Raw genomic sequence first — 54,056 nt, 5'->3', positions numbered from 1 at the left:
TCTTTCTTTCATTACTAGCGGCCCCCCCGCCCCCCCCGCCCCCCCCCCGCCCCCCCGCCCCCCCCCCCCCCCCCCCCCCCCCCCCCCCCCACCGCCGCGTTCGGAAGATCGCCGGTCAGCTCACTGGTCGCGGTACATCTCGGCGACCAGGAAGGCCAGATCCAGGGACTGGCTCCGGTTGAGACGGGGGTCGCAGGCGGTCTCGTAGCGCTGGTGGAGATCGTCGACGAAGATCTCGTCGCCGCCGCCCACGCACTCGGTGACATCGTCACCGGTCAGCTCGACGTGGATTCCGCCGGGATGCGTGCCCAGCTCCTTGTGGACCTCGAAGAAGCCCTTGACCTCGTCGAGGACGTCGTCGAAGCGGCGGGTCTTGTGGCCGGAGGCCGCCTCGAAGGTGTTGCCGTGCATCGGGTCGGTCACCCAGGCCACGGTGGCCCCGGAGGCGGTGACCTTCTCGACCAGCTCGGGGAGCTTGTCACGGACCTTGTCGGCGCCCATGCGGACGATGAAGGTCAGCCGACCGGGCTCGCGCTCCGGGTCCAGCCGGTCGATGTACGTCAGGGCCTCGTCGACGGTCGTCGTCGGACCGAGCTTGATGCCGATGGGGTTGCGGATCCTTGAGGCGAACTCGATGTGCGCCCCGTCCAGCTGCCGGGTGCGCTCGCCGATCCAGACCATGTGGCCCGAGGTGTCGTACAGCTCGCCGGTACGCGAGTCGGTACGGGTCAGGGCGCCCTCGTAGTCCAGCAGCAGCGCCTCGTGGGAGGCGAAGAACTCGACCGCGCGGAACTCGGCCGGGTCGGTTCCGCACGCCTCCATGAAGTTCAGCGCGTTGTCGATCTCGCGGGCGAGCTGCTCGTAGCGCTGGCCCGAGGGGGACGACTTCACGAAGTCCTGGTTCCAGGCGTGCACCTGGCGCAGATCGGCGTAGCCGCCGGTCGTGAAGGCGCGCACCAGGTTGAGCGTGGAGGCGGAGGCGTTGTACATCCGCTTCAGGCGCTCGGGGTCCGGGATGCGGGCCGCCTCGGTGAAGTCGAAGCCGTTGACGGAGTCGCCCCGGTAGGTCGGGAGCGTCACACCGTCGCGGGTCTCGGTCGGCTTGGAGCGCGGCTTGGAGTACTGGCCGGCGATCCGGCCGACCTTGACGACGGGCACGGAGGCCGCGTACGTCAGGACGGCGCTCATCTGGAGCAGGGTCTTCAGCTTCGCGCGGATGTGGTCGGCCGACACCGCGTCGAACGCCTCGGCGCAGTCACCGCCCTGGAGCAGGAACGCCTCCCCCCTGGCGACGGCCCCCATCCGGGCGCGCAGCTGGTCGCACTCACCGGCGAAGACGAGCGGAGGATAGCTTTCGAGCTCGGCGATCACATCGCGCAGAGCCTCGGCATCCGGGTACTCGGGCTGCTGCGCCGCAGGCAGGTCTCGCCAGGTGTTGCCACCGACGGGGGTGGTCTTAGCGTTCACGGTCACGCCGCCAACAGTACGGGGTCGTGGCGTACGTACCTTCGACCGCCCAGTAAGTGAGACGTGAAGTCCAGCATTCCGTATGCCGGCCATACCGTCGCCGAGCCGACCGCCGGGAGATCCGGCCGGCGGACGGGATCCCGTGCCCGACCGGGCGCCCGCCGGCCGCACGGTCCGCGGCCCGCTCGCCGCGGTCCCGCTCCCCCGCCGCCGGGTCTGCGTTCCGTCCGCCCCCGCCGCCGGGTCTGCGTTCCGTCCGCCCCCGCCGCCGGGTCTGCGTTCCGTCCGCCCCCGCCGCCGGGTCTGCGTTCCGTCCCGCACTCCCCGTGCGCTACAGTTCGCCGCATGTACGCGCACTCGACCCGTTACCACTGGTGGTGGACCGCTCATCCGGCGGCCCACTGACTGCGCGTACCCTCATCGCGAAGGCCGCCCGAGGGGCGGCCTTCCGTGCTTCCCGGGTGACCCGGGGTTCCTGCCGGAGCCGGTCGTTCCTCCCCCTCCCGCCCGGAAGGAACCCACCGGATGCCCAGCACCCAGCCGCCCTCCGACCACCCCCTCGCCCGGATTCTGCACGGCGACCGCCCCTTCGCCCTGCTGCGCAGGCGTACCCCCGGCCATGACCACGACACGGTCGAGATCCTGGCCGGCTCGGTCCACGAGACCGCGACACTCGCCGAGCTGCCCGTCTTCACGGGACGCCCCTCCCTCGCCCTCGTACCGTTCCGGCAGATCAGGGAGCGCGGCTTCGACGTTCGCGACGACGGCACCCCGCTGAGCGTCCTGGTCGCGGACGAGTCGTACGAGATCCCGCTCGCCGACGCCCTGGCGGCGCTCCCGTCCCATCGGGTCGAGGTCGAGGACGGAGGTTTCGACGTCGACGACGACGCGTACGCGGACATCGTGCGGCGGGTGATCGACGACGAGATCGGCAGCGGCGAGGGCGCCAACTTCGTCATCCGCCGCACCTACACCGGCCGCATCCCGGGCTTCGGCCGGGCGGACGCGCTCGCGCTCTTCCGGCGGCTGCTGGACGGCGAGCGCGGGGCGTACTGGACCTTCGTCGTGCACACGGGGGAACGCACCCTGGTCGGCGCGAGCCCCGAGGTGCATGTGCGGATGAGCGGCGGGACGGTCGTGATGAACCCCATCAGCGGCACCTTCCGCTATCCGCCCGAGGGCCCGGACGCCGACGCGCTGCTGCGCTTCCTCGACGACCGCAAGGAACGCGACGAGCTGTCGATGGTCGTCGACGAGGAGCTGAAGATGATGTGCACCGTCGGGGACAGGGGCGGGGTGGTCGTCGGGCCCCGGCTCAAGGAGATGGCGCATCTCGCGCACACCGAGTACGAGCTGCGCGGACGCTCCTCGCTCGATGTGCGGGAGGTGCTCAAGGAGACGATGTTCGCGGCGACGGTCACCGGATCGCCCGTGCAGAACGCGTGCCGGGTCATCGAGCGCTACGAGCCCGCCGGTCCCGGCGGAACCGGGCGCGGCTACTACGCGGGCGCGCTGGCACTGATCGGGAAGGACGCGAACGGCGCCCAGACGCTCGACTCCCCCATTCTGATCCGTACCGCCGACATCGACGCCGAAGGCGGACTGCGGGTGCCCGTCGGTGCCACCCTGGTCCGCCACTCCGACCCCTGCGGCGAGGTCGCCGAGACCCATGCCAAGGCCGCCGGGGTGCTGGCGGCGCTGGGTGTACGCCCCGGGCGCCCGCGCGATCAGGCCGAGCGGCCCCGGCTGGCCGACGACCCCCGGGTGCGCGCCCGTCTGGACGCCCGGCGGGCGGCCCTCGCGCCGTTCTGGCTGCGGATGCAGGAGCGCGGTGACGCCCTGCGGGGGCATGCGCTGATCGTCGACGGCGAGGACACCTTCACGGCGATGCTGGCGCATCTGCTGCGCTCCACGGGACTGGAGGTGACCGTGCGCCGATACGACGACCCGGCGGGGCCGGGGCTGCGGGAGACCGTCCTGGCCCATCCGGGTCCGGTGGTGCTGGGGCCCGGCCCCGGCGATCCGTCCGACAGCGCCGACCCGAAGATGCGTCTGCTGCGCGGGCTCACCGCCGAGCTGCTGCGGGCACACCCGCACGGTCTGCTGGGTGTCTGCCTCGGTCACGAGCTGATCGCGGCCGAGCTGGGGCTCCCCGTCGGACGGAAGGACGAGCCGTACCAGGGGGCGCAGGAGACGATCGACTTCTTCGGGAGCCGGGAGACGGTCGGCTTCTACAACAGCTTCACCGCGCGCTGCGACGGGAAGACGGCCGCGGAGCTGGCGGCCCGCGCGGTGGAGGTCGCGCGTGATCCCTCGAACGACGAGGTCCACGCCCTGCGCGCGCCGGGGTTCGCCTCGGTGCAGTTCCATCCGGAGTCGGTGCTGACGCTGAACGGTCCGGCCGTGGTCGCGGGGCTGCTGGCGGGTTCGGTGCTCCGCAGGTCCTGAGCACGGGTGGCTGACCTCGGTGGACGGCGTCCGCCGGCGTCAGCCGACGGCCGCCGGGACGAGGACGTTCCCGGACCGGCGGCCGTCCCGGTAGTCGATCACGTTCTGGACGGTCGCCTCGATGATCTGGCCGACCGCGTCCTCGGTGTAGTACGCCTGGTGCGAGCTGACCAGCACATTCGGGAAGGTGACCAGCCGGGCCAGGGTGTCGTCCTCGATCGCCTCCATCGACTTGTCGAGAAAGAAGAGCCCGGCCTCGGCCTCGTACACATCGAGCCCCACCCCGGTGAAGCGGCCCCTGCGCAACTCGCCGACCAGCGCGTCCGTGTCGATCAACCCGCCGCGGCTGGAGTTCACCAGGATCGCGTCGTCCTTCATCGTCCGCAGTGCCTCGCCGTCGATGAGGTGGTGGGTGTCGGGCAGCAGCGGCACATGGAGGCTGACCAGGTCGCAGGAGGCGAGAAGGGCGTCCTTGTCGACATAGGTCATGCCGAGGGCGGTACAGGCGGGATTCTCAGCGATGTCCCAGCCGAGCAGGTCCATGCCGAAGCCGTGGGCGATCCGGGTGAACGCCTCGCCGATCTTGCCGGTGCCGATCACTCCGGCCGTGCGGCCGTGGAAGTCGCGGCCCAGCAGCCCGTCGAGCCGGAAGTCGAATTCGCGGGTGCGGCCCGCGGCCCGGACGATCCGGCGGTTGACGGCCATCGCGAGGGTCCAGGCGAACTCGGCGACGGAGTACGGAGAGTAGGACGAGACCCTGGCGATCCTGAGGCCGAGGCGCTCGGCGACGTCCAGGTCGATGTTGTTGAAGCCGGTGGAACGCTGGGCGACCATCTGGGTGCCGCCGACGGCGAGGGTCTGCAGGACGCGGGCGCTCAGATTGGCGTTGACACTGGTGGAGATGATCTCGTGGCCCGCCGCGATGGGTGCGGTGTCCTCGGTGAGGAAGACATCCAGACAGCGGATACCGAGGCCGGGGATGCCCTCGAACGCCTTCTCGATCAGCGGCTTCTCGTCGGCCTGCACGCCGAAGGCAAGGATCTCCACGTTCTCTCCCGCTTGTCCCGGAAAGGTGAGCTGTGGGCCGGACACGGCGAATATACGGCCCACAGCTCGAAGGCGCCGGTCAACGGGTGTGCGGGTCGCCGGAATCGGGATCGGAGAGGGACGGAGCCGGGGGCGGACTCGCGGTCGGGTCCGCGGTGGGGGTCCTCGCCGGGTTCACGTCCGGCCGGTGCCGCCCCCGCCCGGCGGGCCGGACAGGTCGGCCGGAGTGATCGGCCGGACGGATCGGGCCGGCGGATCAGCCGAAGAAGACGCCGACCTCTTCGTACAGCTTCGGGTCGACCGTCTTGAGCCGGGCGGTCGCGTCCGAGATCGGGACGCGCACGATGTCGGTGCCCTTCAGCGAGACCATCTTGCCGAAGTCGCCGTCCTGTACGGCGTCGATGGCGTGCAGCCCGAAGCGGGTGGCGAGCCAGCGGTCGAAGGCGCTCGGTGTGCCGCCGCGCTGCACATGGCCGAGCACCGTGGTGCGGGCCTCCTTGCCGGTCCGCCGCTCGATCTCCTTGGCGAGCCACTCGCCGACGCCGGAGAGCCGCACATGCCCGAAGGAGTCCAGCGAGCCGTCCTTGAGCACCGCGTCGCCGTCCTTGGGCATGGCGCCCTCGGCGACGACGACGATCGGGGCGTAGGTGGCCTTGAAGCGCGAGGTCACCCAAGCGCAGACCTGGTCGAGGTCGAAGCGCTGCTCGGGGATGAGGATGACGTTGGCGCCGCCGGCGAGTCCGGAGTGCAGGGCGATCCAGCCCGCGTGACGCCCCATCACCTCCACGACCAGGACGCGCCGGTGCGACTCGGCGGTGGTGTGCAGCCGGTCGATCGCCTCGGTGGCGATGCCGACGGCGGTGTCGAAGCCGAAGGTGTAGTCGGTGGCGGACAGATCGTTGTCGATGGTCTTGGGGACGCCGACGCACGGGACGCCGTACTCGTCGTGGAGGCGCGCTGCGACGCCGAGGGTGTCCTCGCCGCCGATCGCGATCAGTGCGTCGACCTCCGCCTTGGCGAGGTTGTCCTTGATACGGCGGATGCCGTCCTCCGCCTTGAGCGGGTTGGTGCGCGAAGAGCCGAGGATGGTGCCGCCCCGGGGCAGGATGCCCCGGACGGCCGGGATGTCGAGCGTGACCGCGTCGCCCTCCAGGGGTCCGCGCCAGCCGTCGCGATAGCCGACGAACTGGTACGCGTACTCCTGGACACCCTTGCGGACGACACCGCGGATGACCGCGTTGAGGCCGGGGCAGTCGCCGCCCCCGGTCAGTACTCCTACGCGCATGGAAAACTTCCCTTCGCCTGATGAGCCCTAGGACCGTCACGCTAATGGTGATTCAGGTCACTACGAGAAGGGAGCGAAGGTCAATACCCCCTGCGATACATGGTGTTCAGGGCCCTGGCCGGGGGTCCGTGTGACCAGGGCATTCACTCGTTCGAGCGGGGTCGCACCGGAACGCGGCCCGTACCCCGGGGGCGTACGCCTCAGGCGTCGGAGTCGTCGAGCCCGCGCTCTATCGCATAGCGCACCAGCTCCACGCGGTTGTGCAGTTGAAGCTTGCCGAGGGTGTTCTGCACATGGTTCTGGACGGTGCGGTGGGAGATGACGAGCCGCTCGGCGATCTGCTTGTACGACAGCCCCTTGGCGACCAGCCGCAGCACCTCGGTCTCGCGGTCGGTGAGCCGGGGCGCCTTGGGCTCGTCGGTCCCGGCCGCGGGCGCGGGGTCGGTGGCGAGCCTGCGGTACTCGCCGAGCACCAGTCCGGCGAGGCCGGGAGTGAACACGGGATCGCCGGCGGCCGTCCTGCGCACGGCGTCGGTCAGCTCGTCCGTACTCGCCGACTTGAGGAGATAGCCGGTCGCGCCGGACTTCACCGCCTCCAGCACATCGGCGTGCTCACCGCTGGCGGACAGGACCAGGACCCGCAGTCCGGGCAGGGTGCCGACCAGTTCCTTGCAGACCTGGACGCCCGGCTTCTCCGGCAGGTTCAGATCGAGGACCAGGACATCGGGCACGACGGCCTTGGCCCGGCGGACGGCCTGCTGGCCGTCGCCCGCCGTCGCCACCACGTCGAAACCGGCGGCGGTCAGATCACGCGCGACCGCGTCCCGCCACATCGGATGGTCGTCGACGACCATCACCCTCGTCGGCTGGTTCTCCTGCTCGGTCATGTCCTGTCCTTCCCCCGGGGAGTCTTCGGAGCCTTCGCGGCCCTCGGAACCTTCAATTCGACCTCGGTGCCCTGCCCCGGCACCGAGATCAGCTCGGCGGTGCCGCCCAGATCCCGCAGCCGGCCGCGGATCGAGAGGGAAACACCGAGGCGGCCCTCCCCCTCCGCCCGCGCGAGACGCCCCTCCGGGATCCCGGGGCCGTCGTCCCGGACCGTGACGATCACCTCGTCGGTCCAGTCCTCGACCAGGATCCAGCTGTGGGCGTCCTCCCCCGCGTGCTGCTCGACATTGTCCAGTGCGGCACTGACAGCGGCGGCCAGCTCGGTGGCCGCCGCGGCCGGGAGCATCACCGGCGCTCCCGGCTCCGAGAACGTCACCTTCGGCCCGCTGTGGTGGGCGAGCAGCGACCGCAGATCGCACTCCCCGTCCGCGGCGGCCGGCTCGTCGTCCTCGACCGTACGGACCACCGCGCCCATCGAGGCGTCCTCGGAGGTACGGGTGGTGGGCACCAGGCCGCTGGAGACCAGGGTGCGCAGCGCGATCTCCTGCTCCCCCGCCATCCGCCCCAGCTCGGCGGCCTCGCCGCCGATCGCCGTGCCGCGCCGCTGCACCATCGCGAGGACCTGGAGGACGCTGTCGTGGATGTCACGGGCGAGACGCTCCCGCTCACGGGTCGCCGCCTCGATCTCCAGGGCGCGGGCGAGGGTCCGCTCGGAGGCGCGGGCGACCTCGACGACGTAGCCGATGGCGATGGAGGCGACCCAGACGAGCAGCACATTGTGCAGGGTGTCCCGGCTCGGAGTGCCGCGCTCGACGATATTGGCGACGGCGACCAGGGAGGACGCGAAACCGGCCCAGCGCCAGCCGCCCTTGAGCGCGAACGCGAGGACGGCGCCCGCCGTCCATATCGAGGGCAGTGTGGGGCCGTCGATCTGCCGTGCCTGGGCGTCGGCGAACGGGGTGAGCACGATACCGGTGAGCGCGATCGTCAGATCGGCGGCGAGGAACGGCTTGGTGCAGCGGTTGGCGCTCAGCACCCTGGGGAGGGTGGCCAGGGTCCACACGGACATCACGGTGAGAAAGCCGGCCGCCACCCAGGGGCGCTCGAAGGTGTCGCGGCTGAAGACGAAGATCAGCACCGCGTACGTCATGGTCAGTACGCGGTAGCCGGCGAGCGCGCGCCACAGCGGCAGCTCCACCGACATCCGCACGACTCGCTCACGCCTGGCCATGCCCCACCCCCACTCCCCCGCGCCGGGCCGCGCGCTACGCGCCCTTGTCGCCCGTCCGTGCCGTGCCGCCCTGCGCCGACCGCGCGGTGCCGTCGCCCTCCACCGCCGGTACCCCGGTGCCTTCCGCCGTTCCGGCGGCCGACTTCCGCTGCTCGGCGATCTGCCGCTTGGCCGCCGTCGCGTAGATGTCGACGTACTCCTGTCCGGAGAGCTTCATGATCTCGTACATGACCTCGTCGGTCACCGAACGCAGGATGAAACGATCCCCCTCCAGGCCCCGGTAGCGGCTGAAGTCCAGCGGCTCGCCGATCCGGATGCCCGGGCGCATCAGCTTGGGGACGACCTTGCCGGGCGGCTGGATCTTCTCGGTGTCGATCATCGCGACCGGGACGACGGGTGCGCCGGTGGCGAGGGCCACGCGCGCGAGGCCGCCGGGCTTGCCCCGGTAGAGACGGCCGTCCGGGGATCGGGTGCCCTCCGGGTAGATGCCGAACAGCCCGCCCTGCTCCAGCACCTCGATTCCGGCCCTGATCGCCGCCTCGCCCGCTCCCCGCACGCCGGAGCGGTCCACCGGAAGCTGGCCGACGCCCTTGAAGAAGGCGGCGGTGAGCCTGCCCTTGACTCCCGGCGAGGTGAAGTACTCCGCCTTGGCGATGAAGGTGACCTTGCGGTCCAGGACGGCGGGGAGGAAAAACGAGTCGGAGAAGGACAGATGGTTGCTCGCGAGGATCGCCGGCCCGTCCGCTGGGATGTTCTCCAGCCCCTCCACCCAGGGCCTGAAGGCAAGCTTCAGGCCGCCTCCGAGGGAGAACTTCATTGCGCCGTAGATCAACTCACGTGCCTCCTGTTGCTGTCGTTCAGACCTTAACCCGAGGTGGGCCCCGGGTCCCCGTACCGGGCCGGTGCCGTGACCCGTCGCCGCGTACGGGCTACGGCGGCCGTGGGACGGCCATGACAGGGGCATGCAGAGGGCGGCGGACCTGGTCGGTGTCAGTGCCGTCGCGTACCGTGAGGTACCACTTCCGAGCCGCGCACTGCCGCCCGCCACGGGCTGCCGCGTCCCGGTCTCGGCGTGGGCCCGAGCCCCCTGAAAGGAGACCCCGGTGCCGGTCCTTCCCGGAGCCGAGCCGTACCGCCACGAGGGCGGAGAGGTCGGCGTCCTTCTCTGTCACGGATTCACCGGTTCACCGCAGTCGCTGCGCCCCTGGGCCGAGTATCTGGCGGAGCGCGGGCTGACGGTCTCGCTGCCGCTGCTCCCGGGCCACGGCACCCGCTGGCAGGACATGCAGCTCACCGGCTGGCAGGACTGGTACGCGGAGGTGGACCGCGAACTGCGCGAGCTGCGCGCGCGCTGCCGCCGGGTCTTCGTCTTCGGGCTCTCGATGGGCGGGGCGCTCACCCTGCGGCTCGCGGCGAAGCACGGCGACGCGATCAGCGGCATCGTCGTCGTCAACCCCGTGAACAAGCTGCACGGCCTGTCGGCGTACGTGCTCCCCGTGGTGCGCCATCTCGTACGGACGACGCCCGGGGTCGCCAGCGACATCGCCAAGGAGGGCGTGGTGGAGGTGGGCTACGACCGCGTTCCGCTGCACGCGGCGTGCTCCCTGCGGAATTTCCTGCGGCTCGTCGACGGCGAGCTGCCCCAGGTCACGCAGCCGATGGTGTTGCTGCACAGTCCGCGCGACCATGTGGTCAGGCCGGTCGACTCGGCGCGGATCCTCAGCCGGGTCTCCTCCACCGACGTCACCGAGATCCTGCTGGAACAGAGCTACCACGTGGCGACGTTGGACCATGACGCGGACCGGATTTTCGAGGAGAGTTACGCGCTGATCGGCCGGCTCGCTCCGAGTACGGAGAAGAAAGGGAGCACGACCGGTGGCTGAGCAGCACGACGCGGACCCCGAGCCGCAGCCCATCGACGAAGAGGCCGCCTGGGCCGCCATCGTCGCGGGGTACGGCGCCGAGCCGGCGGATCCGCCCGGTGCCAAGCCGTTCAAGTCGGTGGAGGATCTCGCCCTGCTCGAAGGCGATGTCAATGAGAAGCCGGGTGAGCGGAAGCCCGGTTCGGACGCGGACGGCGATGCCGGCTCCGGCGCGGACGGGCCCGCGCTCGGCAGCTCGGTCGTCTTCGCGCCCGGTGTCGGCGGCGGGGGGCCCCGGGACTATTCGGTCGCCGAGCCCAAGGACGACGACCTGGACGAGAGCGACGAGGGGCACTTCGTACCGCCGGAGCCGCCACCGCTGCCGGAGGCGGATGTCACGGCCAAGTTCGCCTGGCTCGCGGTGGTCGGCGGGCCGGTGATGATGCTGGTCTCCGTGCTGTTGCAGTGGGAGATGACCTGGTGGCTGACCACGTTGTGCGTGGGCGGCTTCCTCGGCGGCTTCGCGACGCTGGTCGCCAGGATGGCGCACGGCGACGACGAGGAGGACGACGATCCGGGGCGGGGCGCGGTGGTCTGAGGCGGGGCCGCGGGCCGGGGCGGGGTCCGCCGGGCTGGTACGGCTCCGCGCGACCGGGTCCCGTTCTGCGGGCCGGAACGGGAGTACCGCGGGCCCGTGAGGTCCGGCGGCGTGCCGGGGCGCGGGACCTCGGGCCGACGGGGCCTCAGATCGCCGGGGTCTCAGATCGCCGGGCTCCGGGCGCGGGCACCTTCAGCGCGGGGATCTTGAGCGCGGCCAGGACCGGGAGATGGTCGGTGGCCGCGCTGAGGTCTTCCGGTGTGACACCCGGGAGGCCCGACGGCACACCGCAGCCCAGGACCTCGACGCCCCTGCTCGCGAAGACCGCGTCGATCCGGCGGTCCGGGCCGACGTGCGGAAAGGTGTGTTCGCCGCCCCAGGGCGCGGCCGTCCAGCAGTCCTGGAGCCCGGAGGCGATCCGCCGGAAACTCCGGCCGGTGGGCGGCTCGTTGAGGTCCCCGGCCGCGATGGTGTACGGCGCGTCCATGGCCGCGAGGCGGTCGAGGAGCAGCCCGGACTGCGGGTAACGCTCCTCCGCGTCCAGGCTCAGATGACAGCTGAGCACTCCGACGCGGGCGCCCCCGAAACGAACGACCGCGGTCGCGAAGCCCCGGCGGTGGTGGCCCGGGGTCAGCGGCAGGAGCACATCCTCCGTCCTCTCGACGGTCGCGCGCAGTGAGGACAGCAGGAGGGGGCCCGACGCGGTCGCCCCGCCGGACAGGACGACCAGGTCGGTCTTGGCGGCGAGGCGTGCGGCGTGTTTGCGCCAGCGGAAGAAGCGGGGGGCCTCCTGGGCGAAGACGAGGTCGGGCTCGCAGGCGCGGATGACACGGGCGAGGGCGTCCTCGTCGTCCCGGAGGGAGCGGATGTTGTAGCTGAGCACGCGGATGAGCGCGGAGCCGTCGCGGTCGGTACGGGAGGGAGGGAGCGGGGTCGGCATGCGGGTACCTTACGGTTCGGGCAGGGGGCCGGGCGTGAGGTTTGTCCGCGGGTTCCCTCCGGGGGCTGCGGAGGCTGCCCGTGAGCCGGTCCGCGGGTTCCCTCCGGGGGCTGCGGAGGCTGCCCGTGAGCCGGGCCGCGAGGCGCGGGTCCTTGCCGGGGCTCCACCCCGGACCCCGCGCCTCAAACGCCGGCGAGGCTGAACAATCCCGAACCGCCGACCCAGGAACGCCAGTGGAGACGGCCCCACCCGCGAGGCTGAACAATTCTGGACCGCCGACCAGGAATGCCAGTAGGGACGACCCCGCCCGCGAGGCGCGGGTCCCTGCCGGGGCTCCACCCCGGACCCCGCGCCTCAAACGCCGGCGAGGCTGAACAATCCCGAACCGCCGACCAGAACCACGAGTGGGGACCACCCAGCCCGCGAGGCTGAACAATCCCGAACCGCCGCCCCAGGAACGCGAGCGGGGACCACCCCGCTGGCGAGGCTGAACAGTTCCGGGCGGTTCAAGCGCCGGCGAGCTGGAGTGGGGCAGGTCGCCGGGCGCTTGAGGGGGTGAGAGGGGCTTGGGCTTTTCTGATGGATCAGGCCGGGTCAGGGAGCGGGGTCCGGTGCCGTGGCCACCGCGGTGGGGGTACCCCCGTGCCCGCAGGGCACAGGGGGCCACCGGCGACCGACGGCAACGCAGGGGGCACCACCCGTGCCCGCAGGGCTACAGGGGGAGAGGCGCGGTGCCAGGGCACGCGAGCCCGTCAGAACCGCCCTAACCCTGGCGGGCGAGGTCCGCCGCGCCCACGAGGCCGGCCTTGTTGCCCAGTTGGGCGGCGAGGACCTGGGCGTGGGGGCGCCACTGGGCGCCGATGAGCCAGCGGCGGAAGGACTTGCGGATGGGGTCGAGGACCAGTTCGCCCTCGTCGGAGACGCCGCCGCCGACGATGAAGGCGGAGGGGTCGAAGAGGGAGGCGAGGTCCGCGAGGCCGGCTCCGGCCCACCGGGCGAGTTCGCGGAAGGAGTCGACGGCGACCGGGTCGCCCTGGCGGGCCGCGGCGCTGATGTGCTTGCCCTGGATGCCGTCGAGGGTGCCGTCGCCGAGGCTGAGGAGGATCCGGGCGTTCTCGGGGGTGGCGTTGGCGCGCTGGCGGGCGTAACGGACGAGGGCGCGGCCGGAGGCGTACTGCTCCCAGCAGCCCTGGTTGCCGCAGCCGCAGAGCAGACCGTCCGGCACCACCCGGATGTGGCCGAATTCAGCCGCCACACCGAAGCGTCCCCGGCGCAGCTTGTTGCCGATGATGATCCCGCCGCCGAGCCCGGTGCCGAGGGTGATGCAGATGACGTCGTGGTGGCCCTGGCCCGCGCCGAAGCGGTACTCGCCCCAGGCCGCCGCGTTCGCGTCGTTCTCGACGACGACGGGGAGGCCGACGCGCTGCTCGACCTTGTCCTTCAGCGGCTCGTGGCGCCAGTCGATGTTCGGTGCGAACAGGACGGTGGCGCGCTTGTCGTCGACGTATCCCGCCGCGCCGATGCCGACGGCCTCGATGTCGTGCCCCTTGCCGGCTCCGCCGACGGCCGAGCAGATCGCCTCGATGATGCCGCCGGGGGTCGATGGGGTAGGCACCGTGTGTGTTTCGAGGATGCTGCCCTCTTCGTCGACCACGCCCGCCGCGATCTTCGTACCGCCGATGTCGACGCCGATGGTGAGTCCCATGTGTCCCTCAGATTTCGGTCGAACCCCGCTGGGGCCAACCGTACCGGAGGGAGCGTGCTCAACCGGTCAGTCGAGATCAATCTGCTCGCCGGGACCGGAGTCCTGGTCACGGGGGTGGTCGGCGTCCTTCGGCGAAGAGGACGGGGAAGAAGCGGACGGAGAGGGGGAGGACGGGGACGAGGGACCCCGGGTCCAGCGGCCCTCCTGGCCCTCGACGGCCGAGCGGTACGCGGCGAGGAGTTCGCCGCCCGCCGCGGCGAGGTGGTCGAAGACCCGGGGGTTGCGTTCGATGACCGGCTCGACGGCGGACTTCGCCTGATTGACCAGTTGCTGGACGGCGCTCTGGGCGGCGATCCCCGGCAGGGAGCCCTGGAACTCGGAGACCTTGTCGGCGACCGCGCCGAACAGCTTCCGCAGTTCCTCGGAGGCCGAGCCGGGCGGCGGTCCGTACTGGGCGCGGCGGCGGGCCTTCTCCTCCGCGAGGTCCTCGGCGCACGCGTCGGCCCACGCGTCGGCGTCGGGACGCTCGGTGGCATCGCTCATGGCGTACTCCTGCACAAGGGCGTTGGTCGGCAGTGGCTCTCGTACGCTCGACGTTACCCGAACGGACGCGCGCCGTTCAGCGTCCGCGCGGCCACAGCTCGGGGTCGGGAGTGAAGCGGACCGTGAGGTTCCCGTCCGCGAGGGCCGCGCCGGAGACGGTGCAGCGGCGGAGCACGGACGGCAGGGGAACGATCCTGCGGAACGGGCCGACGGTGAGGAGCAGTTCGTCGCCGCGGCGGACGAGTCCCAGGTCGTCCTTGACGGCTCCGGGCAGCGGGATCGTCCACAGCAGGATGCCGTCGTCCTCGCGGCGGTCCTCGATGGCGTCCTGGGTCGCCTGTCCGCTGCCGGGCCGGTCGAGTCCCGTGGCGAGCACGCCGTCCTCGGGGCCGGCGGCCGGGGCGGCGGTGCCGAGAAGGGCGAGGTCGGCGGGGCCCCGGGGGTCGCGTCCGGCGTGGGCGATCTCACGGAGCGAGGAGCCCGGCACCCACTCCGCGGCCCACTCGTGCAGGCATTTCTCCTGCTGGGAGGCGAGGCCGGCGAGCCAGAGGTCGGGGGAGTGGCGGGGCAGGACACGGTTGGCGACGAGGGTGTCGACGCGCAGGCCGTGCAGGGCGAGCCCCGGGCGGGCGGTGCGCAGGGCGTCGGCGGCGGCCGGGCCGGGCTCGGCGACCAGACGCAGGGTGGTGTCGGGGGACTCGATCAGGGCCTGGACGGCGGCGAGTTCCGCGTCCCAGCGGGCGGTGGTCTCGTACAGCCACTGCGCGGGCATCGGGACCCCGGCGAGCTGGGCGAGGACCGGGCGCAGGGCGCGGGCGGCCTGCCGTTCGGGCGGGAGCAGCCGGCGGAGATAGCGGCGGAGCTGCTCGGGCAGAGCGAGGAGGGCGATCGTCTCGCGGAGCGGGGGCATGTCCACCACGACCACGTCCCAGTCACCCGCTGTGACGGTGGTCAACGCTCTGAGCAGGGCGAACTGTTCGCTGCCGGGCAGTTCGGTCAGTTCCTCGCCGGTGAGCCGGGCCGCCCCGAGGAGGTCGAGCGCGCTCGCGCCGCGCTCCTGGAGGGAGAGGAACTCGGCCCGGAAGTCGGCCGCGGTGTCGATACGGGCCGCCCACAGGCCGCCGGTGATCTCCACGGGCTCCGCCGGAAGCGGCGTCCCGAGGATCTCGCCGGGCGCGGTGGACAGGAAGAGCGCGCGCCGGCCGCGTCCGGCGGCGGCGAGCGCGGTCGCCGCGGCGATCGTCGTACGGCCCGCGCCGCCGAGGCCGGTGACGAGGACCCTGCGCATCAGACCTGGTGTCCGCTCTCGACGCGCTTCTTCAGACCGTCCAGGGCACGGTCGATGATGACCTTCTCGGCCTTGCGCTTGATCATCCCGAGCATGGGGATCTTGACGTCGACGGTCAGCTGGTAGGTGACCTCGGTGCGGTCTCCGCCGCCGACCGGCCGGAGGGTGTACGAGCCGTCGATGGCGCGCAGCATCTGGGACTTCACCAGGGTCCAGCTGACCTGGTTCTCGCCGTTCCAGGTGTACGCGAGGGTGTGGTCGTCCTTGATCGCGCCGGCGTCGAGGACGAGCCGGACCTGCTCCGCGCGGCCCTCGCCGTCGCGGGAGACGACCTCGGCCTGCTTGACCTCACCGGTCCAGTCGGGATAGCGGTCGAAGTCGGAGATCACTCCCATGACTTCGGCCGGTGCCGCCTCGATGGTGATGCTCGAGCTGGTGTGTTCCGCCATCGCTGCGGCTCCTCACAGTGCGGTACCGACCGGGGTGAATGTGTGCTGTGAAGGCTATCGCGAGTGAGGGGGCTCACGGTCCGCGGTGCGGGCGGCGGACGGCCGCTCACCGGCCGGGGCCGGGCGGTGACGGTCGGCGGTCCCGGCCACCGCGGTCCCGGCCACGGTCCCTGTCACAACGGTCACGGTCTCCGCCGTCACCGTCGCCGTCACCGGCCGGTGGTTCCCCCGGCCCGTGCGGTCACCCGCCGAGTCCGCGGTCGTCCCGGCCGGGGCCGGCCTCGGTCCCGGTGGTCACCGGCCGGTGGTCCGGCGATCCCGGCCGGTGGTTCCGAAGGTCCCGGCGACCCCAACGGTCCCGGTGGTCACCGCCGGTGGCCCGGCGCGGCCCGCGGCCCGGGTCACGGGCGCTCGCGGGCCGGGCCGCCGGGGCTCACCACTCCAGCGTCCAGGGGCGCCCGGTCGACGCGAAGTGCCCGACGTTCACGCACTCCGTCGCACCCACCCTCATGCGCGCGACGAGCGGCTGGTGCACATGACCGAAGAGGGCGTACCGGGGCCGGGTCCGGCGGATCGCGTCCAGCAGGGCGGGGCTGCCCCGCTCGAAGCGCCGGGCGACCGTGTCATAGGTCAGCTCGGGCACCTCGGGCGGGATGTGGGAGCAGAGGACGTCGACCTCGCCGAGCGCCTCGACCTTGGCCGCGTACTCCTCGTCGGAGATCTCGTACGGCGTGCGCATCGCGGTGCGCAGTCCCCCGCCGACGAAGCCGAAGACCCGTCCGCCGATCTCGGCCCGCTCGCCGTCGAGCACGGTGACGCCGGGGCGCGCGTACTCGGGCCACAGGGCGGGGATGTCGACGTTGCCGTAGGTCGCGTACGTCGGGGTGGGAAAGGCCGCGAACAGTTCGGCGTACTGGCGCCTGACGGCCGATTCGATGGCGGTCTCGCGGTCCACGTCCAGTTCGGCCCAGAGCCTGCGGCCGAGCTCCCGGGCCGCGTCGAAGCGGCGGTCCGTGCGCAGCCCCACGATCAGGTCGGCGTTCTCGACACCGAAGAGATCGGGGAAGATCCCGCGCGAGTGGTCCGCGTAGTCGAGGAACAGGACCAGATCGCCGAGGCAGATCAGCGCGTCCGCGCCGTCGCCCGCGATGGCGAGATCCTTGGCGTTGCCGTGTACGTCGCTGACCACGTTCACCCGCGTCTTCACCCGCATGCCTCCCATGACGATCACCCTAGGCGCGGCCGTCGTGGCTGGACAGAGGGGACGGACCGGTCATGCTTCCGGGCGCCGCGTGGGTGGACTACCGTGGGACTACTCTGCGCCACGCACGGCCGTATACGTATGACGGTATGTGTGACGCGGGGAACATCTGGCCGGAACCCCCTATCCGTAACCGACTACTGGTGGGTAACGTCCGGGCAGTCCAGCCGTGCTCACCCCCGGAGCACCCTGCCCGATCATGGACCGCAGTCGGCGCGGCACACGGAGCCGTGGCGCCGGCGCCCGATGAGGAGCAGCAGTCTTGCGCGAGTTCAGCCTTCCGGCCCTGTACGAGGTCCCCGCCGACGGCAATCTGACCGATCTCATCCGCCGCAACGCCGCTCAGCATCCCGAGGTCGCGGTGATGAGCCGGAAGGTCGCGGGCGCCTGGGCCGATGTGAGCGCCAGGCAGTTCCTCGCGGAGGTGCGGTCGGCGGCCAGGGGTCTGATCGCCGCGGGCGTCAACCCCGGTGACCGGGTGGCCCTGATGTCCCGTACGCGCTACGAGTGGGTGCTGCTGGACTTCGCGATCTGGAGCGCGGGGGCGGTGACCGTCCCCGTTTACGAGACCAGTTCGCCCGAGCAGGTGTCCTGGATCCTGGAGGACTCGGGCTCGGTCGCGGTGATCGTGGAGAACGAGGCGCACGTCGCCGCCGTGGAGTCCGTACGGGACCGGCTGCCGCTGCTGCGCGAGATCTGGCAGATCGACGCGGGCGGAGTGGAGGCGCTGGTCGCGGCGGGCGTCGGAGTCCCGGACGAGACCGTGGACGAGCGCAGCGCGAAGGCCAAGGCGGACGACCCGGCGACGATCGTCTACACCTCGGGGACCACCGGCCGTCCCAAGGGCTGTGTGCTGACCCACCGCAGCTTCTTCGCGGAGTGCGGGAACGCGGTCGAGCGCCTCAAGCCCCTCTTCCGTACGAGCGACTGCTCCGTGCTGCTCTTCCTGCCCGCCGCGCATGTCTTCGGCCGGCTGGTCGAGGTGGCGGCCGTGATGGCGCCGATCAAACTCGGCTGCGTCTCCGACGTCAGGCAACTCACCGAGGAACTGGCCTCCTTCCGCCCGACGCTGATCCTCGGGGTGCCGCGCGTCTTCGAGAAGGTGTACAACGGGGCGCGTTCCAAGGCGCAGGCCGACGGCAAGGGCAGGATCTTCGACAGGGCCGCGCAGACCGCGATCGACTACAGCCGGGCGCTGGACACCCCCCGGGGCCCGTCGCTGGGACTGCGGCTGGGGCACAAGGTGTTCGACAGGCTGGTCTACGGCAAGCTGCGCGCCGTGCTGGGCGGGCGCGGGGAGTACGCGATCTCCGGCGGAGCGCCGCTGGGCGAGCGGCTGGGGCACTTCTTCCGGGGCATCGGTTTCACCGTGCTGGAGGGGTACGGCCTCACGGAGACCTGTGCCGCGACCTCCTTCAACCCCTGGGACCGGCAGAAGATCGGCACGGTCGGGCAGCCGATGCCGGGCACGGTGGTGCGGATCGCGGACGACGGCGAGGTGCTGCTGCACGGCGACCATCTGTTCTCCGGCTACTGGAACAACGAGGCCGCGACGGCGGAGGCGCTGAAGGACGGCTGGTTCCACACGGGCGACATCGGCACCCTCGACGAGGACGGCTATCTCACCATCACGGGCCGCAAGAAGGAGATCCTGGTCACCGCGGGCGGCAAGAACGTCGCTCCCGCGGTGATCGAGGACCGTATCCGCGCGCACGCGCTGGTCGCGGAGTGCATGGTGGTGGGCGACGGGCGGCCCTTCGTGGGCGCGCTGATCACCCTGGACGAGGAGTTCCTCGGGCGGTGGGCCGCGGAGCACGGCAAGCCCGCCGGTTCCACGGCGGCCTCGCTGCGTGATGACCCGCAGTTGCAGGCCGAGATCCAGCGGGCGGTCGACGACGGCAATGCGGCTGTGTCCAAGGCGGAATCGGTACGGAAGTTCCGCGTCCTGGGCACGGGGTTCACGGAGGAGGCCGGTCATATCACCCCCTCGCTGAAGCTCAAGCGGAATGTGGTCGCCAAGGACTTCGCGGACGAGATCGAGGCGATCTACCGCGCTTAGGGCGCTTCTGCGGCCGGGAGTTCGGACCGGGCCCTCGGATCGGGAGCCGCAGTCGGACCGGTTGGACCTGTTGGACCGGATCGGAACCACTCGAAACCTGAGAACGGGCTTGAGGACGGACCTGATATCGGGGTCCGGGAACGCGGCCCCGGGAGCGGGACCCGCCCCCCCTGCGGGACGGGTCCCCCGGATCCCGGCGCCGTCTCAGGCCGTGATGTCCTGCTGGATGATCCGTTCCATATTGCGCTCGGCGAGCGCGGTGATGGTGACGAACGGATTGACGCCGATCGAACCGGGCACCAGCGAGCCGTCCACCACGTACAGACCGCCGTACCCCTTGGCGCGGCCGTAGCCGTCGGTGGCCCGGCCGAGGACACAGCCGCCGAGCGGGTGGTAGGTGAAGTCGTCGGCGAAGGTCCGGTTGCCGCCGAAGAGGTCGTAGCGGTAGATCGTGGTGTTGGCCCGGTTGATCCGGTCGAACAGCGACTTGGCGGCGTTGACCGAGGGCTGGTTCTGCGACCGGGTCCAGTTCAGCCGGGCCGAGTCGGTCGCCGCGTCGTAGGAGAACGTGCCGCGCTCCGGGTTCTTGGTGATCGCCAGATAGAGGCTGATCCAGTGCTCCATGCCCATCGGCAGGGGCGCGATCTCCGCGAAGACGGGGTTGGCGGGGTTGGCCCAGTCGTCGATGCCCATCGCGGGCATGGTCGCCTGGTTCGCGCCGACCGTGTCCCAGAGGTGGTTGGCGCGGGCGGTCATCACATTGCCGTTGTGTCCCCAGCCCCGGCCGACCTCGGCACTGAGGTCGGGCAGAGCCCCCGTCTCCCGGGCGCGCAGCAGGAGTTCGGTGGTGCCGAGGCTGCCCGCGCCCAGGAAGAGCCGGGTGCAGCCGATCTCCCGGGTTCCGGTGACCCGTCCGGTGATGTCCGAGCGGTCGACGGTGAGGACGTAACCGCCGCCGGTGTCCCTGCGGATCGCCCTGGCCCGGCTCATCGTCTCGATGGTGACCCGGCCGGTGGCGAGCGCGGCGGCGAGATACGTCTTGTCGAGGCTGCGCTTCCCGTGGTTGTTGCCGTAGATGACCTCCCCGGCCAGCGCCGACCTGGTGACCTGCCCCGCGGCCTCGCGCCGCATGTAGTCGAAGTCGTAGACGTTGGGCACGAAGACGGTTCGCAGCCCGGCGTTGTGCGCGTGTTTGCGGGAGATCCTGGAGAAGCGGTACCACTCGGTGGACTCGAACCACGCCGGGTCGATGTCGTTGACGCCCAGCATCCCCCGGGCGCGCGGGAAGTAGGTGCCGTACATCCCTTCGGCGTCGACCTCCGGGAGGACCTCGGAGAAGTACGCGCGGGGCGGGGTGACCGCCATGCCCCCGTTGACCAGCGAACCGCCGCCGACCCCGCGGCCGACGTAGACGGACATGTCGCCGTAGCCGACCCGGTCGAGGACTCCCGGATACGGAGTGATGTTCCGGTTGACCACATCGAGCCAGAGGAACTGGCCGATCGGGGCCTCGGTGCGGGTGCGGAACCACATGGAGCGCTGGTCGGGAGCCGTGGTGGCGCAGAAGATCTTCCCGTCCGGGCCCGGGGTGTCCCAGAGCCGGCCCATCTCCAGGACGATCGTGCGGACGCCCGCGAGGCCGAGCCGGAGCGCGGCCACGGCGGCGCCGTATCCGGAGCCGATGACGACGGCGGGGGCGTTGTCGGTGGCGGGTGGCTCTACGGCGGCGGCCGAGGAGAGGCCGATACGGGTGAATCCGAGGACGGCGGCGGTCTGGAGAGCTGCCGCTCCCAGCATGTGACGGCGCGTCAGTTGTGGAGTCATAGGCCGATCGTGAGCGAGATCCGGTGCGATGCCCAGACCTGAGGGAACAGAATCTGATGAACCGTCAATACATCGCGGACACGGCCCGCCGACGTGTCAGGCGCCGGACCGCCCGGCCACCGCTCCCGGGCCCGCACCGCTTCCGGAGACCCCGCACCGCTCCCGGGCCGCGCCGCCCCTGCCCGCGAGCGGTCCCGCCGCGGCTCACAGAAGCACACGCGCCCGCTCCGCCAGCAGGTCCCAGCGCCAGGTGTCCTCGACCCACCGCCGGCCCCGCCCGCCCATCCTCCGTCGCAGCTCCGGATCCCGGAGCAGCGCCACGATCCGCTCGGCGGACTCCCCCACCCGCTCGGGATCGGTGCCGCCGCGGACCACCCAGCCGGTCTCCCCGTCGAGCACGGCGTCGGGCGCGCCGCCGGAGTCGCCCGCGACGACGGGCAGCCCGGTCGCCGACGCCTCCAGGTACACGATCCCGAGACCCTCGACGTCCAGACCGCCCCTGCGGGTACGGCAGGGCATGGCGAACACATCACCGGCGCCGTAGTGCGCGGGCAGCTCGGCCCAGGGGACCGGCCCGGTGAAGCGGACCGAGCCCGCGACCCCTTTCTCGTCCGCCAGCCTGCGCAGGTCCTGTTCGTACGGTCCGCCGCCGACGATCAGCAGGACGGCGTCCGGGATCTTCGCGAGGATCGCGGGCATCGCCAGGATCAGGGTGTCCTGGCCCTTGCGGGGCACCAGCCGCGAGACGCAGACGACGACGGGCCGGTCGCTGAGCCCGAGCCTCTCCCGTACGGCGTGACCGCCCGAGTCCGGGTGGAACGTCTTCTCGTCCACCCCCGGCGGCAGCTGGATCATGCGCGCCGCCGCGTCCGGGGTCAGCGCGGCGGCGATACGGGACCGGGTGTACTCCCCCAGATACGTGATCGTGTCCGTGCCCTCGCCGATCCGGCGCAGCAGCCGCCGGGAGGCGGGCAGCTGGGCCCAGCCCGCCTCATGGCCGTGCGAGGTGGCGACGAGCCGCCGCGCACCGGCCCGGCGCAGGGCGGGAGCCATCAGCCCGAGGGGCGCTGCGGCACCGAACCAGACCGACTCGCAGCCGTGTTCACGCAGCAGGGCGGTGGCCCTGCGGGTGACCCCGGGGGTGGGCAGCAGCATCGTCGTACGGTCCCGTACGACGGTGAACGGCTGCTCGGCGTCGAAGGCGGCGGTGGCCTCGGCGCCCTCGCGCCCGCGCTTCCAGGTGGAGGCGTAGACGACGAGCCGGTCCGGGTCCAGCCGCAGCGCCATGTTGTGGAGGTACGCCTGGATGCCACCGGGCCGGGGCGGAAAGTCGTTGGTCACGATCAGGGTCTTGTGCATCGTGGGCCGACAGTACCGAAATCCCGGGGAGCCGCCGAAGCCGGGCGGACGCGGCCCGGCCTCGCCTTCCCGGCCGGACACCTCCGCGCCCTGCATCATGGGCACTTCACAAATAGGTATGAAATGGATGAGGGGCCCATGGTGGACAGAAGCATCGGTACACGGCGGATCCTCGCGGTGTGGCTCCTCACCAGGACGGCGCTGCTGCTCTTCGTCTTCAAGATCGTCGTTTTCCCTGGGCCGGACGTCACCGCCGATGTGTCGGTGATCTACCGGGGGTGGTACGAGGTCCTGCGGACCGGAACGTTTCCCCTGGACGATGTGACCTGGCAGTACCCGCCCGCCGCGGCCCTGGCGATCCTCTCCCCCGCGGTGCTGCCCTTCCTCGGCTACGCCTCCGCGTTCTTCGTCCTCGCGCTGGTCTGCGACGCCGCGGTGCTCGGCATGCTGCTGCACGCGGGCGGGCGGGGCGGGGCGTCCCGGCGGGGGGCCTGGGTGTGGACCTGGGGCGTACCGCTGCTCGGGCCCACCGCGTACGCCCGCTACGACCTGATGGTCACGGCGGTCGCGGTCGCCGCGCTGCTGGCGGGCGTGCGGCGGCCACGGGTCCTCGGGGCGCTGGCCGCCTTCGGCGCGCTGCTCAAGGTCTGGCCGGTGCTGCTGCTCGTGGGGGTGCCGCGCGGACGGGCCACCCGGCGCGCGTGGGGCACGGCGGCCGCGGTGGCTGCCGGTCTGACGCTGGCCTTCGTCGTGACGATGCCGGGCGCCCTCGGCTTTCTCACCCACCAGCGCGACCGGGGCACCGAGGTCGAGTCGCTGGGCGCGCTGGTCTTCCATGTGGCCCGCCACTTCGGCTGGGAGGGCGACGTCGCGCTCAACTACGGCTCCGTCGAGTTCCTCGGCCCCCATGTGTCCCTGGTCTCGACACTCGCGCTTCTGCTGGCGGTGGCGGCGCTCGGCTGGCTGGTGGTGTGGCGGGTGTGCGTACGGGAGTTCGGGCCGGGGACACCGTACGACGCGGCGTTCGCGGCGGTGCTGCTCTTCACGACGACGAGCCGGGTCATCAGTCCGCAGTATGTGCTGTGGCTCGTCGGCCTGGCCGCTGTCTGCCTGGCCTTCCGCGCCAGCCGGATGGCCCTGCCGTCCTGGCTGGTCCTCGCGGCGGCCGGGGTGACGGTTCTGGGGTTCCCCGTCTGGTTCGCGCATGTGGTGTCGAGCGACGCGCTGGGGGTGTCGTTGCTGTTGGTGCGCAACGGGCTGCTGGTGGCGGCGACGGTGGTGGCCTGCGCGAGGCTGTGGCGTACGACGGTCCGCGCGGATCTTCCCTCGGGCGCGGACTCCGCCGGGGACTCCGCTCCGGGCCCCGCGTCCCGGACGCCGGCCGGCGTGGCCGTCGCCCCCCGCGCCTGCGAGCCCGACCGGCGGATCCGGCACCAGGCGGACGGTTCCGGCCGGTCCGGCGCCTGAGCGCGTCCCCCGGCCACGAGCGCGGAGCCCCGTGGACGGCCCCGGCCCGTCCGGCGCTTGCGGACACCCCCGAGCCCCGAGCACGACGACCCACGGGCACGGAAACCCGCAGGCACGGAAACCGGCGAGCGCGAAGATCCGCAGGCACGAAGACCGTGCAGGCGCGAAGACCCACGGGCACGGAAACCCGCAGGCACGGAAACCGGCGGGCGCGAAGACCCGCCGAAGCGGACAGGCGGGCGCGCCCGCCCGCCCCGCACTCACCCCAACCGCGCCCGCAGATGATCGCGCCACCGCGCCGTGAAGTCCTCCGGAGTCGTGGAAAGAATGTCCGACATCGCCTTCCGCAGCGCCGATCCCCGGCGCTTCCCGCTGCCCACCTCGCGGTAGAGCTCGGTCAGCTTCTCCTCCCCCCACCGCTCCGCGATCAGATCGCACGCGAGCCAGCCGCCCTCGTACGCCCGCGCCAGCGCGTCCGCGTCGCCCCCGAAGGAGAAGTCCTCGTCGGAGGGCAGTCCCGCGGGCAGCTCGCCCTCGCGGACGGCCCGCTGGAGCTCGGGCGCGTTCTGGCCTGCGGTACGGGCGGTGCCACGGTAGGCGACCCAGTCGGCGAAGCCCTCGGAGAGCCACATCGGGGTGGCGGGCGAGGTGTACGCACGGGTGGCGACATGCGTGGTCTCGTGCGTGAGGACGACGTTCCGGCCGAAGTCGCCCAGCAGCCCGTACGCCGAGGGGTTCACGATCACCCGGTCCGCGGGCACCGCCGCCGTCGTACCGGTCTCGCCAGTGGTGACCGCGGCGATGCCCCGGTAGCCCGCCGACGGGGTGCCCAGCAGCGCCCCCATCGCGTCCACGGAGCCGGGGACGAGGACGACGACCCGCTGGGCCCAGGGGCTGCGCCAGGAGGCGGAGACCGCGGGCACGGCCCGGTCGGCGGTGGCGGCGAGGGCCCTGAGCCGGGCGGGCTCCTGGTCCACGGCGAGGACCAGGCTGCGGTGGCCGCGTACGACGGAGACATCGCCCTGCTCCCAGAGCTGCTCGGCCGCGCCCTTGCCGGGCCGGTCGGCGGTCACGTACCAGCGGCCGTCGCGCAGCCCCAGTTCCAGGACCCGGGGCACGGCCACCGGCGCGATGTCGTACCCGGCGAATCGGTACCGGAGGTGCGCCTCGGCGACGGCCTTGGGGCCGTCGCGCTCCACCTTGCCGACCCGGTACTCCCAGGAGCCGAACGGCACATCCGCGAGATTGCGGAACTGGCGGCGCTCGTCGGCCCGCAGTTCGGCGAGCTCGGGCGCGAGCGCGGCGAGATAGGCGTTCTCGTCCCGGGCGAGCACGGCGGCCGCGCGGGCGTCCAGCGCCTGCTGGACGGCGTCCACGGTGTGCTCGGACGCCTTCGGCCCTGACGTGCAGCCGGTCAGGAGAGCCGGGGCCAGCAGGGCCGCGGCGAGGCCGAGCCCCGCCGCCGTCCGTACCGTCCGGTGCGGCGCACCCCGCCGCCTGTGTCCTGCCATCCGCCGATCGTACGGAACGGAACCCCGCTCAGACCCGGGTGACCGAGGAGACGGGCATCATCCCGACAGGGTCGTAGCGCACCGAGGCGCCGGGATAGGGCGCGTGGACGACCTGCCCGTTGCCCATGTACATCCCGATATGACTGGCGTCGTCGCGGTAGGCCACCAGATCTCCGGGGCGTGCCTGGGAGAGCGGGATCCGGCGGCCCGCGTACCGCTGCGCCTGCGAGGTGCGCGGGAGGGCGACGCCGGCCTGGGCGTACGACCACTGGGTCAGTCCGGAGCAGTCGAAGCCGGAGGGCCCGTTGGCGCCCCAGATGTAGGGGCGGCCGACGGCGCCGCGGGCCGCCATGGCCGCGGCTGCGGCACGGGCGGAGGCGGGCGCGTCGCCGGACAGACCGGGCACGGTCTCGCCATCGGAGCGGGAGGCCCGGCCGTAGTCGGCGCGCGCGCCCGGCGGAAGGGAGTTCAGCAGCCGCTGGGCCTGGGCGAGTTTGCCCTCGACGGTGCGTTTGTGGCGGGCGACGGCGCTGCGGCTGCGTTCCAGTTCGGCGAGACGGCGCCCGGCCTCCGCGCGTTCCTGGCGGAGCCGGCGCTGGGTGTGCCGGAAGTCCCGGAGCGTGACGGCCTGGCGTTCGCTGATCCGGTCCAGCAGCTCGGCCTTCTCCAGATAGCTCTCGGGGTCGGAGGAGAGCAGCAGGGACAGCGCGGGGTCCATGCCGCCGGACCGGTACTGCGTACCGGCCACCGAACCGAGGGTGCCGCGCATGCGGTTGATGCGCTCCTGGCCGCGGGCGACGCCGTCCTGGGCCGCGGCGACCTGCTCACGCAGCCGCTCGGTCCGCTCACCGGCCCGGTTGAAGCGCTCGGTGGCCCGCTCGGCCTCCTCGAACAGCCGGTCCACCCGGGCCCGCGCCGCTTCCGGCGAGCCGTGCGGGTCGGCCAGGGCCGGTGCGCCTGCGAACGCCGCGGCGGCCGTCGCCACGGCGGCGGACAGGACGGTGACCCGGGCACCGTGGGTGAGACCTGGCTGTGAGGACCGTCGATGGGACACCACGGGCCGCGCTCCCTTCCGCGTACGGGGACATTGCGCGGCAGACAGTAGCCCGGCGACCACAGCGCGGCCAAAGACCCCGCCGGGCGCACACGACGACGCCCCGCCGGGAGACCCACAGGTCACCGACGGGGCGGAGTGTCCGCGCACCGCGCGGGAATTCGCTCGTTCGGGCGCCTCGCCCGCGCCCTCGCGCCGGGCCCGGCTCGGCGGCCGGGCCCGGAGGCGTCAGATGCGGACGCCGAACTGGAACGGCATGTTGTTGATCGACTCGTAGCGCACGACGGTGCCGGTGCGCGGCGCGTGGAGGACCTGGCCGTTTCCGGCGTAGAAGCCGACGTGGTGCTGGTCGCCGTAGAAGATCACCAGATCGCCCTGCTTGAGCTGGCTCTGGGAGTAGATGCGGGTGCCGGCGTTCGCCTGCGCCTGCGAGGTGCGCGGGATGCCGACCCCGGCCTGCGCGAAGGCCCAGGACGTGAAGCCGGAGCAGTCGAAGGAGTTGGGGCCGGAGGCACCGTACACATACGGCGAGCCGATCTTGCTCTGGCCCGCGGCGAAGGCGGCGGCGGCGCGCTGGGAGGCGGGCACGGCCTTGCCGAGGTCCGCACGGGCGCTGGCCCGGTTGGCGCGGCTCTCGTCCTTCTTGAGGGAGGCGCGCTCCTTGGCGCTCAGGGAGTTCAGCAGCTTCTGCGCGGAGGCGAGTTTCGTCTGCACCTCGCGCTTCTTGGTGCCGAGTTGCTCGCGCGTGTCGGCGAGGTCGGCGAGCTTCGCCTGGGCCTCCTTGCGCTGCTGCGCCAGGGTGCGCTGCTTGGACTGGATCTCCGTGAGCGCCTCGGTCTGCTTGGAACCGAGCTGGTCCAGCGCGGACGCCTGGTCGAGGTAGGTGTCCGGGTCGGAGGAGAGGAAGAGCTGGATGGCCGGGTCCATGCCGCCGGAGCGGTACTGGGCGCTGGCGACCGTACCGAGGTTGTCGCGCAGGGTGTTCAGCTCGTCCTGGCCACGGGCGACCTTGTCCTGGAGGGCGTCGACCTCCTTCTGGAGCCTGGTCTGCTGCTCCTTGGCGCCGTTGTACTTCTCGGTTGCCTTCTCGGCCTCTTCGTAGAGCTTGTCGACCTTCTCCTTGACCTCGTTCTTGCTCGGCTGCGGAGCTGCCTGGGCGGCCTGCGAGGTCAGGGCGACAGCTGCGGCTGCGGTCGCGGTGAGCACGGTCACTCGGGTGCGGCCCGGCTGCTTGGCACGACGGTGAGACGCCACGAAGGCGGGCTCCTTCTCCCTCTGCCGCCAGCCGGGAAGGGGGACATCCGTATCCCCGGCTCCGCGCGGACGGCTCCCCCGGGAACAGGCCGGCGCACACGGACTCGGCGGTTCCTTCGCTGTCGCCCCGGATGGGCGATCAACCGCGCGAAGGTTCGACGCCTGACCCTAGTGACCTTCTTGTGATCACTTCAAATCTTCGTGGGAAAAATCTCGTCGGCAGACCGGATTCTTTACCCACATCACACCCGTAGTGATGAGTAATTGACACACTGTTCCGTTACGCCGAACGCCAATTCGGGAAATTCAGCGGCAATTTGGCCATTGTTCCGATTGTTTGACCGGAACGGGAGGCAGGGGCGCGGAAGGAGCCGCGTACGCGGGCCGTCAGACGCGCGAGAGCCGCCGCAGCAGCAGGGCGGAAGCGACGGGCCTGGCACCGGCCTTGGCCACGCCGTCGGCGACCTCGCGGTCGGTGGAGACCACCACCACGGGCCGGCCCGGCGGCTCCGCGCGCACGAGCTGGCGGATCAGTTCGTCCGCCGTCACGCCCGGCTTGGAGAAGAGCACCCGCACCCCGCGCGGCGGTGCCAGCAGTACGGGCGCGGCCAGTTCGGCCCCGTCGAAGACGCAGGTGATCTCGGCCCCGGTCTGCGCGGCCAGCACCGAGAGCCCGCCCAGCAGCCGCAGCCGCTGCTTCTCCAGGGGCATCGTCGGATAGCCGGTCTTGGTGACGTTGTAGCCGTCGACCACCAGATGGACCTGCGGCAGCGCGAGCAGCTGGTCCAGCAGGGCCGGGTCGGTCTCGGAGAGCGCTCGGGCGGCGATGTCCTTGGGCGACATGCGGCCGGGCGCCACCGCGTCGACCGTGTCCCCGGGGTGGACCGACGCGGGTGGCAGCGCCAGTTCACGGCGGAGCCCCTGGGCGGCGTCCAGTACGGTGTCCAGCAGCAGCCGCAGCCGCATGTCCTCGATCGAGCGGCCCTCGCGGGTGGCCCGGCGGCCCGCCTCGACGGCCGCCTCCGCCTCGCCGAGGCGTGCCTTGAGCCGACGGGTCTCGCTCTCGGCCGCGGAGAGCTGGCCCGCGGCCTCCGACCGTACGGTCTCGATCTCGGCGTTCGCCCGGCGCAGGGCGGCCTCGCCGCGCTTGATGTCGCTCTGGGCACTGCGGAGCTTGCGGCGAAGCGATTCGGCTTCCTTGCGGGCCGTCTCCAGCTCGGTGCGCAGCCGCTCCGTCTCGCTCTTGGTGAGCCCGCGCGCCTCGGCCAGCGCGTCGCGCAGCCGCTCCAGCTCGCGCCGCCCCGCCTCGTCGGCGCGTTCGGCGTCGGCGCGCAGGGCCTCCTCGCCCGCGGCGGCGACCAGTTTCACCCATCCGGTCGGGCGCAGGACATAGGCGGCCGCCGCCACATCGAGGGGATCGGCCGCGGCGGGCGGCGATCCGGCCGTCAGGGCCGCGCACAGCTCGGGCTGCGCCTTGGCGAGCCGGTCGGCGATCCGCTGCCGGAAGACCGGATCGCTCTCCAGCGCCGCGGCCATCGCGTTGCCCGCGAGCTTGGCCCGGCGGGAGGGGGTGAAGCGGGCGTACTGCCGCAGCTGGGCGGGGAGTTCGGCGACCACGAGGCTGCCGAAGGCGTCGGCGACCAGGCCGACGACCCGCCTGCGCACGCCCTCCGGCAACGGCCGGTCGAGCGCCTCTGCGGCGTCACCGGCCGCACCGGCCGGCTCGGCGCCGCTGTCAGGCTGCTCCACGATCCGTCACCCCACTACCCGTCGGCACCGTCGCCGGCGCTCCTTCAGGAGTCCGCGCCCGGCCTGTCCACCAGCTCGATCTCGTCCACGGCGTTGCACCAGCGGCAACGCACCGACTCGATGGTCTCACTCAGCACCTTGCGCTCCTCCACCTTCGGCTCCCCCGCGAGGTCCAGATGGACGTACTCGACGACCTTCGAGGAGCGGGTCACATCGAAGCGGGTGAGGTTGCCGCAGAGCGTGCAGCGCCAGCGGGTGTCCGCCGTCGGCGAGGGAACCGTCGTCATCGTTCCGTCCTCATTTCTCGTACGGGTCTGTCGTACGGGCCGGCCGTACCGGATCTCGCCGTACTGGATGGGGGGTGCCGCGGTGCGCCATCGGACTGCGGGTGTACTCCTCGTAACTCTATGGCCTCGCGGGTACCCGGAAGCACGGCGAGGCACCCTGTACCGTTCGGTTCGGTTACGTCATGATCTGTCCCGTGATCGATTGGCGGGGCGGGGCCCTGGGAGCGGCGCGCGGGGCGGTCCGCGGCGCGGTGACCGGCCCCGCCGTGACGTACGGCGTGATCGCCGTCTGCTGCGCGGTCTTCTTCGTCAGTCCCGTCTCCGGTCTCAACCCCGCGTACGGAACCGGTGACGCGCTGCTCGCGGCGCAGAGCGCGTACTTCGAACGGTGGGGGGTGATCCCCGACGAACTGATGAGCGGCGCGTCCGGCACCCTGCTCACCCCGCTCACCGCGCTGTTCGTCCACGGCAACTGGCTGCATCTCCTCGGGAACATGCTCTTCCTCCATGTCTTCGGCGCGATGGCCGAGGAGCGCATGGGGCAGCTGGAATACACCCTTTTTTATGTCGGCACCGGTTATGCCGCGCTGGTCGCCTACGCCGCGGTCAACGCGGGCTCGGAGCAGACGCTCGTGGGCGCGTCCGGGGCCATCTCGGGAGTACTCGGGGCGTTTCTCTTCCTCTTCCCGAAAGCCCGCGTCACCAGTCTCTTCCCCTTCCTCTTCTTCCTGCCACTGCGCTTTCCCGCGTGGATCGTGCTGATCTTCTGGTTCGTCCTGCAGTGGCTGGCCGCGTCCGGCGCGGGCACGGGCGGCCCCGGAGTGGCGTATCTCGCGCATCTGGTGGGGTTCGGGGCCGGGTTCCTCTACGCGTGGGGACGATTCAGGCGTCCGGCTAGAGTGAAGGTCCAAGCAGCGGCCACCGAGGGAGAAAGCCAGCCGTGATCACCGCGATCGTGCTCATCAAGACCAGCGTGGACCGCATCCCCGAGATCGCCGAGTCGATCGCGGCGCTCGACAGCGTCAGCGAGGTCTTCTCCGTCACCGGCACCTACGATCTGATCGCCATGGTCCGGGTCGCCCGGCACGACGATCTGGCCGAGGTGATCCCGGGCCGGATCAGCAGGATCGAGGGCGTGCTCGCCACGGACACGCACGTCGCCTTCCGCACGTACTCCCAGCACGACCTGGAGGCCGCCTTCGCGATCGGCCTCGATTCGTGATCCGCGGCCGGTCCTGATCCGCCCCCGGATGAAGAATTCTTCATCTTGTCCTCATCCGGCGCCTTCGGTGGCGCCGCCACCATCGACGTCATGGTCTTCTCCCACCGCATCGCGGCCCTGGCCGCCGTCGTCGCGATACCCCTCGGCATCGCGGTGACCAGCTACGCCCTCACCGACAGCCCCGACTCGCGCAAGGTTCCGCCCAAGGTGCAGCTGGAGACCGACGTGCCCGCCGGAGCGCCGTCGGGCACACCCGGCACCCCCGGACCCACCCCGGGCGACGAGACGGTGGGACCGCCCGTGAGCGAGAACCCTCCGGGCGACGACGACGGCAACGACAGCGGCGGTACCGGTGGTCCGGCCGCTCCCGGCGGCGCCGGTACGGAAACGGCCCCGGGATCCGGTTCCCCTTCCGGTTCGGGATCCGGTTCCGGGTCCGCGGGGCAGGGCGACGACGGCCCGGGCGGAGACGACAACGGTGACGACGGCTGAACCCATACGCCGCTGGGTCACCGCACGGCTGCACATCGTCTCCGCCCGGACCCGCATCCTGCTGTGGCTGCTCATCGTGATGGCGGTCGCGCTCGGCTCGGTCGCGGTGGCCACCCGCTCGGTGCTGCTGCGGGATGTGGACCACCGGATCAACGGCCTCCTCGTCCAGGAGACCAGTGAGTTCGCCAACTTCGTCAAGGACGGCATCGACCCCAGGACGGGCAAGAAGTTCACCGATCCCGGCGAACTGATCCGGCTGTTCCTGCTCCGCCAGTACGCCGACCCCGACGAGGAACTGCTCGGCCTCTTCGAGCAGAACACACCCACCCCCCGCAAGATCGCCCAGTCCCGCGAACTGCGGACCAGCCTGCCGCTGACCGACGACCCGGCCTCCCTCGCCGCGATCTTCGACTCCCCCGACGCGATCGGGACCCTGCACCGCCCCCAGGGGGAGATCCGCTGGGCCAAGGTCGTCATCGAGTCCGGAGCGCCCGGACGTCCGGCCGCCGCCTTCGTCGTCGCCATCCACCCGGAGAGCGAGCAGGCCAAGGCGACCGGCGTCTTCCGTATGCTCCTCGCCGTATCCGGGGTCGCGCTCGTGATGACGACCGGCATCGGCTGGGTCGTCGCGGGCCGCATCCTCAGGCCCGTACGGCTCGTCCGCACCACCGCCGCACAGCTCACCGAGCAGGATCTGACCCAGCGCATCCCCGTGGAGGGCAAGGACGACATCGCCGCGCTCGCCGGGACGTTCAACGCGATGCTCGACCGGCTGGAGCGGGCGTTCGCCGCACAGCGCGAGTTCGTCGACGACGCGGGCCACGAGCTGCGGACACCCATCACGATCGTCCGCGGGCATCTGGAGCTGATGGGCGACGATCCGGCCGAGCGCGAGCAGACGGTCCGTATCGTCATGGAGGAACTGGACCGGATGAGCCGGATCGTCGAGGACCTGCTCCTGCTCGCCAAGGCCGAGCGGCCGGACTTCGTCGCGCCGGAGCCCGTACAGCTCGGGGAGCTGACCGCGGACGTCTTCGTCAAGGCGCGGGCGCTCGGCGAGCGGGACTGGCAGCTGGCCGAGGCGGCGGACGCGGAGGTGCGGCTCGATCCCCAGCGCATCACCCAGGCCATGGTCCAGCTCGTGCAGAACGCCGTCCAGCACACGGTGCCCGGTCAGCGCGTCAGCATCGGTTCGCGGATCGGCGCCGCCGCCGGGGGTGCGTCCGGGGGCCCGGGGTCCGGCAGTTCCGACGCTTCCGGGTCGGGTTCCGGAACGGGTTCCGGAACCGGGTCCGGTGGCTTCGCGGGTGAGGGCCGGATCGAGCTGTACGTCGCCGACACCGGGCCCGGCGTCCAGCCGCAGGACTCCGAGGTGATCTTCGAGCGCTTCCGCCGCGGGACCGCCCGCCGGGGTGCGCGGGGCACCGGAGCCGGGCTGGGCCTCGCCATTGTGAAGGCCATCGCCGAAGGGCACGGTGGGCGGGTGGAACTGCGCCCCACCGAAGGCGGTGGGGCGACCTTCGTCCTCACCCTCCAGGAGGAAGCGAAGCCGTGAACCGGATACTCATCGTCGAGGACGAGGAACGCATCGCGTCGTTCGTCGAGAAGGGGCTGCGGGCGAACGGCTTCACCACCACGGTCGTCGCGGACGGCGACGCGGCCTACGACTACGCCATGACCGGCGGCTTCGACCTGGTCGTCCTGGACATCGGGCTCCCCGGACGGGACGGCTTCACCGTGCTGCGCCAACTGCGCGAGGCCCAGGTCTCCGTGCCCGTCATCGTCCTCACCGCGCGCGACTCCGTCCGGGACACCGTGGCCGGCCTCGAAGGCGGCGCCGACGACTGGATGACCAAGCCCTTCCGCTTCGAGGAACTCCTGGCACGGGTGCGGCTGCGGCTCCGTACGGCCGCGCGGGCACCGGAGGTCACGGTCCTGCGCAACGGCGAACTGACCCTCGACCTGCGCACCCGCAGGGCCCGTTCGGGCGAGCGCACGGTGGATCTGACCGCGCGGGAGTTCGTCCTGCTGGAACTGTTCCTGCGCCACCCGGGGCAGGTCCTGTCGCGGGAGCAGATCCTGTCCCATGTGTGGGGATACGACTTCGACCCGGGCTCCAACATCGTGGATGTGTACGTCCGCGCGCTGCGCAAGAAGCTGGGGGCGGACCGGGTCGAGACGGTACGCGGGATGGGCTACCGGCTCCCGGACTGAACACCGCCACCGGCCCCGGCACCGTCCGCGCGCGGCCCCCTCGCGCCAGGCACCGATCGCCCCGGGCCCGCCCACCGCCCACGCGCGTCATCGCGCACACGCGGCTCCCGGCCGCCCGGCCTCTCCCCGCCCTCGGATTCCCGGCTCCCGCCTACGGCCTCCCGGAACCGCCGCGTGCCGCGGAAACATACCCGCCGAATCGGTCACGTGCCGCCGGACACGGCCCGGCCGGCCACGCGCCCTCCGGAGCCCCACGCCGCCGACGCACCGCGGCCGGTGATGTACGCCCCGCGTCCCGGCGCCGGGACGCGGGGCCGTTCCGCGAGCGCGCCCGGCGTCGCGGGACGGGCCGCGAAGGCCGCTTGTCCCGGTATCCCGCGTGAAGTTCCTTTCATCATCGGCTCATGGAGCCCTCACCGGCCGCATGAACCCTCGGTGAGGTGAGCCTGAACCTGCGACAAGCCGCCACTCTCTGCGTGGCACTGAGCGTCTGCGCGCTGCTCGCCGTGCCCGGGAACTTCCCCGGGCTCAGCGGCGACGCGCGGATCACCCTGGCCGTCTTCACCTTCGCCACCTGCGCCTGGATCGGTACGCCGATCGACGACACCTATATCGCCCTGGGCGCGGGGCTGGCGCTGACCGCGACGGGGGTGATCAGCAGCGACACGCTCTTCGGCACCCTCGGCGACGACACGGTGTGGCTGCTGATCTGCGCGTTCGTGCTGGCCGCGGCGGTCACGCGGACCGGGCTCGCCGGACGGGCGGCGGCGTTCCTGGTCGGCGGGGCCCGCAGCGTACGGCAGTTGACGCATCTGACGACCGCGGCGCTGGTCGTCACGGCGTTCGCCGTGCCCGCGACCTCCGGCCGGGCGGCGCTGGCGCTGCCGGTGTTCCTGGCGCTGGCGAAGGCGCTGGCGGGCCGCACCCGGCTGATCGTCATGCTGGCGCTGCTGTTCCCGACCGTCATCCTGCTGTCCGCGGTCGCGACGCTGATCGGCGCGGGGGCGCATCTGATCACCGTGTCGGTGCTGTGGGAGGCCACCGGTGAACGGGTCGGATTCGCCCAGTGGCTGCTGCTCGGGCTGCCGCTCGCCGTGGTGTCCTCTCATCTGGCGGCCGAGGCCGTCCTGTTCACGACCACGAAGCGCGCGGACCGCAAGGGACCCGTCCACATCACCGCCGAGCAGATCCAGGAGCACAGCGAACAGCCCGTCACCGGCCCCTGGTCGCCCGCCGAGGCCCGGTGCGCGCTGCTGCTCGCGACCGTCGTCGCCCTGTGGTGCAGCGAGCCCCTGCACGGGGTGGCACCGGCCGTCGTCGCGCTGATCGGCGCGGTGGTCGCGGCCTCGCCCGCGCTCGGCACCGTACGGCTGAAGGAGGCGCTGAAGACCGTGCCGTGGTCGCTGCTGCTGTTCATGGCCGCGACGATGGCGATGGGCGTGGCGCTCGCCGACTCCGGCGCAGCGAAGTGGCTGGTGGGCGGGGTACCGCTGGATCTGCCGCCGTGGCTGTTCCTGGGGGTGGTGATCGCCGTGTCCACGGCCGCCCATCTGGTGCTCCAGTCACGCTCGGCCCGCTCGTCCGTACTGGTGCCCCTGGTCGTCGCGGCGGCCGTCGGCGCCGGGGTCAATCCGGTCGCGGCGGCCCTGGCCTCGACCGCCGCCGCCGGGTTCTGCCACACGCTGCCCGCGTCGGCCAAGCCCGTCACCCTCTTCGCCGACATACCCGGAACCCCCACCTACACCCCGCGCGATCTGCTGAGGCTGTCCGCCGTGCTCGCGCCGCTCACCGCCGCGCTGGTGCTGCTCTTCGCCGTGGCCGTCTGGCCGCTGCTCGGCGTGCCCGTCCGCTGACGCTCCACCGCACCCGTCACCACCACCCGCACCACCCTCACAAGCCCTCGAACACCCTCACACGCCAGGAGTTCCCACGATGCTGACCCGATTCGCCGTCGCCCCGAGCGGCTTCAAGGAGTCCCTGTCCGCGCAGTCCGCGGCCGAGGCCATCGCATCGGGGGTACGCCGGGTCGTCCCGGACGCCGAGATCGATCTGATCCCCCTGGTGGACGGCGGCGAGGGCACGGCCCGCGCCCTGGCGGCGGCCTCCGGCGGCCGGCTCGTCACCCTGCCCGCCACGGGCCCCACGGGCGCCCCGGTCGACACGCACTTCGCGCTCCTCGACAAATACACCGCCGTCGTGGAGATGGCGGCCGTCGCCGGGCTGTCCCTCGTCCCGCGCGATCTGCGCGACCCCGGGGCGACCACCACCTACGGCGTCGGCGAGCTGATCAGGGCCGCGCTCGACGCCGGGGCCCGTGAGATCCTCGTCGGCTGCGGCGACTCCGGTACGTCCGACGGCGGCGCCGGGGCCCTCCAGGCGCTCGGCGCGCGGCTGCTGGACGCGGAGGGACGGGAACTGCCGCGCGGCGGACGGGAACTGACCCGGCTCCGGCGCTTCGACCCCTCGGGCCTCGACCCCCGGCTGGCGCGCACCGGGATCCGGGTCGCGTGCAATCCGTTCAACGTGCTGTGCGGCGAGCGCGGTGTCGCCCGTGTCTTCGGCCCCCAGAAGGGCGCGACCCCGGCCCAGGTCGAGCAGCTCTCGGCCGCGCTGGAGAACTGGGCGTCCGTCCTCACCCGCGATCTGAACGTGCGGGCCGATCTGTACGCCGGCCCCGGCACGGGCGCCTCCGGCGGCCTCGGCGCGGGGCTCGCCGCGCTCGGCGGACGGCTGCTGCCCCGGTTCGAGGTGCTCCTCGACCAGCTCGACCTCGACGCCCGGCTGGCCCGCGCCGATCTGGTCCTCACGGCGGAGGGCGCCCTCGACCACCAGACCACACGCGGCAAGGTGCCCGCCGAGGTCGCCCGGCGCGCCAAGCGGTTCGGGCGGCCGGTGCTCGCGCTGGCGGGCACGATCGGCGAGGGCGCGCATCAGGTGCGCGCGGTGGGGGTGGACGCGTACAGCGCGATCCTGCCCGCGCCGGTCACGCTCACGGAGGCGCTCGGCCGCGGCGGTGAGTTCCTCACCGACGCGACCGAGCGGGCCCTGCGGATGGTCCTGATCGGAACCCGGCTGCCGGCCGGGGCCGGCCGTCAGCCGGTGGGGTCGGGGACGCAGCGGCCGTCCTCGGTGCGGTAGCTCCACCGCGCGCCTTCGGTGACCAGTTCCTTCACGGCCCGGACGAACCGCTCCACGTGCTCGTCGGGGGTGCCCGCGCCGAAGCTGACGCGGATCGCGTTCAGGGACTTCTCTCCCGCCCCGGCCTCGGGCGCCCCGCACTCGCCCGGATCCTGGGGCTCGCTGCCCAGCAGGGTGCGGACCAGGGGGTGGGCGCAGAACAGCCCGTCGCGTACACCGATGCCGTACTCGGCGGAGAGCGCGGCGGCGAGGTGGGAGCTGTTCCAGCCGTCGACGACGAAGGAGATCACCCCCACGCGCGGGGCGTCGTCGCCGAACAGCGACAGCACCCTGACCTCGGGCACCTCGGCGAGGCCCGCCCGGATCCGTGCGACGAGGGCCTGCTCACGGGCGACGAGGGCGTCGAAACCGGCCTCGGTGAGCGCCTTGCAGGCCGAGGCGATCGCGTACACGCCGATGACGTTCGGCGAACCGGCCTCATGGCGCGCGGCGGTGGTGTGCCACTCCACGTCCACCCCGCCGTCCGTGCGCCGCGCGACCTTCCGGGACGCGCCGCCGCCCGCGAGATACGGCTCCGCTCCCTGGAGCCAGTCCGCCCGCCCGGCGAGCACGCCCGAGCCGAACGGCGCGTACAGCTTGTGCCCGGAGAAGGCGATCCAGTCGACGTCCAGGTCCCGCACCGACACCGGGTGGTGCGGGGCGAGCTGTGCCGCGTCCAGCACGATCCGCGCGCCGTGCGCATGGGCGGCGGCGGCCAGCTCCCGGACCGGCCACAGCTCACCGGTCACATTGGACGCACCCGTCACACAGACCAGGGCCGGCCCGTACGGATCGCGGTCGGCGAGCGCCCGCTCCAGGGTGCGTACGGCCTCCCCGGGGGTACGGGGGGCGTTCAGATACGTCACCCGGACGTCCCTCCCCCCGCGCCCCGCGGGAGACGACCCCCAGGGCAGCAGTGAGGCATGGTGTTCGGTCTCGAAGACGAAGACCTCACAGCCGGCGGGGAGCGCGGTGGCGAGCAGATTGAGCGAGTCGGTGGTGGAGCGGGTGAAGACGACCTGGTCGCCGTCGCGGCAGCCGAGGAAGGCGGCGACGGTCCGGCGGCTGTTCTCGAAGAGGTCCGTGGAGAGCTGGGAGAGATACCCGGCGCCCCGGTGGACGCTTCCGTAGTACGGGGCGTACGCGGCGACGTCGTCCCAGACGCGCTGGAGCGCGGGGGCGCTGGCCGCGTAGTCGAGGGCGGCGTAGGTGACCTCTCCCCCGGTGACGAGCGGAACCGTGACATCACGCCCGAGAACGGGCAGCGGGGCGGTCTCGACGAGGGTGTCGGGGCATGCGGACATGGCGGATTCTCCCAGGGGACAAGGCGGAATGTCTTCGATGACCCCGCGCGGGGGTCGCCTCGGCGCACGGGGAAGGCCCGTGTCACGGAGGGTGTGCTGAAGAAGGGGCAGAACTGCCCTAGCGCATTCGCTTGCTCACGAGACTGCTCCCTTGAGGACCAGGACCCCAGGGTTCGCAGGGGTCCGCGCTTGCCGCGGGCCTCGCTGCCCACGGCCTGGTCTTCACCCGGGGCACCCCGCCACGGACGGAGGGTTGCCGGACAGCGGGCCGGGGCCGAAGTCGCTGTCACTCATGACCTGCGGGAACGTTATGGCACCGCCGGGCTCCCCCGCAACCCGGTCCCGCATCGCGGATGCTCTTCCCGGGGGCAGAGCCCCAGCCGCCCGAGCCGACCAGCGGGGTGACGACGGTCCTTCGCATCGCCTCCCGGGGGCGGGCGTTTTCAGCCCCGGAGCCCCCACCGCCCGGTCGGCCTCCGGGGAGAAGCGAATCCAGCCCTTCCGGCGATCGAGGAGCGGGGCCCGGGGCAGTGCCCCGGCAGCCACCCGGACCCTGGCGTGATCCCGCCACGGAAGGCACCACCGCAGGCGACCCGCACGCGCGGGCGACCGGCCACCGCGGGCAACCGGCACGCCCAGGCGGCCCGCCCCGGGGCCCCGCAGGCAGCCCGCTCCCGGCCCGCCCCCGGGGCTCACGCGTGGCTCGCGCGGACCCACCCCTCCAGGACCCCCTTGGCCGCTCCGGAGTCGATCGACCGGGCCGCCCGGCCCATCGCCGCGGCGAGCTGTTCGGTGAGCGGTCCCTCGCCGGGTGCCAGCGCCACCAGCGCCGCGGCGGCGTTCAGCAGGACCGCGTCACGGACCGGGCCCGTCTCGCCGGCCAGGACACGGCGGGCGACGTCCGCGTTGTGGGACGCGTCCGCGCCCCGGAGGGCCTCGACGGGGACGAGGTCGATGCCGATGTCCCGCGGGTCGAAGGTCTCCTCCCGCACGGAACCGTCCCGTACGACCCACACGCGCGACGTCGCCGTCGTCGTCAGCTCGTCGAGTCCGTCGTCACCGCGGAAGACCAGCGCGGAGGAACCGCGCTCGGCGAGCACACCGGCGAGCACGGGTGCCATCAGCGGGTCCGCGACCCCGGTGGCCTGCGCCTTCACCCGCGCCGGGTTGGTCACGGGCCCCAGGAAGTTGAAGAGGGTACGGATGCCGAGTTCTTTGCGCACCGTCGCCACATGCCGCAGGGCCGGGTGGAACTTCACCGCGAAGCAGAAGGTGATGCCCGCCTCCTCGGCGACCTCGGCGACGCGCTCGGGGGTCAGCTCCAGATTGACGCCCAGCTTCTCCAGGACGTCCGAGGCGCCCGACGCGCTGGACGCGGCGCGGCTGCCGTGCTTGACGACCTTCGCTCCCGTACCGGCGACGACGATCGCCGACATCGTGGAGATGTTCACCGTCTTCGCGCCGTCGCCGCCCGTGCCGACGATGTCGACGCTCGGTCCGGGCACCTCGATCAGGTTCGCGTGCGCGTACATGGTCCGCACCAGACCGGAGAACTCCTCGACGGTCACACCCTTGGCACGCAGAGCGACCGCGAATCCGGCGATCTGGGCGTTGGTCGCCTCGCCGCTGAGGATGCGGTCCATCGCCCAGGCGGTCGCGTCCGCGCTCTGGTCGTGGTTGTTCAGCAGCGAGTCCAGCACGCCGGGCCAGGTGTGGGCCAGCCCGCTGTCGCCGCCAACCGGGGTCACAACGTTCATGGTCCGCTCCTGGGTCCACACGCGAATAGGGATGGGTACCACCCTATCCAGCCCAGGGGACAGCGAAGAGCCCCGTCCGGCGTACGGACGGGGCTCCCGCTGTGGCGACCGGCCGGCCGCCGTCGGTGCCGGCGGCCGGGTGGGTTCGGACGGTCAGTGGTGCGACTGACCGCTGGGGATCTCCTCGTGCTCCTCATGGCCGTGGCCATGGGCGGCGGCGATCTCCCGGTACTCCTCGCTCGTCGGCTTGGGAATCTGGTTCCCCTCGCCGTAGTAGCCCTTGCTGAGCTTGGCCCTGAGCTTCTGCGTGAGGCCGATCTTGCGCCGTACGCCGTTCTCGTCGACCTCGGGGCCGACATCGAGCGGCTTGTACTGCTCGTGGGCCGTGAGCGTGTGCAGATCGCTCTGGCTGAGCGGCTCGTGGACCTCGATGAACTCACCGTGCGGCAGGCGCTTGATGATGCCGGACTCGCGTCCGTGCAGCACCTTGTCCCGGTCGCGGCGCTGGAGACCCAGGCAGATGCGCTTCGTGATGATGAACGCGAGGACCGGTCCGGCGAAGAAGGAGATCCGGACGAACCAGGTGATCGCGTTGATCGACAGATTGAAGTGCGTGGCCCAGATGTCGTTGCCGCCGCCGACCAGCATGATGAAGTACGCGAACAGCCATGCCACACCGAAGCCCGTACGGGTCGGGGCGTTGCGCGGGCGGTCCAGGATGTGGTGCTCGCGCTTGTCCCCGGTGACCCAGGACTCGATGAACGGATAGACGGCGATCGCGGTCAGGACCAGCGGGAAGACCACCAGCGGGATGAACACGCCCAGTACCAGTGTGTGGCCCCAGGCGTTGATCTCCCAGCCGGGCATCACCCGGATCAGGCCCTCGGCGAAGCCCATGTACCAGTCCGGTTGCGCGCCGGTGGACACCTGGTCGATGCGGTAGGGACCCACCGCCCAGATCGGGTTCAGGGTGGCGATCGCGGCGACCACGGTGATGACACCGAAGACCAGGAAGAAGAAGCCTCCGGCCTTGGCCATGTAGACCGGCAGCAGCGGCATGCCGACGACGTTCTTGTTCGTCCGGCCGGGGCCCGCGTACTGGGTGTGCTTGTGGTACACGACGAGGATGAGGTGGCCCACCAGCAGGGCGAGCATGATACCCGGCAGCAGCAGGATGTGGATCGAGTAGAACCGTGGCACGAAGTCGTGCCCGGGGAACTCTCCGCCGAAGAGGAACATCGAGATGTACGTACCGACGACCGGTACGGACAGGATCGCGCCCTGTACGAAGCGGACACCGGTGCCGGAGAGCAGGTCGTCCGGGAGCGAGTAACCGGTGAAGCCGGTGAACATGCCGAGGACGAGCAGCAGGAAGCCGAACAGCCAGTTGACCTCGCGCGGCTTGCGGTACGCGCCGGTGAAGAAGACGCGCATCATGTGGACCATCATCGCGGCGACGAAGATCAGCGCGGCCCAGTGGTGGATCTGCCGGATGAGCAGACCGCCGCGTACGTCGAAGCTGATGTCCATCGTCGACGCGAACGCCTCGGACACCCGCACGCCCTGCATGGGCTCGTAGCTGCCGTGGTAGACGATCTCGTTCATCGACGGGTTGAAGAACAGCGTCAGATACACACCCGTGAGGATGATGATGATGAAGCTGTAGAGGCAGATCTCGCCCAGCATGAAGGACCAGTGGTCCGGGAAGATCTTGCGCATATTGGCCTTGGCCAGGGTGTAGATCCCCAGCCGGCCGTCCGCCCAGTCGGCGACCCGCTCACCGGCGGGTGCCTTGCGCTCGGGCTGCTTGCTGTCAGACGTAGTACTCATCCGCGCTCCCAGAAGGCGGCACCGACGGGCTCTTCGAAGTCGCCGAGGGCTTCGAGGTTGCCCTCGGCGTTCACGCCGATCCGCAGCTGCGGAAGGGCGTGGCCTGCGGGGCCGAAGATGACCCGGGCGCCGTCGGAGAGGTCGAAGGTGGATTGGTGACACGGGCAGAGCACATGGTGCGTCTGCTGCTCGTAGAGGCTGATCGGGCAGCCGACGTGGGTGCAGATCTTGGAGAACGCGACGATGCCCTCGTGCGACCAGTCCAGCTCGCGCTTGTCCTTGATGTCCTCCGGACGGATCCGGACGAGCATCAGGGCGGCCTTGCCCATCTGGATCTGCCAGTCGTGGGCGTCGTGCTCCAGCCCCTCGGGCTGGGCGAAGACCAGCGAACCGACGGTGATGTCCTCGGGGCGCAGCGGCTCGTGCGTGTTCATGTTGATGAGCTGCTTGCCCTTGGCCCAGAGCGTGGTGCGGAGCTTCTTCTCCGGCAGGGGGCCGAGGTCGCGCAGCAGGACCACTCCGGAGAGCGGCACCAGCGCCATCGCGCCGAACATCGTGTTCCGGATCAGCTTGCGGCGGCCGAAGCCGGACTCCTCGTTGCCCGCCGCGAAGTCGGCCACGACCCTGGCCTTGACCTCGGGCGACGCCGAGATCGGGTGGCGCTCGTCGGCGATCTCCTCGTCGGACATCAGGGTGCGGGCCCAGTGGACCGCCCCGGCGCCGATGGCGAAGAGGGCGACACCGAGCGTCAGGCCGAGCGAGAAGTTCAGCGCGCTCACATGGCCGAACGGGAAGATGTAGACGATCTTGTCGACCGGGAAGATGACGTAGGAGGCGATGAACGCCACCGTGGCCAGCATCGACAGGGTGAACAGGAACGCGACCGCGCGCTCGGACCGCTTGGCGGCGCGCTCGTCGATGTCCTGGATGCGCGGCCTGTGGGCCGGCATCCCCGGGTCGGCGAACGGGTCGGTGCTGTCCTCCCCGTGCCTGGCCACGTCACCGTGTCCGGCCGGGCCGTGCCCGGCGCCCTGCTCGTTCGGCAGGTTCTCTTCTGGAATGTCTTGGCTACTCATGACTTCTTGGCCTTAGCGGTGTGGGCCGCGACCCAGACGGCAACTGCGATCAACCCGCCGAGTCCGAAGACCCAGGCGAAGAGCCCCTCACTGACGGGGCCGAGGCCACCGAGCGAGAGACCACCGGGGCTCTCCGCCTCCGTGCCGTTCATTTCCTGGACGTAGGCGATGATGTCCTGCTTCTCCTTCTCGGGCATCACACCGTCGGGGAAGGAGGGCATGTTCTGCGGGCCGGTCTGCATGGCCTCGTAGATGTGCTTGGCGCTGACGCCCTCCAGGGTGGGGGCGTACTTGCCGTTGGTCAGCGCGCCGCCCTTGCCCGTGAAGTTGTGGCACTGGGCGCAGTTGGTACGGAAGAGGTCGCCGCCCTTGGCGACGTCCGCGCCAGTGGGGCTGTACTGCTTCTCGGTCGGCGTGATCGGACCGGCGCCGAGCGAGGCGACGTACGCCGCGAGCTGGTCGATCTCGGCCTGGCTGTAGATGACCTTCTTCTTCGGCACCTGGGCGCCGGGCTGCTGGGCCGGCATCCGGCCGCTGCCGACCTGGAAGTCGACCGCGGCGGAGCCGACGCCGACGAGGCTCGGGCCGTCGCTGGTTCCCTTACCGCCGGTTCCGTGGCAGCTCGCGCAGCCGACGGTGTAGAGCTTCTTGCCCTCCTCGATGGCGAGGGACTGGGCGGTTTCATCAGCCTGCGCCTTGTCCGCGGGCGCGAACGCGGCGTACAGCCCCCCGGTGGCCGCCAGCGCGAGGAGTAGGACGACGATCGCCGCCAGCGGATGGCGTCGTCGTGCGGAGAGCTTTTTCACGGATTACCCCGGTGTCAGGATTTTCTGCGTCGATGCTTCTGGACTGTGTCTGTTTCAGGCGGTGCCTGCTTCGGGCAGTGGGCGCCCGCCCTCATTACTTGATCATGTAGATCGTGAGGAAAAGGCCGATCCAGACGACATCGACGAAGTGCCAGTAGTAGGACACGACGATGGCGGCGGTTGCCTGCTCATGGGTGAATCTCCTGGCGGCGTAGGTACGGCCCAGGACCAGCAGGAAGGCGATGAGTCCGCCCAGCACGTGCAGGCCGTGGAAGCCGGTGGTCAGGTAGAAGGCGGAGCCGTAGGCGTCGGACGAGAGCGAGAGGCCCTGGTGCTTGACGAGCTCGACGTACTCGGTCACCTGGCCGCCGATGAAGACCGCACCCATGATGAAGGTGATGATGAACCACGTCCGCAGCTTCTTCACATCACCGCGCTCGGCGGCGAATACGCCGAGCTGGCAGGTGAGGGAGGACAGCACCAGGATCGTGGTGTTGCCCGCCGAGAAGGGGAAGTTGAGAAGGTCTGCCTTCTCACTCCAGAAGTCGGCACCCGTTACCGATCGCAGAGTGAAGTACATCGCGAAGAGGGCCGCGAAGAACATCAGCTCGGAACTCAACCAGATGATGGTTCCGACGCTGGTGAGGTTCGGTCGATTGACCGACGGGTGCGCGTGCCCGGTTTCTACTGTCGTTGCTGTCGCCACGACCGACATTATGTCGGTCGCTTATCCCGCCCTCACTCCGGGGGGTGCCGTTCGGTGTGTCAGTGGTCCCGTCCCAGCTCGAACGGCCCATCGAAGCGGCGTCCGAACAGCTGTTGACGCGCAGTCGGACGGAGTAGCATCCAGGCCCAAGGACCCGAGGGACAGGCCCCGGCGCCGCTGGGCGGACCCCAGCACCGGAGCCTGGTCCGACGAGGGATCCCGGCCGGATCCACCGGCCGGTCCGACGACGCGGAGGAACGATGCAGCCGACCGCCACCGTGCTGGTCTACAGCGATGACGCCAACACCCGCGAGCAGGTGAGGCTGGCCGCCGGACGCAGGCCCGCGGCCGACGTTCCCCCGCTGGAGTTCATCGAGTGCGCCACCCTGCCCGCCGTGCTGAGCAGGCTCGACCGGGGGGGCATCGACGTCTGCGTGCTCGACGGTGAGACCGTTCCGGCGGGCGGCATGGGGGTCTGCCGGCAGATCAAGGACGAGATCTTCGACTGCCCGCCCGTGCTGCTGCTGATCGGCCGCCCCCAGGACGCCTGGCTGGCCACCTGGAGCCGCGCGGACGCCGCGGTGACGCTCCCGGTGGACCCGGTGGAGTTCGCGGACGCACTGGCCTCGCTGCTGCGTGCCAGGCTCGCCGTGGACGCCTGACGGCGGCGGACGGCGCGAGAGGTCCGGAGCGGGGCTCCGGACCTCTCGCGCCGTCCGTCTTCTTTCCGCCTTCTCTCCGTTGAGCGCTGTCCGCTCCGGCCGGGGGGCGGGTGCGGGCGGCGCCGGGACGGGTGGCCGGATCCCGGAGGAGGATTCCGGCCCGGGTCGGCCCGCACCGGGCCGTCGTGCGCAGGGCCGCCCGGCGGGGTCGCGGCTCAGACCCGCGGCCGCAGACGGGCCGAGTCCGAGGGGCTGCTGCCGTCCCTGATCCCGGCGGCCAGGGCGCTGCCCTGCCGCCACTCGTCCCAGGGCATGTTCCAGTCGCCGTAGCCGTTGCCGAAGGTGTCCATCTCCTTGCCGATGCTGTTGACGACCTGGACGATGTCTCCCGCGCGCACGGTGTCGAAGAACCAGGCGGCGTTTCCGGTCGACATTCCCACACAGCCGTGGCTGACATTGGCCGCTCCGTGCGAGTCCACGGACCAGGGCGCCGCGTGGACGTACTCACCGCTCCAGGTGACCCGGGCGGCGTAGTACACCGGCAGGTCGTACTGCTCCTCGCCGAAGATGCCCACGCTGGCGCCCCGCATCCGGACGTAGTACTCCTTGCCGAGGATCACCTTGACCCCGCTTCGGGTGGAGAAGCCCGGCTTGCCGGTGGTCACCGGAATGGTGTTGATCACTTCTCCGTTGCGCAGGACCGTCATCTCGTGCGCCGAGGCGTCGGTGATGGCCTCGATACGGTCCCCGATGGTGAGCTTGAGCGCCTTGGAGGGGCCTCCGTAGAGCTGGTTCGCGACCTTCACGCCCTGGAGGTTGCTGACGGCGTTGACGGTCGCTCCGGCGGGCCAGTACTCCTTCGGGCGGTAGTGCAGCACCTCGTTGTCGACCCAGTGCCAGGCCCCCTCGACGGAGGGGCTGGATACGACCTTGAGCGCGCGCTCGACGACGGCCCTGGCCGCCTTGTCCTTGACCGGGAGGCTCAGCTCCGCGATGAGGGGCTGGCCGACGCCGTACGTACCCGCCTCGGGGCCGAACTCGACCGTCAGCAACCGCTGGGCCGGTGAGGTGTCGAAAGCGACCGTACGGGTGCCCGGGGAGCCCTCCCGGTTCTCCGTCGAGACCTTGGCCGTGTACTTGGCACCCGCGGCCAGGGAGCCGGTGGAGCGCCAGCGGGTACCGTCCGCGGTCAGCTCCCCCGCGAGGTGATGACCGGCGTCGGAGACGACCGTCACATCGGTGATCCTGCCCTCGTCGCCCTTGACCGTCACCTCAAGGGGCTTGTCGGGGTCGACCGTGCCCCCCTTGGGGGTGTTGAGGGCCACCTGCTGGGCCGCGTCGAACGGCTTGGTCGACAGCGGGTGGGAGTCGGAATCGCCGCACGCGGTCGCGACCACCCCGAGGGACACGACCAGCAGCGTGCAGCGGAATACGGTGCGAAAGCGCGGCGTCTGGTTCATATCAACACGTTATGAAGATCACTTCGCAGCGGCGCGCTGAGTTCGTGCAAACGGGCGAGGCCCGGGTCCCCCTCAGGAGTGAGAGGGACCCGGGCCCGGGCTACGCGCCGTTGACGGGGTCTCGCCGGCAAGGACGCGGCCCGTGCCGCCGGTGGCGGTCCGGGCCGGTCCTGGTACTGCTGGTGCCGCTCGCGGTGCTACTGGTTCTGGTTCTCACCGCGGTAGTACTCGAACGTCCAGCCCCAGATTCCGATGAGGATGATCGGCGCCGAGAAGTACAGCAGCCACCACCCCACCGCCACGGCGAGGAACGCGAGCGCGCCGCCGACGGCCAGGAAGAGCGGCTGCCAGCTGTGCGGGGAGAAGAACCCCACCTCGCCGGCCTCGTCCGCGACGTCGGCCTCGGTGTCGTCCTGGGCCATCGCGTCGACCCGCCGGGCCGTGTAGGCCAGGTAGAAGCCGACCATGATGCTCAGACCGAAGGCGAGGAAGAGCGCGGTGGTACCGGCCGGCTCCTTCGACCATACGCCGTACAGGATGGCGACGGCGAGGATGAAGACGCTCAGCCAGAGGAACATCTTTCCCTGGATCTTCACTTGCCGGCCTCCTTCCCAGAGGTGAGGGCGTGCTCGCCCTTGTTCTCCAGATGGTCGAGAGCGGCGATCTCAGGGTGGTGCAGATCGAACGCCGGGGATTCGGAACGGATCCGCGGAAGGGTGAGGAAGTTGTGCCGCGGCGGCGGGCAGGACGTCGCCCATTCGAGCGAGCGGCCGTAGCCCCACGGGTCGTCGACCTCGACCTTCTTGCCGTACTTGGCGGTCTTCCAGACGTTGTAGAAGAACGGCAGGAGCGACGCGCCGAGCACGAAGGAGCTGATCGTGGAGATGGTGTTCAGCGCCGTGAAGCCGTCGGCGGCCAGATAGTCCGCGTACCGCCGGGGCATGCCCTCCGCACCCAGCCAGTGCTGGACCAGGAACGTGCCGTGGAAGCCCAGGAACAGCGTCCAGAAGGTCATCTTGCCGAGCCGCTCGTCCAGCATCTTGCCCGTGAACTTCGGCCACCAGAAGTGGAAGCCGGCGAACATCGCGAAGACCACGGTGCCGAAGACGACGTAGTGGAAGTGCGCGACGACGAAGTACGAGTCGGAGACGTGGAAGTCCAGCGGCGGCGAGGCGAGGATGACACCGGTCAGACCACCGAAGGTGAAGGTGATCAGGAAGCCGATCGTCCAGAGCATCGGTGTCTCGAAGGACAGCGACCCCTTCCACATGGTGCCGATCCAGTTGAAGAACTTCACACCGGTCGGTACCGCGATCAGGAAGGTCATGAAGGAGAAGAACGGCAGGAGCACGCCGCCCGTCACATACATGTGGTGCGCCCACACCGTCACCGACAGACCGGCGATGGCGATGGTCGCGGCCACCAGGCCCATGTAGCCGAACATCGGCTTGCGGCTGAAGACCGGGATGATCTCGGAGACGATGCCGAAGAACGGCAAGGCGATGATGTACACCTCTGGATGGCCGAAGAACCAGAAGAGGTGCTGCCAGAGCAACGCGCCGCCGTTGGCCGCGTCGAAGATGTGGGCGCCGAACTTGCGGTCCGCCTCCAGCGCGAAGAGCGCGGCGGCCAGCACCGGGAAGGCGAGCAGGACCAGAAGACCGGTCAGCAGCACGTTCCAGGTGAAGATCGGCATCCGGAACATCGTCATTCCGGGTGCGCGCATGCAGATGATCGTGGTGATGAAGTTGACCGAACCGAGGATCGTGCCGAAGCCGGAGAAGGCCAGACCCATGATCCACATGTCGGCGCCGACACCCGGCGAACGGACGGCGTCCGAGAGCGGGGAGTAGGCGAACCATCCGAAGTCGGCCGCGCCCTGGGGGGTGAGGAAGCCGGCCACCGCGATGATCGAGCCGAAGAGGTACAGCCAGTAGGCGAACATGTTCAGCCGCGGGAACGCCACGTCGGGCGCGCCGATCTGCAGCGGCATGATCCAGTTCGCGAAACCGGCGAACAGCGGCGTCGCGAACATCAGCAGCATGATCGTGCCGTGCATCGTGAACGCCTGGTTGAACTGCTCGTTCGACATGATCTGCGTGCCGGGACGGGCCAGTTCGGCGCGCATGACGAGCGCCATGACTCCGCCGATGACGAAGAACACGAACGACGTGACCAGGTAGAGCGTACCGATGGTCTTGTGGTCGGTGGTGGTCAGCCACTTCACCACGACATTGCCGGGCTGCTTGCGCCGGACGGGCAGCTCGTTCTCGTACGAGTCGTCGGCCGCGGCGGCACCCTGGGGTTGGTTGAGGATGCTCACAGTTGGTTCTTCTCCGCGTTTTTGGCGGGGGTCGTCTGCTCAATGCCCGCCGGGACGTAGCCGGTCTGACCCTTGTCCGCCAGCTCCTTGAGGTGCTGCTGGTAGCGCTCGGGGGAGACGACCTTGACGTTGAAGAGCATCCGGGAGTGGTCCACGCCGCAGAGCTCCGCGCACTTGCCCATGAAGGTGCCCTCCCGGTTGGCCGTCACCTCGAAGGCGTTGGTGTGCCCGGGGATGACGTCCTGCTTGAAGAGGAAGGGGACCACCCAGAAGGAGTGGATCACATCACGGGAGGTCAGCACGAAGCGGACCTTCTCCCCCTTGGGCAGCCACAGCGTGGGGCCGGGGTTGCCGTTCTGGGGGTTCCGGGTGCCGGGGATGCCGGCGTCGTAGACACCGCCCGCGTTCTCCGGGAGGTCCTCCAGCCACTTGTCGGGAATGGCCTTGAGGTTCTTGTCCTTCTTCGCGTCACCCGTCACACCGGGGACGGGCTCGATGTAGTTGAAGGCCCAGCTCCACTGGTAGCCCACCACGTTGATGGTGTGGGCGGGCTTGTCGGAGAGGGAGATGATCTTTGTCTCGTCACGCGCGGTGAAGTAGAAGAACACCGAAACGACGATGAGCGGGACCACGGTGTACAGCGCCTCGATGGGCAGGTTGTACCGGGTCTGCGGGGGGATCTCCACCTTGGATCGGGTACGCCGGTGGAAGTAGACACTCCACAGGATCAGACCCCACACCAGGACGCCCGTGACGAGCGCCGCAGCCCACGAGCCCTGCCACAGGGAGAGGATGATGGGCGCCTCTTCCGTGACCGGAGTGGGCATGCCAAGGCGGGGAAAGTCTTCCCAGGTGTATTCGCAACCGGTGGCGGTAACCAGGATCAGGCCCGCAGTCAGCACCTGCGGCAGCTTCCGCCGCATCGGGCGCCGCGACGCGGGGGTACCACCCGCGCCTTGGCTGCGGGGGAGGTCGGAGCCGTTGGGACTCACGTAGCGCCTTCCCGAGAGTCTCGGCCCGCGCGACGGGGTGCGGCCGTCTCGCTGGTCGGTCGCCGGCCCTGACGCGGGCAGGGGTTTGGATGTTTATGCGGACCAAACCCTACTGGACGCTATTTGGGGTCGCGCGGGGAGGGTGCCCAACGCGCCGTTCGACTCCCCGAAGGGGTGGAATCACCCTGATATTTCACGGAATTTCCGCCCCAAACACCTCGGGATTTCCCGCCCCGCCCGGCACCGGGACGCGAGCTTCGCCATACGGTCCGCACCCCCCGGAGTGCCCCCTTCCGGTGGGCATCTGACGCCCCCTCGGGGTCCCGGGGTTAGCGTGGCCGGGTGCCCTACTTCGACGCCGCGTCCTCCGCCCCGCTGCACCCCGTCGCCCGCCAGGCCCTCCAGGCCGCCCTCGACGAGGGGTGGGCCGACCCCGCCCGGCTCTACCGCGAGGGGCGGCGGGCCCGGCTGCTGCTGGACGCGGCCCGGGAGGCGGCGGCGGAGGCCGTGGGATGCCGCCCGGACGAGCTGGTCTTCACTCCTTCGGGGACCCGCGCGGTGCATCTCGGGGTGGCGGGGGCCCTCGCCGGGCGCCGGCGGGTGGGACGGCACGTGGTGGTCTCGGCGGTGGAGCACTCCTCCGTCCTGCATGCGTCCGCGCGCCACGGGGAGGAGACCTCGGAGGTCCCGGTGGACCGCCTCGGGCGGGTCGATCCGTCCCGGTACGCGGCGGCACTGCGCGAGGACACGGCGCTGGCCTGCCTCCAGTCGGCCAACCACGAGGTCGGCACCGAGCAGCCGGTACGGGAGGTGGCCGCGGCCTGCCGGGCGGCGGGCGTGCCGCTGCTGGTGGACGCGGCGCAGTCGCTGGCATGGGGGCCGGTGGACGACGGCTGGTCGCTGCTGACCGCGAGCGCGCACAAGTGGGGCGGGCCCGGCGGGGTCGGGCTGCTCGCCGTGCGCAAGGGGGTCCGGTTCGCTTCCCAGGAGCCCGCGGACGAGCGGGAGTCGGGGCGGTCGGCCGGTTACGAGAACATCCCGGGGATCGTGGCCGCCGCGGCCTCGCTCCGGGCGGTCCGGGCCCAGGCCGAGGCGGAGGCGGTACGGCTGCGGGGCCTGGTGGACCGTATCCGCGCGCGGGTGCCGGAGCTGGTGCCGGACGTGGACGTGGTGGGCGATCCGGTACGGCGTCTCCCCCACCTGGTCACCTTCTCCTGTCTCTACGTCGACGGGGAGGCGCTGCTGCACGAGCTGGACCGGGAGGGGTACTCGGTGTCGTCGGGCTCGTCCTGTACGTCGAGCACCCTGACCCCGAGCCATGTACTGCGGGCGATGGGCGTGCTCAGCGAGGGCAACGTACGGGTGTCGCTGCCCTCCGGTACGACGGCGGAGGACGTGGAGGGCTTTCTGGAGGTACTGCCGGAAGTGGTCTCGGCCGTCCGCGGGCGGGTGGGGGCGGTGGCGGCCTCCGCCGCGGGCGGGGGTGCGGGTTCCGGCTCCGGCGGGGGTGATCTGGTGCTGGACACGCTCGGGAAGCGGTGCCCGATCCCCGTGATCGAGCTGGCCAAGGTCATCGGCGACGTCCCGCCGGGCGCGACGGTGACGGTCCTCTCGGACGACGAGGCGGCCCGGCTGGACATTCCCGCGTGGTGCGAGATGCGGGGCCAGGAGTACGTCGGCGAGGAGGAGCGGGGCGGGGGCGGGGTGGCGTACGTGGTGCGCCGCGTGTCGTAGCGGGCGGTCGGGCCGTCCCCATGGACGTCGACGGTCCGCTTTCCCCGGATGGGTGCCCTGCCCCTTCCGGCCCTTTTCCCGGGGGCCGGGAACGGGCCGGGTCGCCTTCGGCCGGGTGGGCCGCCGTCCCGGGCCGGGCCCGGCCGCGGTCGCGTGCCGGGTCCCGTACCTCGGACGCCCGCGAGGCCGGGAGGTGCCTGCCCCGCGGTGCCGCCCCCGGGCCGGGCGGTACCCGCCCCGTACGCGGAGGGGCGGGGCACCCGTCGGCGCGGGGAGCGTTTCCGGCCGCTCGGGCGGAGGAGAGACCGTGCGGCGGGGCCGGTGTCCCGGCGCCCCGCCGGGGGGTGAACGTTTCCCCACCCGAGCGGCCCGGAGCGATCGGGCGGACGCGGCGGCGGACCCGGCCCGTCCGGTGCCGGGGGCCGGGAACAGGCCGGGCGCCCGGGCCCGGGCCGCTTCCGGCCGGGTTGGGTCCGGCCGGACTCGGGCCAGGCAGGCCAGGCCGGGTTCGGTTCCGGTCGGGGTCGGGCAGGTCAGGTCAGGTCAGGTGGGACTGGACCTCGGCGGCCGCCTCGTGGCCGTACGCCTTGGTGAAGCGGTCCATGAAGTGCGCGCGCCGCAGTGTGTACTCCTGCGTGCCGAGGGTCTCGATCACCAGCGTGGCCAGCATGCAGCCCACCTGCGCCGCCCGCTCCAGCCCGACACCCCAGGAGAGCCCCGAGAGGAACCCCGCGCGGAAGGCGTCGCCGACGCCCGTGGGGTCGACCTTGGCCTCCTCCTCGGGGCAGCCGACCTCGATGGGGTCGCCGCCGCCGTGCTCGATGCGGACGCCCCGGGAGCCGAGCGTGGTGACGCGATGGCCGACCCGGCCGAGGATCTCCGTGTCCGTCCAGCCGGTCTTGGACTCGATCAGGCCCTTCTCGTACTCGTTGGAGAAGAGGTACGTCGCGCCGTCCAGCAGTATCCGGATCTCGTCCCCGCTCATCCGCGCGATCTGCTGGGAGAAGTCCGCCGCGAAGGGAATCCCGCGCGAACGGCACTCCTCGGTGTGGCGCAGCATCGCCTCGGGGTCGTCCGCGCCGATGAGGACCAGATCGAGGCCGCCGACCCGGTCGGCCACGGACTTCAGCTCGATCAGCCGGGCCTCGCTCATCGCCCCCGTGTAGAAGGAGCCGATCTGGTTGTGGTCGGCGTCGGTCGTACAGACGAAGCGGGCGGTGTGCAGCACCTCGGAGATCCGCACGGACCCGGTGTCCACACCATGGCGGTCGAGCCAGGCCCGGTACTCGCCGAAGTCCGCTCCGGCGGCACCGACGAGGACGGGCCGGGTACCCAGCTGGCCCATGCCGAAGCAGATGTTCGCCCCGACACCGCCCCTGCGCACATTCAGGCTGTCGACCAGGAAGGAGAGGGAGACCGTGTGCAGCTGGTCCGCGACCAGCTGGTCGGCGAAGCGGCCGGGGAAGGTCATGAGGTGGTCGTTTGCGATGGAGCCGGTGACTGCGATTCGCACGGCGATGCGCTCCTGTGGCGGGGTGGAGGGGACGTCTCACGCTACCCGGTCGCGGCGCTGGGCCGAAGGGCGGAAACTACCCGATAGTAGATCTTTTTCCCCCGGCTCTTCGGTGCGTACCGTGCGGATATGACGAACTCCATGGCGTCCCGAGCCTCCCGCGAACCGGAATTCACTCTCGCGGAGCTGCGGGGTGACTGCGCCCGGATGGCGCTGCGCAGGCCGGTGCCCGCGTCGGCCGTGCCCGCGCCCGTTCCGCCGTCCCGGATCCATGGTGTCGTCGTGCCCGCCGCCTCGGCGCGGATCGTCGCCTCGATGTCCGACTACGGATACGGAGGCTGACGGCGGGCCGTCCACCAGGGGGGCGCGAACCCGGGAACCGTGCGCGCCCTTGTCCCGTCCCATGCGTGACCCCGCATCAGGGGGCGGGACCGGGCACAGGGGACAGGGAGCGATGCGGTGAGCGGCACGAAGACCGACGAGGACAGCGGACGCCGTTGGCGTTCACCGCTGGTGGCCTCGCTCGTGGCGGCGGTACTCGTCGTGGCGGGCGGGGGCGGCACGTATCTCGCCACCGCGGGTTTCGGAGCCGGCGACGGCCCGGACGCCCGGAGCGGGGAGCCGCCGAGGCTGTCGGTGAGCCCCACGCCGACGGGCGCCTTGGGGATCGCGCCCGGTGAGCCCCACCCCGGCCCCGGATCCGGCTACCGGGTGAAGGGCGCCCTGCCGGACGGCCCGGACAGGGCCTCTGTACACCGCCCGGAGGGCACGGTCACCGAGGACGAGGTGCGCCGGCTCGCGCAGGCGCTCGGCCTGCCCGGCTCCCCCCGGCGGACGGGTTCGGTGTGGAAGGCCGGTGGCGACAAGGACGGTTCGGGACCGGTGCTCCAGGTGAGTGCCGCCGCCCCGGGCACCTGGACGTACGGGGGGTTCGGTCCCGCTCCCCGTGGTGACGCCTGCCCGAGGACCGATGTCTGTGCCTCCGGTACGACGGCGAGCGGGCCCACCAGTCCGGACGGTGTCCCTCCGGTGAGCGAGAAGGCCGCGAAGCATGCCGCCGCCCCCGTGCTGAAGGCGCTGGGGCAGAGCGACGCCGCCGTGGACGCCGGTCAGGTGATGGGCGCCATCCGGGTGGTGAACGCGGAGCCGGTGGTCGGTGGTCTGCCGACGCACGGCTGGACCACCGGGATCCAGATCGGCGCGGACGGCCGG

General features: G+C 71.4%; 47 protein-coding genes and 1 riboswitch (1 of these 48 only partly in view). Of the genes, 17 read left to right on the top strand and 30 right to left on the bottom strand.

Annotated elements, in window-relative coordinates:
* Positions 1-120: 120 nt before the first annotated feature.
* On the bottom strand, positions 121-1,467 hold the full coding sequence (locus ACFYT4_RS18960) for a class II 3-deoxy-7-phosphoheptulonate synthase (protein ID WP_389269859.1): 1,347 nt from the start codon (positions 1,465-1,467) through the stop codon (positions 121-123).
* A 345-nt stretch (positions 1,468-1,812) separates the two neighbouring features.
* Between ACFYT4_RS18960 and ACFYT4_RS18955 the strand changes: the two genes are divergently transcribed.
* Positions 1,813-1,872 (top strand): trp operon leader peptide, encoded by a 60-nt coding sequence (locus ACFYT4_RS18955; protein ID WP_389269857.1) that lies wholly within the window; start codon positions 1,813-1,815, stop codon positions 1,870-1,872.
* Positions 1,873-1,992: 120 nt separating this feature from the next.
* Positions 1,993-3,915: an anthranilate synthase family protein gene (locus tag ACFYT4_RS18950; RefSeq protein ID WP_389269845.1), complete on the top strand. Its 1,923-nt coding sequence runs from the start codon at positions 1,993-1,995 to the stop codon at positions 3,913-3,915.
* Between the two features lie 39 nt (positions 3,916-3,954).
* Here the strand turns inward: ACFYT4_RS18950 and ACFYT4_RS18945 are convergent, their stop codons facing one another.
* The 5 genes from ACFYT4_RS18945 to ACFYT4_RS18925 all read right to left on the bottom strand — a co-directional run bounded on the left by ACFYT4_RS18945 (position 3,955) and on the right by ACFYT4_RS18925 (position 9,198).
* Complete coding sequence (locus ACFYT4_RS18945) at positions 3,955-4,962, bottom strand: 2-hydroxyacid dehydrogenase (RefSeq protein WP_389269843.1); 1,008 nt, start codon at positions 4,960-4,962, stop codon at positions 3,955-3,957.
* A gap of 256 nt (positions 4,963-5,218) precedes the next feature.
* The gene (locus tag ACFYT4_RS18940; protein ID WP_389269841.1) at positions 5,219-6,247 is read right to left on the bottom strand and encodes a 6-phosphofructokinase; all 1,029 of its coding nucleotides are present in this window, start codon (positions 6,245-6,247) and stop codon (positions 5,219-5,221) included.
* Positions 6,248-6,447: 200 nt separating this feature from the next.
* On the bottom strand, positions 6,448-7,134 hold the full coding sequence (locus ACFYT4_RS18935; RefSeq protein ID WP_389269839.1) for a response regulator: 687 nt from the start codon (positions 7,132-7,134) through the stop codon (positions 6,448-6,450).
* A complete protein-coding gene (macS, locus tag ACFYT4_RS18930; protein ID WP_389269837.1) occupies positions 7,131-8,366 on the bottom strand; it encodes a MacS family sensor histidine kinase in 1,236 nt (411 codons plus the stop codon). The genes ACFYT4_RS18935 and macS overlap by 4 nt, the downstream gene beginning before the upstream one ends.
* Before the next feature lie 34 nt (positions 8,367-8,400).
* Positions 8,401-9,198 carry a lysophospholipid acyltransferase family protein gene (locus ACFYT4_RS18925; RefSeq protein ID WP_389269835.1) on the bottom strand — a complete coding sequence of 266 codons (798 nt, stop codon included), beginning with the start codon at positions 9,196-9,198 and terminating at the stop codon, positions 8,401-8,403.
* A 271-nt stretch (positions 9,199-9,469) separates the two neighbouring features.
* Between ACFYT4_RS18925 and ACFYT4_RS18920 the strand changes: the two genes are divergently transcribed.
* Positions 9,470-10,249 (top strand): alpha/beta hydrolase, encoded by a 780-nt coding sequence (locus tag ACFYT4_RS18920; protein ID WP_389269833.1) that lies wholly within the window; start codon positions 9,470-9,472, stop codon positions 10,247-10,249.
* A complete protein-coding gene (locus tag ACFYT4_RS18915; protein WP_389269831.1) occupies positions 10,242-10,826 on the top strand; it encodes a hypothetical protein in 585 nt (194 codons plus the stop codon). Before ACFYT4_RS18920 ends, ACFYT4_RS18915 begins: the two co-directional genes overlap by 8 nt.
* A 145-nt stretch (positions 10,827-10,971) precedes the next feature.
* Here ACFYT4_RS18915 and ACFYT4_RS18910 read toward each other — a convergent pair whose 3' ends face one another.
* From ACFYT4_RS18910 to ACFYT4_RS18885, 6 genes are all read right to left on the bottom strand, one after another.
* Positions 10,972-11,766, bottom strand: a complete 795-nt coding sequence (locus ACFYT4_RS18910) for an endonuclease/exonuclease/phosphatase family protein (RefSeq protein WP_389269829.1) — start codon at positions 11,764-11,766, stop codon at positions 10,972-10,974.
* A 763-nt stretch (positions 11,767-12,529) separates the two neighbouring features.
* On the bottom strand, positions 12,530-13,471 hold the full coding sequence (locus ACFYT4_RS18905; protein WP_389269827.1) for an ROK family glucokinase: 942 nt from the start codon (positions 13,469-13,471) through the stop codon (positions 12,530-12,532).
* 66 nt (positions 13,472-13,537) lie between these two features.
* Positions 13,538-14,014, bottom strand: coding sequence for a DUF5304 domain-containing protein (locus ACFYT4_RS18900; protein WP_389269825.1), 477 nt, complete (start codon positions 14,012-14,014; stop codon positions 13,538-13,540).
* Between the two features lie 76 nt (positions 14,015-14,090).
* The gene (locus ACFYT4_RS18895; protein ID WP_389269823.1) at positions 14,091-15,302 is read right to left on the bottom strand and encodes an ArsA family ATPase; all 1,212 of its coding nucleotides are present in this window, start codon (positions 15,300-15,302) and stop codon (positions 14,091-14,093) included.
* Positions 15,302-15,751 (bottom strand): SRPBCC family protein, encoded by a 450-nt coding sequence (locus ACFYT4_RS18890; RefSeq protein ID WP_389269821.1) that lies wholly within the window; start codon positions 15,749-15,751, stop codon positions 15,302-15,304. Before ACFYT4_RS18890 ends, ACFYT4_RS18895 begins: the two co-directional genes overlap by 1 nt.
* Before the next feature lie 433 nt (positions 15,752-16,184).
* On the bottom strand, positions 16,185-16,973 hold the full coding sequence (locus ACFYT4_RS18885) for a metallophosphoesterase (protein WP_389269819.1): 789 nt from the start codon (positions 16,971-16,973) through the stop codon (positions 16,185-16,187).
* Positions 16,974-17,274: 301 nt separating this feature from the next.
* Here ACFYT4_RS18885 and ACFYT4_RS18880 point away from each other — a divergent pair, with 301 nt between their 5' ends.
* A complete protein-coding gene (locus ACFYT4_RS18880; protein WP_389269817.1) occupies positions 17,275-19,071 on the top strand; it encodes an AMP-dependent synthetase/ligase in 1,797 nt (598 codons plus the stop codon).
* A 204-nt stretch (positions 19,072-19,275) separates the two neighbouring features.
* Here the strand turns inward: ACFYT4_RS18880 and ACFYT4_RS18875 are convergent, their stop codons facing one another.
* Complete coding sequence (locus tag ACFYT4_RS18875) at positions 19,276-20,895, bottom strand: GMC oxidoreductase (protein WP_389269815.1); 1,620 nt, start codon at positions 20,893-20,895, stop codon at positions 19,276-19,278.
* Between the two features lie 204 nt (positions 20,896-21,099).
* The gene (locus tag ACFYT4_RS18870; RefSeq protein ID WP_389269813.1) at positions 21,100-22,254 is read right to left on the bottom strand and encodes a glycosyltransferase family 4 protein; all 1,155 of its coding nucleotides are present in this window, start codon (positions 22,252-22,254) and stop codon (positions 21,100-21,102) included.
* Positions 22,255-22,392: 138 nt separating this feature from the next.
* On the opposite strand from ACFYT4_RS18870, the gene ACFYT4_RS18865 reads away from it, so the two are divergent.
* On the top strand, positions 22,393-23,721 hold the full coding sequence (locus tag ACFYT4_RS18865; protein WP_389269811.1) for a glycosyltransferase 87 family protein: 1,329 nt from the start codon (positions 22,393-22,395) through the stop codon (positions 23,719-23,721).
* A 260-nt stretch (positions 23,722-23,981) separates the two neighbouring features.
* Here the strand turns inward: ACFYT4_RS18865 and ACFYT4_RS18860 are convergent, their stop codons facing one another.
* The 5 genes from ACFYT4_RS18860 to ACFYT4_RS18840 form a co-directional block, all read right to left on the bottom strand.
* Positions 23,982-25,232 (bottom strand): hypothetical protein, encoded by a 1,251-nt coding sequence (locus ACFYT4_RS18860; RefSeq protein ID WP_389269809.1) that lies wholly within the window; start codon positions 25,230-25,232, stop codon positions 23,982-23,984.
* A gap of 28 nt (positions 25,233-25,260) precedes the next feature.
* Positions 25,261-26,289 (bottom strand): NlpC/P60 family protein, encoded by a 1,029-nt coding sequence (locus ACFYT4_RS18855; protein WP_389269807.1) that lies wholly within the window; start codon positions 26,287-26,289, stop codon positions 25,261-25,263.
* 225 nt (positions 26,290-26,514) lie between these two features.
* Positions 26,515-27,540 carry an NlpC/P60 family protein gene (locus tag ACFYT4_RS18850; RefSeq protein WP_389269805.1) on the bottom strand — a complete coding sequence of 342 codons (1,026 nt, stop codon included), beginning with the start codon at positions 27,538-27,540 and terminating at the stop codon, positions 26,515-26,517.
* A gap of 387 nt (positions 27,541-27,927) precedes the next feature.
* Positions 27,928-29,289 (bottom strand): NYN domain-containing protein, encoded by a 1,362-nt coding sequence (locus ACFYT4_RS18845; RefSeq protein WP_389269803.1) that lies wholly within the window; start codon positions 29,287-29,289, stop codon positions 27,928-27,930.
* Positions 29,290-29,333: 44 nt separating this feature from the next.
* Entirely contained in the window at positions 29,334-29,576 is a 243-nt protein-coding gene (locus tag ACFYT4_RS18840; protein ID WP_389269801.1) for a hypothetical protein, read from the bottom strand.
* Between the two features lie 194 nt (positions 29,577-29,770).
* Here ACFYT4_RS18840 and ACFYT4_RS18835 point away from each other — a divergent pair, with 194 nt between their 5' ends.
* The 7 genes from ACFYT4_RS18835 to ACFYT4_RS18805 all read left to right on the top strand — a co-directional run bounded on the left by ACFYT4_RS18835 (position 29,771) and on the right by ACFYT4_RS18805 (position 36,642).
* Positions 29,771-30,520 carry a rhomboid family intramembrane serine protease gene (locus ACFYT4_RS18835; protein WP_389269799.1) on the top strand — a complete coding sequence of 250 codons (750 nt, stop codon included), beginning with the start codon at positions 29,771-29,773 and terminating at the stop codon, positions 30,518-30,520.
* Positions 30,517-30,798 (top strand): Lrp/AsnC family transcriptional regulator, encoded by a 282-nt coding sequence (locus ACFYT4_RS18830; protein WP_389269797.1) that lies wholly within the window; start codon positions 30,517-30,519, stop codon positions 30,796-30,798. The genes ACFYT4_RS18835 and ACFYT4_RS18830 overlap by 4 nt, the downstream gene beginning before the upstream one ends.
* Positions 30,799-30,888: 90 nt before the next feature.
* The gene (locus ACFYT4_RS18825; protein WP_389269855.1) at positions 30,889-31,290 is read left to right on the top strand and encodes a small secreted hydrophilic protein; all 402 of its coding nucleotides are present in this window, start codon (positions 30,889-30,891) and stop codon (positions 31,288-31,290) included.
* On the top strand, positions 31,277-32,845 hold the full coding sequence (locus tag ACFYT4_RS18820; RefSeq protein WP_389269795.1) for an ATP-binding protein: 1,569 nt from the start codon (positions 31,277-31,279) through the stop codon (positions 32,843-32,845). The genes ACFYT4_RS18825 and ACFYT4_RS18820 overlap by 14 nt, the downstream gene beginning before the upstream one ends.
* The gene (locus ACFYT4_RS18815) at positions 32,842-33,504 is read left to right on the top strand and encodes a response regulator transcription factor (protein WP_389269793.1); all 663 of its coding nucleotides are present in this window, start codon (positions 32,842-32,844) and stop codon (positions 33,502-33,504) included. Before ACFYT4_RS18820 ends, ACFYT4_RS18815 begins: the two co-directional genes overlap by 4 nt.
* A 440-nt stretch (positions 33,505-33,944) precedes the next feature.
* Positions 33,945-35,357, top strand: coding sequence for an SLC13 family permease (locus ACFYT4_RS18810; RefSeq protein WP_389269791.1), 1,413 nt, complete (start codon positions 33,945-33,947; stop codon positions 35,355-35,357).
* Positions 35,358-35,436: 79 nt separating this feature from the next.
* Positions 35,437-36,642, top strand: a complete 1,206-nt coding sequence (locus ACFYT4_RS18805) for a glycerate kinase (RefSeq protein WP_389269789.1) — start codon at positions 35,437-35,439, stop codon at positions 36,640-36,642.
* Here ACFYT4_RS18805 and ACFYT4_RS18800 read toward each other — a convergent pair.
* The 6 genes from ACFYT4_RS18800 to ACFYT4_RS18775 form a co-directional block, all read right to left on the bottom strand.
* A complete protein-coding gene (locus ACFYT4_RS18800) occupies positions 36,597-37,985 on the bottom strand; it encodes an aminotransferase class V-fold PLP-dependent enzyme (RefSeq protein WP_389269787.1) in 1,389 nt (462 codons plus the stop codon). The two genes, ACFYT4_RS18805 and ACFYT4_RS18800, sit on opposite strands and share 46 nt — an antisense overlap.
* A 180-nt stretch (positions 37,986-38,165) precedes the next feature.
* A riboswitch (SAM riboswitch) is annotated at positions 38,166-38,283 on the bottom strand.
* Between the two features lie 394 nt (positions 38,284-38,677).
* Positions 38,678-39,742, bottom strand: coding sequence for an anthranilate phosphoribosyltransferase (trpD, locus tag ACFYT4_RS18795; RefSeq protein ID WP_389269785.1), 1,065 nt, complete (start codon positions 39,740-39,742; stop codon positions 38,678-38,680).
* Between the two features lie 153 nt (positions 39,743-39,895).
* Positions 39,896-41,572, bottom strand: a complete 1,677-nt coding sequence (locus ACFYT4_RS18790) for a cytochrome bc complex cytochrome b subunit (RefSeq protein ID WP_389269783.1) — start codon at positions 41,570-41,572, stop codon at positions 39,896-39,898.
* Positions 41,569-42,648, bottom strand: a complete 1,080-nt coding sequence (locus ACFYT4_RS18785) for a Rieske 2Fe-2S domain-containing protein (RefSeq protein ID WP_389269781.1) — start codon at positions 42,646-42,648, stop codon at positions 41,569-41,571. Before ACFYT4_RS18785 ends, ACFYT4_RS18790 begins: the two co-directional genes overlap by 4 nt.
* Entirely contained in the window at positions 42,645-43,454 is an 810-nt protein-coding gene (locus ACFYT4_RS18780; RefSeq protein WP_389269779.1) for a c-type cytochrome, read from the bottom strand. Before ACFYT4_RS18780 ends, ACFYT4_RS18785 begins: the two co-directional genes overlap by 4 nt.
* Positions 43,455-43,548: 94 nt before the next feature.
* A complete protein-coding gene (locus tag ACFYT4_RS18775) occupies positions 43,549-44,169 on the bottom strand; it encodes a heme-copper oxidase subunit III (RefSeq protein ID WP_389269777.1) in 621 nt (206 codons plus the stop codon).
* 251 nt (positions 44,170-44,420) lie between these two features.
* Between ACFYT4_RS18775 and ACFYT4_RS18770 the strand changes: the two genes are divergently transcribed.
* A complete protein-coding gene (locus ACFYT4_RS18770; RefSeq protein ID WP_389269775.1) occupies positions 44,421-44,822 on the top strand; it encodes a hypothetical protein in 402 nt (133 codons plus the stop codon).
* A gap of 215 nt (positions 44,823-45,037) precedes the next feature.
* On the opposite strand, the gene ACFYT4_RS18765 is transcribed toward ACFYT4_RS18770, so the two are convergent.
* From ACFYT4_RS18765 to coxB, 4 genes are all read right to left on the bottom strand, one after another.
* Complete coding sequence (locus ACFYT4_RS18765) at positions 45,038-46,282, bottom strand: Ig-like domain-containing protein (protein WP_389269773.1); 1,245 nt, start codon at positions 46,280-46,282, stop codon at positions 45,038-45,040.
* Positions 46,283-46,479: 197 nt separating this feature from the next.
* Positions 46,480-46,878 carry a cytochrome c oxidase subunit 4 gene (locus ACFYT4_RS18760; protein ID WP_389269771.1) on the bottom strand — a complete coding sequence of 133 codons (399 nt, stop codon included), beginning with the start codon at positions 46,876-46,878 and terminating at the stop codon, positions 46,480-46,482.
* Positions 46,875-48,605, bottom strand: a complete 1,731-nt coding sequence (gene ctaD / locus ACFYT4_RS18755; protein WP_389269769.1) for a cytochrome c oxidase subunit I — start codon at positions 48,603-48,605, stop codon at positions 46,875-46,877. The genes ACFYT4_RS18760 and ctaD overlap by 4 nt, the downstream gene beginning before the upstream one ends.
* Complete coding sequence (gene coxB, locus ACFYT4_RS18750) at positions 48,602-49,597, bottom strand: cytochrome c oxidase subunit II (protein ID WP_389269767.1); 996 nt, start codon at positions 49,595-49,597, stop codon at positions 48,602-48,604. Before coxB ends, ctaD begins: the two co-directional genes overlap by 4 nt.
* A gap of 342 nt (positions 49,598-49,939) precedes the next feature.
* Here coxB and ACFYT4_RS18745 point away from each other — a divergent pair, with 342 nt between their 5' ends.
* Positions 49,940-51,331 carry a cysteine desulfurase/sulfurtransferase TusA family protein gene (locus ACFYT4_RS18745; protein WP_389269765.1) on the top strand — a complete coding sequence of 464 codons (1,392 nt, stop codon included), beginning with the start codon at positions 49,940-49,942 and terminating at the stop codon, positions 51,329-51,331.
* 538 nt (positions 51,332-51,869) lie between these two features.
* Here the strand turns inward: ACFYT4_RS18745 and ACFYT4_RS18740 are convergent.
* On the bottom strand, positions 51,870-52,844 hold the full coding sequence (locus tag ACFYT4_RS18740) for a carbohydrate kinase family protein (protein WP_389269763.1): 975 nt from the start codon (positions 52,842-52,844) through the stop codon (positions 51,870-51,872).
* Positions 52,845-52,973: 129 nt separating this feature from the next.
* Between ACFYT4_RS18740 and ACFYT4_RS18735 the strand changes: the two genes are divergently transcribed.
* Together ACFYT4_RS18735 and ACFYT4_RS18730 are read left to right on the top strand one after the other, a co-directional pair.
* Complete coding sequence (locus tag ACFYT4_RS18735; protein WP_389269761.1) at positions 52,974-53,186, top strand: hypothetical protein; 213 nt, start codon at positions 52,974-52,976, stop codon at positions 53,184-53,186.
* Between the two features lie 117 nt (positions 53,187-53,303).
* Positions 53,304-54,056: the start of a hypothetical protein gene (locus tag ACFYT4_RS18730; protein WP_389269759.1), read on the top strand. The gene runs 900 nt beyond the window's last position; only the first 753 of its 1,653 coding nucleotides appear in the window; the start codon lies at positions 53,304-53,306; the stop codon falls past the right edge of the window.

It is taken from the genome of Streptomyces sp. NPDC004609 (genome assembly GCF_042873655.1).
Taxonomy (GTDB): domain Bacteria; phylum Actinomycetota; class Actinomycetes; order Streptomycetales; family Streptomycetaceae; genus Streptomyces.
Note: the sequence above shows the minus strand (reverse complement) of the source record. Positions and strands in the feature narration are given on the sequence as shown.

Bases quoted from the DNA above. Each gene is read 5' to 3' on its own strand.
- ACFYT4_RS18765 (WP_389269773.1), bottom strand. From the start codon at position 46,282: ATGAACCAGACGCCGCGCTTTCGCACCGTATTCCGCTGCACGCTGCTG.
- ACFYT4_RS18865 (WP_389269811.1), top strand. From the start codon at position 22,393: ATGGTGGACAGAAGCATCGGTACACGGCGGATCCTCGCGGTGTGGCTC.
- ACFYT4_RS18790 (WP_389269783.1), bottom strand. From the start codon at position 41,572: ATGAGTACTACGTCTGACAGCAAGCAGCCCGAGCGCAAGGCACCCGCC.
- ACFYT4_RS18885 (WP_389269819.1), bottom strand. From the start codon at position 16,973: ATGGGAGGCATGCGGGTGAAGACGCGGGTGAACGTGGTCAGCGACGTA.
- ACFYT4_RS18940 (WP_389269841.1), bottom strand. From the start codon at position 6,247: ATGCGCGTAGGAGTACTGACCGGGGGCGGCGACTGCCCCGGCCTCAAC.
- macS (WP_389269837.1), bottom strand. From the start codon at position 8,366: ATGGCCAGGCGTGAGCGAGTCGTGCGGATGTCGGTGGAGCTGCCGCTG.
- ACFYT4_RS18785 (WP_389269781.1), bottom strand. From the start codon at position 42,648: ATGAGTAGCCAAGACATTCCAGAAGAGAACCTGCCGAACGAGCAGGGC.
- trpD (WP_389269785.1), bottom strand. From the start codon at position 39,742: ATGAACGTTGTGACCCCGGTTGGCGGCGACAGCGGGCTGGCCCACACC.
- ACFYT4_RS18805 (WP_389269789.1), top strand. From the start codon at position 35,437: ATGCTGACCCGATTCGCCGTCGCCCCGAGCGGCTTCAAGGAGTCCCTG.
- ACFYT4_RS18840 (WP_389269801.1), bottom strand. From the start codon at position 29,576: ATGACGACGGTTCCCTCGCCGACGGCGGACACCCGCTGGCGCTGCACG.
- ACFYT4_RS18900 (WP_389269825.1), bottom strand. From the start codon at position 14,014: ATGAGCGATGCCACCGAGCGTCCCGACGCCGACGCGTGGGCCGACGCG.
- ACFYT4_RS18860 (WP_389269809.1), bottom strand. From the start codon at position 25,232: ATGGCAGGACACAGGCGGCGGGGTGCGCCGCACCGGACGGTACGGACG.
- ACFYT4_RS18905 (WP_389269827.1), bottom strand. From the start codon at position 13,471: ATGGGACTCACCATCGGCGTCGACATCGGCGGTACGAAGATCGCGGCG.
- ACFYT4_RS18825 (WP_389269855.1), top strand. From the start codon at position 30,889: ATGGTCTTCTCCCACCGCATCGCGGCCCTGGCCGCCGTCGTCGCGATA.
- ACFYT4_RS18935 (WP_389269839.1), bottom strand. From the start codon at position 7,134: ATGACCGAGCAGGAGAACCAGCCGACGAGGGTGATGGTCGTCGACGAC.
- ACFYT4_RS18890 (WP_389269821.1), bottom strand. From the start codon at position 15,751: ATGGCGGAACACACCAGCTCGAGCATCACCATCGAGGCGGCACCGGCC.
- ACFYT4_RS18910 (WP_389269829.1), bottom strand. From the start codon at position 11,766: ATGCCGACCCCGCTCCCTCCCTCCCGTACCGACCGCGACGGCTCCGCG.
- ACFYT4_RS18895 (WP_389269823.1), bottom strand. From the start codon at position 15,302: ATGCGCAGGGTCCTCGTCACCGGCCTCGGCGGCGCGGGCCGTACGACG.
- ACFYT4_RS18770 (WP_389269775.1), top strand. From the start codon at position 44,421: ATGCAGCCGACCGCCACCGTGCTGGTCTACAGCGATGACGCCAACACC.
- ACFYT4_RS18875 (WP_389269815.1), bottom strand. From the start codon at position 20,895: ATGACTCCACAACTGACGCGCCGTCACATGCTGGGAGCGGCAGCTCTC.
- ACFYT4_RS18735 (WP_389269761.1), top strand. From the start codon at position 52,974: ATGACGAACTCCATGGCGTCCCGAGCCTCCCGCGAACCGGAATTCACT.
- ACFYT4_RS18870 (WP_389269813.1), bottom strand. From the start codon at position 22,254: ATGCACAAGACCCTGATCGTGACCAACGACTTTCCGCCCCGGCCCGGT.
- ACFYT4_RS18775 (WP_389269777.1), bottom strand. From the start codon at position 44,169: ATGTCGGTCGTGGCGACAGCAACGACAGTAGAAACCGGGCACGCGCAC.
- ACFYT4_RS18950 (WP_389269845.1), top strand. From the start codon at position 1,993: ATGCCCAGCACCCAGCCGCCCTCCGACCACCCCCTCGCCCGGATTCTG.
- ACFYT4_RS18800 (WP_389269787.1), bottom strand. From the start codon at position 37,985: ATGTCCGCATGCCCCGACACCCTCGTCGAGACCGCCCCGCTGCCCGTT.